This window comes from Clostridium sp. K04, from assembly GCF_019734375.1.
Classification (GTDB): domain Bacteria; phylum Bacillota; class Clostridia; order Clostridiales; family Clostridiaceae; genus Clostridium; species Clostridium saudiense.
The window spans coordinates 1-57,671 of record NZ_JAASHD010000005.1 but is presented as its reverse complement, the minus strand read 5'-3'; the positions used below and the strand labels follow the sequence as shown (position 1 = coordinate 57,671).

Here is a 57,671-nt window from a genome sequence, read left to right as displayed (position 1 = left end):
AATTCACTTAACTTTAACATCATCTCAAAAGTCATATGTGGTGACGGCATACTTGAAAAGCTATAAGACTCTATTTCTGCATATTCCTCTATACCTGTTACCATTGACATTATCTCTTCTCCAGTTAAACTAGGCACTGCTGCTTTAATTCTTTCATCAACCTTCATAGATATAGTTCCGCCATTAAAAATTACCGCTATTTTCTTCATTTTCATCCTCCCAACTTTTTACGCTTTAACTAATATACGTTTTATCCATTTCACCTTTTTAGTTTTAAACTACATAAAGGCTTTTTTAGTTTTAATTTTCAAGTTACAAATGACAAGTATTAAGTTACAAAAATATTTAATTCATGTAAAATTTAATAAATTATATTTCTTTTTCAAAAATTATTAATGGCCTAACCCTAAACATTCTATTTATATACTCTAACTTCAAACTCTTATCACTCTTAACTCACTAAATAATTATTGGCAGGTCGACACTTCCTGCATCTCTAGTTACTGAAATTCTCAGCGCATGAGGAGCCCTTTCTCACCTCAATAATCATTTATATACACAATTTCATATTATACATTTTCAAATTATTTATAGCAAATAAATTATTTATTTTCTTTAATATTAATTAACTTACCACTATAAACTCTATTTTCAATTTTTTTATCAGTTATAGGATACATAGTTGTTACATAGATATATTCTTTTTCTTCATCAACTTCAACTCCTAAAAGCAAATTAGTATAAACCCTCTTAATAAATTCTACAGCAGTCTGTCCCTCTCCATTTTTATAAATTCCAATATAGTCAGGGTCATCTAGAATTTTTTTCATCCAATCAAGAATGCTTGCCTTGGTTTTCCTATCTAATTGTTTTCCATGTCTTTTCATAATATGCTTTAGCACTCCTGGGGAGGCATATATCACTCCAGTAAACTCTATACCTAACTCATTAGCTATCTTTTGCCTTAAATATCCTACTCTTTTATAGGTACAAAATCTGCTCTCCATACTATCCCTCTTCACTATAATATATTAAGCATAATACTATCTGCTTAATATATTCTATTCTAGTAAATGGACAGTTTACACTAAAAAATGAAAATATTTTATATTTTTTTATCTTTAATATTCGTGTTTTTACATAAAAAAATAATCTACTACTAAATTATAAATATTTAGCAGCAGATTATCCCTATGTTATAGTATTATACAAATTAAACCGCCATTACCTTCATTAATAATTTTTTGAAGTGTCTTTTGGATTTTAACTTGTACATCTTCCGGCATCTTATATAACTTATTTTGCAAGCCTTCTTTTACTAAAACTTCTAATGACTTACCAAACATATTACTTTGCCATAATGATGCTGGATCTTTTTCATATTGCTCCATAAGTGCTGTAACAAGCTCTTCACTTTCTTTTTCTGAACCCATGATTGGGCTAATTTCAGTTTTAATATCAGCCTTTATAAAGTGAAGAGATGGTGCACTTGCTTTTAATTTAACACCAAATTTTGTTCCTTGTTTTACAATTTCAGGCTCCTCAAATTTCATTTCACTTAATTGTGGCGCAACTAATCCATATCCTGTTTCTCTAACATCAACTAATGCATCCTTGATTTTATCATATTCTCTCTTTGCTATATTTAAATCTTTTACAAGCGCAATTAAATCACTTTCGCTTTCAATATCAACATCACAATTTTCACTAAGTACTTTATAAAAAATGGTTTCACTTGGCTTTAGTAGTATATTAGCTGTTCCTTCACCAAGTTTTATTTGTTTTAAATCAGATGCACTTAAATTTTCATTTTGTTTAGCATCATAAAATGCTGGTTTTATGTCCCTAATCTTATCTACACTATCACACATTCCCTTAATTATTTTAAAGAATTCTTTCTTTAACCAATGATCAGGATCTAAGCTTTCTACCCATGTTGGCATATCAATATTTATTTCCTTTACAGGGAACTCTTTAAGTACATGTTTAAAAAGTTTTTCCACATCTTTTTCAGTCATATTTGAAACATCCATAACTTGAACTTCTACATCATATTTCTTTTCAAGTTCATCCTTTAATGTATCAGTTTCTGGAGAGTTTATGTTCTTGGTATTAAGTACAATTATAAAAGGTTTATTTATAGCTTTAAGCTCTTCTACAACCCTTTCTTCAGCTTCAACGTATTCTTCTCTATCTATTCCTGTTATACTTCCATCTGTTGTAATTACAAGTCCTACAGTCGAATGATCTGTAATAACTTTTCTTGTCCCAATTTCTGCTGCATCTTCAAAAGGTATTTCATATTCATACCATGGAGTATTAACCATTTTAGGCTCTTCGTTTTCTAAATATCCTAAAGCCCCCTTAACTATATACCCCACACAATCTACTAATCTAACCTTTAATTTTACATCATCATCAATTGTAATTTCTACAGCTTCATTCGGAACGAATTTTGGTTCTGTAGTATGGATACTTTTTCCTGAACCACTTTGTGGTAATTCATCTTTAGCTCTTTCTTTTTTATAAGTATTTTCAATCTTTGGTATAACCATAAGGTCCATAAATTTTTTGATAAATGTAGATTTCCCTGTTCTAACTGGACCTACAACACCTAAGTATATGTCCCCTTGAGTCCTTTCCGCAATATCTTTATATATATTGAAATCACCCATAAGTACACCCTCCTATTTATTTTTAACACTATATATATATTCCATAGTCAAAAAAAGTATACTACTTTTTTAATTTTAATAAATTAATGAAAATTCATAAACTTCAAATGCATTTGTTTTTTCTTTATCTTTTTCATTATCTATATAGTTAAAAATATGTAGTTGGAAAAGTAAATATGATATTTTTACATAATAAATAAAAAATAAATTTTACTCTAAAAAAAGAAGCTACAAATTAACTTGTAGCTTCTTTAATAATTAATAATTTTCTGCTTTTTTATCTCTTTGTAGTAATTCACTTACCATTTCTTTAGCATCCTTACCTTCAAAAAGAACTTTATATAAAGCATCTGTTATAGGCATTTCAACATCTAACTTTTCTTTTAAATCATAAAATGCATGACATGCCTTAATACCTTCAACAATCATTCCAACTTCTTCAACAGCTTCTTCTCTTGTCTTACCTGTTCCTATTAAATATCCTGCCCTTCTATTTCTAGAATGCATACTAGTACAAGTTACAATTAAATCACCCATTCCAGTAAGTCCTAAGAATGTCTCTACTCTTCCGCCAAGCTTAGTTCCTATTCTAACTATCTCAGCCATCCCTCTAGTCATAAGAGCTGCCTTTGTATTATCTCCATATCCTAATCCATCACAAACTCCAGCTGCTAATGCTATAATATTCTTTACAGCTCCTCCAATTTCAACACCAACTAAATCATCATTAGTATATACCCTAAATGTTTTAGTCATAAATAAATCTTGAACTTCTTCAGCAACCTTCATATTTTTAGAAGATGTAAGTACTGTTGTTGGAATATCAAAAGCAACTTCTTCAGCATGACTTGGTCCTGATAAAACAACTACAGGATTATTAAGTTCTTCTTCAATAACCTCAACTAATGTTTTATTACTTCCCTCTTCTATTCCTTTTGCAATACAAATAACCGGTACATCTTCTTTTATTAATCCTTTAATACTTCTTGATGCACTTCTAATTACATGAGATGGAACTGCTAATACAACATAATTTGTATCTTGTATTGCTTCCTCTAAATTATTATAAGCTGTAACATTTTTAGGTACATCTAATCCTTTAATGAACTTATCATTTCGTCTATTAACATTGATATCCTCAACAACACTACTATCTCTATCATATACTGATACAATATTTCCTTTGTTTGCTAATAAGATAGCTAAAGAAATTCCGAAACTTCCTCCGCCTAAAAAAGTCACCTTACTCATAATTAATTATCCTTTCTCTCCCTATATTCTATTTGTATTCCAGTACCACTGAAATCAAAATTATCTCTTAATTGATTTTCTAAGTATCTTTCATAAGAGAAGTGTCTGCAGCTAGAATCATTAACAAAGAATACAAACTTTGGTGGTTTTGTAGCTACTTGAGTTGCATAGTATATTTTTAATCTCTTTAATGCAACTACTGGTGGTTCTTTCATTAATATTGCTTTACTTATAACATCATTTAATACACCAGTACCAACTCTCTTATCATAATTATCATAACATTCTCTAGCAACTTCTAAAACTTTATGTGCTCTTTGGCCAGTTAATGCTGATATAAATAAGAACTTAGCATATTTTATAAATTTAAGCTTGCTTTGTAAGTCTTTTTTATAGTTATCCATAGTCTTATCGTCTTTTTCAATAAGATCCCATTTGTTTACTATAACCATTATAGCCTTATTTAATTCATGTGCAAAGCCTACTATCTTTTCATCTTGCTCAGTAACACCTTCTGTAGCATCTATCATTAAAATACATACATCAGCTCTTTCAACAGCGGCAAGTGTTCTAATTACAGAATATCTTTCGATTTCTTCTTTAACTTTGCTCTTTCTTCTAAGACCAGCAGTATCAATTAATGTAAATTTACCAAATTCACATTCAATCTTACTATCGATAGCATCTCTTGTAGTACCTGCTATATCAGATACTATTAATCTATCTTCTCCTAATAATCTGTTTATTAAAGATGATTTTCCTACATTAGGTTTACCTATCATAGCAATCTTTATGTCATCTTCTTCTTCTTCTTTTGCAGCAATTGAATCAAAATGCTCAACTACCATATCAAGCATATCTCCAAGTCCTTTTCCTTGTCCTGCAGATACAGCTACTGGATCTCCAATACCTAAATTGTAGAATTCCCAAGCATTTTCTTCATCTTTTAAGTTATCAATTTTATTAACAACTAAAACTACTGGCTTCTTAGACTTTCTTAGCATTGTTGCAACTTCATTATCAGCAGCAGTCATTCCTTCTTTACCATCAACTACAAACATTATTACGTCCGCAGTTTCTATAGCAATATTTGCTTGTCTTCTCATTTGTTTAACTATTATATCTTGGTTTTCTGGTTCTATACCACCAGTATCAATCATTGTGAAAGTATGATTAAGCCATTCAGCCTCTGCATATACTCTATCTCTTGTTACACCTGGTGTATCTTGAACTATTGAAATTCTTTTTCCTGCTAATTTATTGAATAATGTAGACTTACCTACATTAGGTCTTCCAACTATAGCAACTATTGGTTTTGCCATTATTTTATTTCCTCCTGACACGCATCGTTTATTATGCTTACTATATCTTCTCCTGTATGATCACATACAAGAACCTTAACCCCTAACTCTCTTTCTATATCTTCTACTCTTGTATCATCTAGCATGATATATTCAGCTGGGCCTAATTCATATCCTTTTCTAAACATGTTGTTTGGCATGATTAAGTACTCACTATTAATTTTTCCTTTTAATTGCCCAATAATATCAGTTCCAGTAAGAAGTCCTGCAACAGTTATTGTTTCACCAAAGAAATTATTAATAATTTTATATGTATCTATCTTAATATTAGGGTTAACGTCCATTAACTTTTTCATTCCACTTTTTACTTCTTCATAAGCAAGTTTACCTGTTGGTACTGAAAAAGTTCCTTTTATATTTTTATTTAAATCTTGAGCAGTATAATTTATGGCTTCTCTGAAACATCTAATCATTCCAATTCCATCTTCTATTTGCTCATATCCGTTATAAAAATCTTCTTCAGGCACATCTATGCCTGCAACTAAATAAAACTCATCAGAAAATCTTACAAATGGATCATTTATTTCTTCCATAAATCTTTTTTGGAATTCCATAATCATTTCTAATTCTTTTCTTGAAGTTTCTTCGTTAAATGTTTTTACTTTAACTAATCCTTCTCTATACTTCGTAACTCCTATAGGTACTACTGCAACATTGGCAACTGAAGGATATAGTTCATATAATTCAGTAATAGTCCTCTTAAGTTCTTCACCATTATTTACTTCTGGTATAAGAACTATTTGACAATGCATTTCAATTCCAGCCTCTGCTAGTCTTTTTATTCTATCATAAACAGATCCTGCAAATCTATTCCCAAGCATTTTTACTCTTAGTTCTGGATTTGTTGTATGCACTGAAATATTTATAGGGCTTATTCTATATTTAATAATTCTATCTATATCTTCCTCTTTCATATTAGTTAAAGTAACAAAGTTACCTTGAAGGAAAGAAAGACGCGAATCATCATCTTTAAAATATAAGCTTTCTCTCATACCTTTAGGATTTTGATCTATAAAGCAAAACATACATTTATTACTGCATCTTTTTGCCTTATCCATAATACCGCCACCAAATTCTAGACCTAATTCTTCGCCATAGTCTTTTTCTATTTCGTAATCCCAGATCTCTCCATTTGGTTTTTGTATTTCTAAAACTATTTCTTCATCGTTCGTTAAAAACCTGTAGTCTATAATATCAACTATCTTTTCTCCATTTACTGATAATAAAATATCATTTTCCTCAATGCCGACTTCTTCAGCAATACTATCAGGCATTACACTTGTTATTACATTTTTCATAATGTCCACTCCTATAATTACCTACCATCTCTATGATATATTAACCTAATATTTTTATTTTTGTCAACTAACAAAAAAAGAATATAGGTTCCCCCATATTCTTTATTATTACTCATTTAAGTCTACATAATCACCTTTTGACGAAAAAATTATCCATTCACAAATATTTGTAACATGGTCTCCAACTCTTTCTAGGTACTTAGATGCAAATAACATTTGTGCTCCTTTATTTATGATTGATTCATCTTTTGCCATCTTCTTTAGCATATCATTGAATAATCCACGATATAAAATATCAACTTCATCATCCATTTTGCAAATTTCATAAGCAGCTTCTACATCATTTGCAACAAATGCTTCTATTGATTTTTTAATCATTTTTCTTAAAATATCAACCATTTGCCAAATTGGTTCGCATTCTTCACCTAGTACATCAAGTTCTACTCTTTGAGCTATTTTACAAATATCAACTGCATAATCAGCCATTCTTTCTAAATCTGTAACTATCTTTGAAGTAGTAAATATCTTTCTTAAATCAGTTGCTACAGGAGATTCCATAGCCATAAGCTTTAAGCATTGCTCTTCAATTTTTCTATTTAATTCATCAACCTTATCATCATTATCCATTACTTGCTTTGCAAGGACCATATCTTTATTTTTAAAAGCTTCTATACTATTATATATTTGCTTTTCTACTAAACTTCCCATTTCAGCAAGCTCAGACTTTAGAAGTTTCATTCTTTTATCTAAAAGATTTCTTGTCATTATCTCACTCCCTACTCACTTAATTGCATTGAAATCATATTTATATTTAAATTTTAATATATACTTAGCAATACTTAACTTTATCCAATTTAAATTTTATCCGAATCTTCCTGTGATATAATCCTCTGTTCTCTTATCCTTTGGTCTGTAGAATATATCTTCTGTCTTACCATATTCAATTACTTCACCTGATAAGAAAAATGCAGTTTTATCAGCAATTCTTCCTGCTTGTTGCATATTATGAGTAACAATTACTACAGTATATTGTTTTTTTAATTGATCCATAAGTTCTTCCATTTTATTAGTTGAAATAGGATCTAATGCTGATGTAGGCTCATCCATTAATATTATTTCTGGTGAAACCGCTATAGTCCTAGCAATACATAATCTTTGTTGTTGCCCACCAGAAAGGCCTAAAGCAGATTTTTTTAATCTATCTTTAACTTCATCAAAAAGAGCTGCACCTCTTAAACTTGTTTCTACTATTTCATCTAATTTCTTTTTATCTTTAATTCCATGGATTCTTGGACCATAAGCTATATTATCATAAATAGACATAGGAAATGGATTTGGCTTTTGGAATACCATACCAACCTTTTTTCTTAAATCTATTTCATCATATTCCTTATATATATCTTTTCCATCAATTAATATTTGACCGTTAATCTTTACACCTTCAATTAAATCATTCATTCTATTTAAAGTTCTTAAAAATGTTGATTTACCACATCCTGAAGGACCTATTAATGCTGTAACCTTTTTCGATTCTATATCTAAATTTATATTTTTTAATGCTTTATTATCACCATAAAACAGTTCTAAATTTTTAACCTGAATCTCAGGCTTAATTATATTTGACATATTTACACCTCAAAATCTTATGATTTTCTTTCATTAAAATAGTTTCATATCATAATTAAAAACTATTCATTACTTCACTATACTTAAAATTAAATATTAATAATTTGCTTTATTAAATTTCTTGCTAACAAACTTAGCTAAAAGATTTAAAATAAAAATCATTACAATTAAAACTATTCCAGCAGCAGCTGCTGATGCAATATCACCTTTTTCCTTAGTTTCAAGGAATGCATGAACTGTTAAAGTTCTACCACTTGACATTATACTTGTAGGTATTTTATAAACTGTACCTGCTGTTAAGAAAAGTGCTGCTGATTCTCCAATTACACGCCCCATTGATAGTATTACCCCTGAAAGAATACCTGGGATTGCACTTGGAAGTATAACTTTGTATAAAGTTTGAAATCTTGTTGCTCCAAGTCCAAGTGATGCTTCCCTATATGATGGAGGAACTACCTTTAAAGCTTCTTCTGTTGTACGAATAATTACTGGTAAAATTATTATTGCAAGAGTTAAAGATCCTGCTATAAGCGAATACCCAAACTTTAATGTTGTTACAAAAAATGCTGCACCAAATAATCCATATACGATTGACGGTATACCTGCAAGAGCTTCAGTTGAATATCTAATTATTCTAACTAATCTTCCTTGCTTAGCATATTCTTGTAAATAAACTGCTGCTAATACACCTATTGGTGTAGCAATAACTAATGATAATCCAATAGTATATAAAGTTGAAATTATAAATGGTTTAATTCCACCACCACCTGATGGTTTATATTCACCAAATAAATAATTAAAGTTTATAAGTTTATATCCTTTTAAAAATATAAATCCTATTATAAATACTAAAATCCCAACAGTTATTAATGCTGATAAATATAATAATATCTTTAAGATATTTTCTTTAAATTTTCTCATTTTTACTTACCTTCCTTATTAGAAAGTTTAGAAATAACTAAATTTAATATTAATATGAATGCAAATAATACAACACCTGTAGCAAATAATAACTCTTGGTGTGATTGAGTTGCATATCCCATTTCTAAAGCTATATTACTTGTAAGAGGTCTAACCTTATCAAAAATAGATGTAGGTATTTGAACTGAATTTCCTCCAACTAATATAATAGCCATTGTTTCCCCAATTGCTCTACCGCAACCTAAAACTATTGCTGCAAGTATACCTGACTTTGCTGCAGGTACAACAACTTTGAATGTTGTTTCTATATGTGAAGCTCCAAGCGCAAGAGATCCTTCTTTATAACTTTTTGGAACAGCCTTTATTGCAGTAGTAGAAACTGAAATTATTGTTGGAAGCATCATAACTGCTAAAACTATAATTACTGCTAATAAACTTTGTCCTTGTGGTAAATTAAAGGTATTCTGTATCCATGGAACAATTACTGCCAAACCAAATAATCCGTATAATACAGATGGAATTCCAGCTAAAAGTTCAACTGCCGGAATAATAATTTTTGATACACCTTTTGGTGCTACTTCTGAAATAAATATTGCTGTTAACAAGCCTATTGGCACTCCTATTATTAAAGCCCCTATCGTACCATAAATAGATGCAATTATCATTGGTAATATACCATACTTTTGATTTTCTGATGTTGGATACCATTCAGTACCAAAAATAAATTGAATAAATGATTTACCTTCTGCAAAAAATGGCCTTAATCCTTTATAAAATACAAATCCTATTATTAAAACTAAACTTACAACCGCTATAAGTGCACATATTAAAAATATTGCTCTTGTAACTTTATCTACGATGTATTTACTTTTATTTTTTTTATTTTCCTCTACCATTTTAGTCCTCCTAATGGTAATAACACACTAATATTGATTCATGTTGTAAAAACACCTCTTCATGAGAGGCATTTTTACAATATATTTTTGTTATTCTATAGTTATTAATTTGTTATCTTTTACTATTTGTTGACCTTCTGAACTTAATACAAAGTCAATTAATTTTTGTCCTTCGTCAGTTAAAGTATCTTTTGAAGTTACTAATAAGAACGGTCTAGAAATTTTATAATCTCCAGCTTTAACATTTTCAGCTGTTGGCTCAACATCATTAACACTTAAAGCTGAAACTGTATCATCAATATATTCAAAAGAAGCAAATCCAATTGCATTTTTATTTCCAGCTACTGTAGTTTTAACAGCTCCGCTACCATCTGAGATTGATGCATCTTTTGTTAATTCTTCTGATTCATATCCAACAATTTCTTGGAATGCATCTCTAGTTCCTGAACCTTCTTCTCTTGAAACAACTACGATTGGTGCATCTTCTCCACCTAAGTCTTTCCAATTTGTTATTTCACCAGTATATATCTTTTTAACATCTTCTAAAGATATGTTTTTAACAGTATTATTTGGATTTACTAATAAAGCAATTCCATCATATGCTATAGTAGTTCCCTCTACTGAACCTTTTTCTTCATCCTTTAATTCTCTTGAAGACATTCCAATTTCTGAAACTCCTCCAATAACATCTTTAATTCCTGCTCCAGAACCATTTTGTTGTATTTCTAATGTAACATTACTATTTTCTTCTTCATAAATTTCTTGAACTTTTTCCATTAATGGACCTACTGAAGTTGAACCTGAAATTGAAATAGTTACTGCTCCAGAACCAGCTTTATCTCCTTCTGCTGATTCATTAGATCCACATCCTACAAATGTAGCTCCAACCATAGTAACTAATAATGCCCCTACCATTAATTTCAATTTTTTACTTCTCATTTTTATTCCTCCACTTTCATAAATGAATTTTTTATTCATATACCTTACACAAATAATATTATTCCTCTAAAGTTAAACTAATATTACTAAAATGTTAAATAGGGTTAGAGAAATGTTAAGAGAATGTTAAACTGGTATATTTTTGTCTTATTCTGTAATAATAAAAAAAATAAAGATAAGCAGGAAATATAAAAATATTTCACTACATTATCTTTATTTGCATTTTTATTATTTTTTATAATAATTATTTTTTAATTTTAACAGTAAATGTACTTCCTACTCCAAGTTCTGATTCTACACTTATATCTCCATTAAACAATTTTACAATATGCTTAACTATAGCTAATCCAAGCCCAGTTCCCCTTGTAGACCTAGATTTATCCACTCTATAAAATCTTTCAAATATTCTTGGAATATCATTTTTAGGAATTCCTATACCATTATCACTGACCTTAAATATAAAATATTCACCCTCTAAAGTTAAATTAATTTTAACAATTGCCCCATCATTAGAATATTTTATTGAATTTTCAATTAAGTTAAGTGCTAACTGATGAAATTTATCTTTACTACCTATGATTTTATTATTAAATTCATCTTTATACTCAATAGATATATTTTTCTTTAAGGCTTGACTTTTTACTATTTCTAAAACATTTTCAACCACTTCTCCTGGTTTAAAACATTCATGATCCATTTTATGAAGATTTTCTATGTTAGATAACACTAAAATATCATTTATTAAATTAGTTAATCTTTCCGATTCCTTATCAATAATATCTAAAAACTTATTTTTAGTTTCATTATCCTCTACATATCTTAACGTTTCTGAAAATCCCTTTATTGAAGTTAATGGAGTTTTTAATTCATGTGAAACATTTGCTACAAATTCACTTCTCATGTTTTCTAATCTTTTAATATCAGTAATATCAAGTACAGAAATTACAACTCCCATTGTATTTTTTGAACCACTAATAATTGGCGCCTTTTTAACCCTTAACTCTCTTTCCACTGGATGAAATAATTTAATTTCTCTTGCACCTATTTCAGGCATTTCTCTAATAAAGTTTATTAAATCATAATCTATAATACAATCTGATAAATTTTTTCCTATAATATCTTCCTTTAGAGCAAATAACTTTTTAGAATATGGATTTATCAAAATTATTTTTTCATTATTATCAATAGCAATTACGCCACTTTCCATACTTTCTAAAATAGCTTCAAGTTTATTTTGTTTATCTAAAGAATCCTTTATTTTTATTTCAAGCTGATCTGCCATATTGTTAAAAGTTTGTGCTAAAAACCCAATTTCATCATAATTATAAACAATTGCTCTTTTATTTAAATTTCCATTTGCTATTTTCGTTGTAACTTTTTCAAGTTCTTTAATAGGGTATACTATTATTCTTACAAGTTTTATTGCAAATATTAAAGATAATATAAACACAGCAATTACTATTGCAATATAATACTTTAAAGCTCCTGATGTAAATACCTTAATTGCACTTATTGACACTGAACTTCTTAGTACCGTATTGTCATCAATTTTAGTTGCATAATAAACAAGATTAGTTCCTAAACTCTCACTATATCTCACACTACTGCCAGTCCCATTTTCAAAAGCATCTATAATTTCTTGCCTATTATTATGATTATCAAGACCACTAACTTCATTATCAAACGTTACATCACCATCTTTATTTATAACAGTAAAACGCACTAAATTTCCTTTAAATTTATATAAAGATAAATCTACCTCACTAAAAGTTTCTTCCTTTGCTAAAATCGAATTATATAGTGCTAGAGTTTCTTTTGCATCATTTATTGTACTAATATTAACTAATGCTATAAACGAGCTAGTTACAATTATTAAAGCAAAAATTACAGTAATAATTACTGATGTTATAATTCTTTTTTTCATGTTTTAACAATTGGGATTAAATCTATATCCCACTCCTCTTATAGTTTCGATTAGCTTAGGATTTTTATCATCCTCTTCAACTTTTTTTCTTAAATATCTTATATGAACATCTACTGTTCTCGTTTCTCCTATGTATTCATATCCCCATATCTTATCAAGTAAGGTATCTCTAGTTAGTATTTTTCCTTTATTCCTAATTAAAATTTCAAGAAGTTCAAATTCTTTAAGTGTTAAATCAAGTTTTTTATCTTTAACATGTATTTCTCTTTTTTCAAAATCAGCTTTTAGATTTCCAAATACCAAAACACTACTTTCTGGTTCAACCACTGAAAATCTTCTTAACACAGCTTTTACCCTTGCAAGCAATTCTCTTACAGAAAATGGTTTAGTGATATAATCATCTGCACCTAATTCTAATCCTAATATTTTATCAAGTTCCTCACTTTTAGCAGTAAGCATTATTATTGGAATATTTCTTATTTCACTATTACTTCTAACTTCCCTGCAAACATCATATCCATCTTTACCAGGAATCATTAAGTCTAATAAAATTAACTTTGGCTTTTCTTCAATTGCTAGCCTTACTGCATCAATTCCATTATTAGCTTTAATTACTTTATATCCATTATTAGTTAAATTAAAGCTTATAAGTTCTAAAATATGTTCTTCATCATCTACCACTAATATTTTTTCATTTGCCATTTTCTATCACCCCAAAATTTTATTTAATATAAATAAATGAAAATAACCTTCCGTAAGTACCATTACTAGCTCTATAAGAAAATAATTTACTTTCTTTTTCACAATGTGTACAAAGTTTTAATGAATATATATTTTCATCTTTTAATCCAATAGTTTTTAAATCACTTTCTATACAAAGCTCCATGCTTAAATTTCTTCCATTAAAAAGATTTTCTTCAGGAATCATATTAAATTTTTCAATAAATTTTTCTTTTAGTTCTTCAGATACTTCATAGCAGCATTGTCTTATATGTGGTCCAATATATGCTCTTATATCTTCAACATTTGAACCATATTCTTTAATCATTTTTTCTACAGCCTTCTTGCTTATGTCATTAAAGGTTCCCTTCCAACCACTATGAACAGCCCCAACTACACACTTTACTTCATCCACTAATAGTACTGGTACACAATCAGCTGTAAATGCACCAACTATAACAGACTTTTCATTTGTTATTATTCCATCGCCTTCATTTTCAATAAATTCTTCGTCATTACCTTTATAAACAAAAACCTTGTCACTATGTATTTGTCTAATATACTGCACTTCATTAACATTAAAGTCTTCCTTTAATGATAAAAGGTTATTTATTCCCTCTTCAGTATGTCTGTTAAAGCTTCTATTCATTTCTGCATTAGAAAATACTAAATTAATCTTTTCACCTTCTAAAACCCAAAAATCTTTAAAAACCTTAAAATCATTAACATTTAAATAATTCATAATCCACCTCTATATTTCTATATGTGTATTTTAACATTTTAGATATCCATTTACCAATTAATCTATATAACTTTTAACATGATTTTAACTTTGAAATAAAATTCTATGATTTATATTTTTGAATATATAATCATTATTGTATATTAAATCCTTATCTAATCTTAAATAACAAGGTAATTTGCCTTGATTGATTTATTATATCTATAAAAAAGACTACCCATAGGTAGCCCATTTTATTTATTATTTGTTCTTAATACATTTATCTCTTCAATAAATGTAGTTATATCCTTAAATTCCCTATATACAGATGCAAATCTTACATATGAAACCTCATCAAGATTTTTTAACCTATCCATTACCATTTCACCAATTACACTTGATTCAACTTCAGTTAACATATTATTAGAAATATTCTTTTCAATATCTTCTGCTAATTCTTCAATTTGCTTTCTAGATATAGGTCTCTTTTGACATGCAATAATAAGTCCATTTACTATTTTTTCTCTATTAAAGTTTTCTCTTGTAGAATCTCTTTTAACAACTAAAATCGGAATATCTTCAATTTTTTCATAAGTTGTGTATCTTCTGCCACAACTACTACATTCCCTTCTTCTTCTTATTGTTGTGTTATCATCAGTTGATCTAGAATCTACAACTTTACTTTCATCATAAAAACAAAAAGGACACTTCAAACAAATCACGCCTTTCCCTTATAGTTATATTTGTATTATACATTTTTTTTGTAATTAATACTATATTTTATTTTCATCTTGATTGATTTCTATACCTGTTGCATCTACAATTATTACGTCAACTCCCACTTTAACTATTTTTTCCCATGGTATCTCTATATCATCCTCTTTAGAAAACCAACCTTTATTACTGTTAGAAGGTAAAAATATTGATACTATTTTATTAGTTTCTAAATCTACTTTAAAATCTCTAATATAACCAAGCTTACTTCCTGTTGATATATCAACTACCTCCATACTTCTTATAGCATTTACAGAATATAAAATTAAGTCACTCTCCATAATTATCTCCTCCACCTTAAATATGTATTTTCTTTTACCATATTTATATATATGATGTGACCTTTCATTTTATTAAATTATTTATACTTTGTTTATACCTTAAGAAGTATTTAAAATATCAATACTTGTCCACCCCTCATAATCTTAGATTATATCATCTTTTTAGCAAAAAAAATAGGACTCAAAGAGTCCTATACATACTTCCTCATATGCTTTAATGCTGTTTTTTCTAATCTTGAAACTTGCGCTTGTGAAATTCCAATCTCATCTGCAACTTCCATTTGTGTTCTTCCATTAAAAAATCTTAATGTTAAAATTAATTTTTCTCTGTCATTTAATTTTTTCATAGCTTCTTTGATTGAAATATTCTCTAGCCAACTATCATCGCTATTCTTAGAATCACTAATTTGATCCATTACATAAATGGCATCTCCTCCATCATGATATATTGGCTCAAATAATGAAACTGGATCTTGAATTGCATCTAAAGCAAAAACAACCTCTTCTCTAGGTATATTTAATTCTTTTGCTATTTGGGACACTGTTGGCTCCTTATTATTATCCTTTATCAATTTATCTCTTACTAATAAAGCTTTATAAGCTACATCCCTTAAAGATCTACTTACCCTAATAGAATTATTATCTCTCAAATACCTTCTTATTTCTCCTATTATCATCGGTACAGCATATGTAGAAAATTTTACATTTTGAGATAAATCAAAATTGTCTATTGATTTCATTAATCCAATGCAGCCAACTTGAAATAAATCATCTACATTTTCTCCTCTATTATTAAATCTTTGAATAACACTTAGAACTAATCTTAAATTACCCTTAATAAAAGTTTCTCTTGCTTGTGTATCTCCGTTTCTCATCTTTAATAGGAGTTCTCTTTTTTCCTTTTCCTTTAGTACTGGTAATTTGGAAGTATTTACCCCACAAATTTCAACTTTGTTGATAATCAAAGTCAATCACTCCTTCAGAAGTAATAACATACTGCATTTAAAATTATTTCCGTTAGAGGATTGTTTTATACTAAAGACAACCTTAAATCATTTTATTTATTTCTTTCTTTAATCTATTTATTATTTTCTTTTCTAATCTTGAAATATAAGATTGAGATATACCAAGCATATCTGCCACTTCTTTTTGAGTCTTTTCCGTATTGCCTGAAAGACCAAATCTTAACTTCACAATTTCTTTTTCTCTTTCATTTAAATTTTTTAATGCTAAAAATAATAATTGCTTGTCAACTTCGTCTTCAATTAAATTGTATACTGTATCATTTTCAGTACCTAATATATCTGATAGCAATAATTCATTTCCATCCCAATCTATATTTAAAGGCTCATAAAATGATACTTCTGCCTTAACTTTTGTATTTCTTCTTAAATACATTAAAATTTCGTTTTCAATACATCTTGATGCATAGGTTGCTAATTTGATTTTCTTTTCAGGATTAAATGTATTAACTGCCTTTATAAGACCTATTGTTCCAACAGAAATTAAGTCCTCTACTCCAACTCCTGTATTTTCAAATTTTCTTGCAATATAAACTACTAATCTTAAGTTTCTTTCTATAAGAGTATTTCTTACTTCCTCATCACCACTTGCTAATTTTCCAACTAACTGTTCTTCTTCATCCTTTTTTAGTGGTGGTGGAAGTGCATCATTTCCACCTATATAATCTACTCTTTTTCTGAAAATATTAAATTTAGATAAAAACTTATTTAATAATAAAATTAATTTTCCCATATATCCTCCTTATACTATACCCCTTGATAACAAAGCTTGGAACTCATCTTCTTTGCTCAACTTTCTCTCACATCCGCATACTATTGCATCAACCCTTGTCCAGCTATTACTATCTTCATTTTTTATCATTATATTCCCTTTAAAACCTTTAACTTCTCCAACTTCGTTTATAGTATCATATTTAATAATAAATTTTTTATCATCTGGAATATCAAATTGATTAAAATAGTTATTCTCAACAATAACACATGGTAAATTTGTTACCGGCTCTCTTAATTCATTTCCTGTATCTAAAAATCCTTTTACTAGTACTGTTCTTGTTCCTTCGGTAATATATATATCATATAAGAAATTTTTAACTAAGGCTCTATCTTTAAGTAAATCAACAATTCTATTTATAAAAATAAATACAATCGCCACAGATAACACTATATATTTTATTGAATTGTTTTCAACTACAAACGCCTGTCCAATCATATATGTGTTTTGCATTTGTAAAGCTCCAAAGCATATTCCTCCTAGCATAAAAGCTAACATAAAAAAGACCAATATCGATTTTAATACATATTTAAATTTTTTACTTTCTAAAGAAATATATATCATAATTGCAGGTATCAATAATTTAAATGCTATGGAATTTAATAAATTTACATTACAAAAAATAACTAACCCGTATAAGCCTCCTAAAACCGCTGCAATGCATATATTCTTCTTATTAAAACTAAACCTTAATAATTTGAAAGTAAGTAATAGCAAGAATAAATTAATTACTATATTTTCAAATATATAAATATCAATATATACTTCCATATTTCTATCACCTCAATATATAAATTATAGCCTTATCTCTAAATTTTTTTTGTCATTTTAACGGAGGTAAATTTATTTTTTAAACACAGTTTTTTTACATATTTTTCCCAATTATTCTTATATATAATATTAAATCTTTTATTTCATTTTTAATCACTTTTATAATATAATTATACCCTTAATTAAAAACAAAAAAATAAATAGAAATTGCAATTATTACAACTTCTATTTATTTTATATTATAATTATTAAATTTTACTTTCTTGATCTTAAGAAGCTTGGTATATTAACGCTTTCTCTATCTAAATCTAATAATGGATCATTATGAGTTGCCTTAATAGGTTCTTCTTCTTTCTTAATAGTTTCTGCTACAGGCTTTGGTTCAATTTTTGCTTCAGGTGCTGAAGTATTTACTTTACCATTATCTTCTTCAAATCCTGTTGCAATAACTGTTAATCTTATTTCATCATTTAAAGTTTCATCTATAACTGCACCAAAGATGATATTAGCATCTATATCAGCTGCTTCTCTTACTATTTCTGCAGCTTCATAAACTTCAATTGCTCCTAAGTCAACTCCACCAGTAAAGTTTATTATAACTCCAGTAGCTCCATCTATTGAAGTTTCTAATAAAGGAGATGAAATTGCTTGTCTAACAGCATCTTGTGCTTTATTATCGCCTTTTCCATAGCCAACACCCATGTGTGCTAACCCTTTATCCTTCATTACTGTTTCAATATCAGCAAAGTCGGCATTAACTACCCCTGGTATAGTAATAAGGTCAGAAATAGCTTGTACCCCTTGTCTTAACACACCATCTGCTAATTTAAATGAATCTAATAATGTTGTTTTCTTATCTGCCATAGCAAGAAGTTTTTCATTTGGTATTATAACTAATGTATCAACATGTTGCTTTAAATTTTCTAATCCCATTTCAGCATGTCTCATTCTTCTCTTTCCTTCAAATGGGAAAGGTTTAGTAACAACACCAACAGTTAAAATATTCATAGATTTTGCAATTTCTGCAACTACTGGAGCAGCACCTGTACCAGTTCCTCCGCCCATACCAGCAGTAATGAATACCATGTTAGCACCTTTTATTGCTTCTGCTATTTCTTCTCTACTTTCTTCTGCAGCTTTTTTCCCGATTTCAGGATTTGCTCCAGCTCCAAGACCTTTTGTAAGTTTTTCACCTATTTGAATCTTTGTATTAGCTTGTGAAAGCAATAATGCTTGTTTATCAGTATTAACAACTATAAACTCAACATTTCTTAACCCCTCAATGATCATTCTATTAACGGCGTTACCACCGCCACCACCGCATCCAATTACCTTTATATTAGTTAATTCCTGCATATCTAACTCGAAATCTAACAAAATAACTCCTCCTTAAAACTCTCTCTATTAGTAATTAAAATACTTTCATAATATTACTTTATTAGTTCTTCTTAATTAGCTTAATTATAGTATTAAACATAAATTATTCCGTACTCTAATTTTACATCATTACATATATGTTAACAATAGTAAAATGCTAACTATTGAAGAAAATTGTAATGATTTTTTTAGATTTCATAAAAAAAATGATCAAAAAATGTTGCTTTTATCCTATAATGTACTATAATTTACTTCTATATCTTTATTCTATATAATAATAATTGCTAATTTTAAAATACTATATTTTAATTCATCATATAATATATTCAACAAAACTTTAAAAATTCCTCTAACTTTTAACATTTTTTTATTTTTATTGAAAATATATATTCACATTTATTCTTATAAGCTACTTTCATTCACTAAATTATAATTGGATTTTATTTATGAAAACTCTAAAATCCCCTTCATTTTAATAAATTTAATTTATTAAACTTAAAGTTTGAATTTACTTATAACAAAAGGACGTAATTTCTTACGCCCTTAAATTTTTATAAAATCATTAATCTTTTTAAAGTTTCTCTATCTACTGCATATGTCATTGCTGTGTCCATTGATATAACACCCTTTTTATATAACTCAGCTATAGCCATATCCATAGTTTTCATACCATATTTATTACCTGTTTGAACAGCTGATTCAATTTGATGTGTTTTACCTTCTCTAATTAAGTTTTGTATTCCTGGAGTACTCACCATTACTTCTAAAGCTGCAACACGACTATTGCCTTCAATATTAGGTAATAGTTGTTGAGATACAACTGCTTGTAATACTGATGATAATTGTATCTTAACTTGTTGTTGTTGATGTGGTGGGAATACATCTATTATTCTATCTATAGTTTTTGCTGCTCCAATTGTGTGTAATGTAGAAAATACTAAATGTCCAGTTTCAGCAGCTGTAATTGCAATTGATATAGTTTCTAAATCTCTCATTTCTCCAACTAAAATCACATCTGGATCTTCTCTTAATATAGCTTTTAATGCATTTCCGTAACTCTTACTATCCTTACCAATTTCTCTTTGATTAACGATGCAGTTATTATGCTTGTGTAAGTATTCTATAGGATCTTCTAAAGTTATTATATGTGCTTGTCTTGTATTATTTATTTCATTGATCATAGCTGCTAATGTTGTACTTTTACCACTACCTGTAGGTCCTGTAACTAAAACAAGCCCTCTTTTTTTAGTTACAATATCTTTAAGAACTGCTGGATGCTTTAATTCATCTAATGTTGGTATTTTTAGTGCAATAACTCTTATTGCTATAGCATCACTATTTCTTTGTTTAAAAACATTTACTCTAAATCTTCCGATTCCTTGTGCAGAATAAGATGTATCAAACTCTCCAATACTTAAATATTCCTCATATTTTTCTTGCAATATTTCTTTAGAAAACTCTTCAACATCATTTGGTAATAATTTCTTATCTCCTAAGTGGATAAGTTTTCCATTGTATCTTATAGTTGGTGGCAACCCAACAGTTAAATGTAAATCTGATGCCTTCATTTCTATCGTTTTTCTTAAAAGTTCTTGTAATACATACATATTATTTTCTCCCTAATCTAATCTCTAATCGTATATCATATTTTTATCTCTATTTATAGTTTAGTAAAATAATCCAAAAATTACAACTAATATTGTAAACTTTTTACCTTTTTTGTCATTTTGTTGTAAGTTCTTTCTTTAATTTCTTTAAAGCTTTCTTTTCTATCCGCGAAACATAAGATCTTGATATCCCAAGTAGACTTGCTATTTCTCTTTGAGTTTTGCATTTACCATCTACCAATCCATATCTCATCCTTATAATTTCTCCTTCCCTTTCACTTAGCGCTGTATTAATTTTAGAATAAAGAGCTTTTATTTGTATATTGGTTTCAACTTTATCAACCACAGAATCTTTATCACTACTTAAAACATCAATTAAACTTATTTCATTACCTTCTTTATCAACGCCTATCGGATCATGTAAAAATGTTTCTCCTTTTTGTTTTTTACTACTTCTAAAGAGCATTAAAATTTCATTTTCAATGCATCTAGATGCATATGTAGCTAATCTTGTTCCCTTTGATGCATCAAATGAATCAATTGCTTTAATTAACCCTACTGTACCGATTGATATAAGTTCATCTATATCTTTATTCGGTATTTGATACTTTTTCACAATATGTGCAACCAACCTAAGGTTTCTTTCTATCAATACTCCTTTAGCCTTCTTATCACCTGATTTTAATAGTTCAAGATATTTTTCTTCTTCTTTTTCATCCAAAGGCTGTGGAAAAGTGTTGTTACCTGAAATATATCCTGTAAGGAAAAAATTCGTACAGAACAACTCCAAAATATTACTAAAAAATATCACTAAGCTTCCTCCTAGTAGTGCTTATTATATAATATGATATTTTCTAAAAATATTGCTTGAAGATTGCAAATTAATTTTATTCCCAAATTTTATTCACTTATTAATGCTTTTATTATTTCTCTATATATTGGTGCTGCTGTATTTCCTCCAGCAAGTTCTGTTCCATTTTCATCTACACCATTTATATTTGGAGCAACAATTACTAATGTATATAATTTATTGTCAAGTTCAAAATAACCAGCAAACCAACCGTGAGTTGTTGCACCACCTTCACCTGTAGCTGTACCTGTCTTACCACCTTGTATTATACCATCTACCTTAGCTGCAGTACCAGTACCATTTGTTATAACATTACTCATACTATTTTTAACTAATTTTGATGTTGTTGATGTAAATATCCTATTTTCTTCATTTTGAATATTTTCTATAACATTATTATCATCATCTACAATTGCTTCGATAAGTGATGGCTTAATATAAATACCATCATTAACTATAGCATTAACAGCACCAGCAATTTGAAGTGGAGTTACAGTTACACATTGCCCAATAGCAAAATTGCTTACTCCATCAGTTAGCTTTGGCATTACCCCTACTGCCTCTTCTCTATTTTCACCTGCTAAACCTAGTACTTTGTTATATAATCCTAAATTAGTTGTATACTTTAACAAATTTTCATATCCTATTAATTGACCTAATTTTGCAAATATATCATTACAAGATACCTCAAATGCTTTATTAACTGTTAAAGTTCCATGAGCATAAGACTTTCCTGAATTCGTGCAAATATTTCCATTACAAGTAAAAGTATCAGTTACATTTACCAACCCTTCATTTAATGCAATAGCCTCAGTTAAAATTTTAAATATAGATCCTGGTTCAAATCCTAATTGACCTATTCCTAAATTTACATTAGCTTCTGATTCATCTTTTTGAACCATTGCTCTTATTTTACCCGTATTTGCTTCTAATAAAACAACACCAACATTATCTAAATTACTAAATGAATCATCTTTTAAAACATCTCTAATTTTATCTGACATTGAACTATCTATTGTAAGTCTTATATTCTTATTATTTACACCTGAATTTGTTTCATTAGTTCTATAAATAGATTTATCATCTAAATAAAACCCAGTAGTTGGTCTCTTATTATCTTGTATTATACTAACAACTTCACTTTCAAAAGATCCTTCTTCAACATTATCTTTATCAATTGATGCTATAATATTCTCAACTCTCCAACTTTCTTTTAAATCTAATTCATCATAAACATAAGTATATATTCCCTTTATATCATTAAGTTTATTTATTTTATCGTATGTTTCTTTAGTGATATTATAATAAATTTTTCCACTTTGTTGCATAATATCAGAAAAATTAAAAGATTCATCTTCAGATTTCATAATAAAATTCAAAGCTAATAAATCTTGTAATGTTTCTTCATAATTGTTTAACTTAAAAGGCTTTGTATCAAGAACCATTACATATTTATTTTTATAATTTATTAAACTTTCTCCATTAGTATCAAAAATCTTATAATTCTTATCACTAGTATATTCAACTTGATGATTTTCAAGTTCTCCTTGAACTGTACTAGTTGGCTTTATCATTAGAAAAAATAATCTTATAGTTAAAGCAATAAAAATGCTAAAAAATACTATCCCCACTGCAAGTGATTTTTTATTATTAATTTTAAAACCATACAAAAAAAACACCTCCTTAGCTAAATTCTAGCCTAAGAAAAGGTGTTTTATTCAAGTTACTTTAATATATCTCTGATTTTTGCCATTAATAAATCTATAGCAACATAATTATGTCCACCTTCAGGAATAATTATATCTGCATATTTTTTTGAAGGCTCAGTAAATTGTAAGTGCATTGGTCTTACAATATTAAGATATTGATCTACAACTGATTCAACAGTTCTTCCTCTTTCGTTAATATCTCTTACAAGTCTTCTTAGAATTCTAATATCAGCATCTGTATCAACATAAACTTTAATATCTAAAAGTTCTCTTATTCTTGGATCTTCAAGAATTAATATACCTTCAACTAAAATTATATCTCTTGCTTCAACTGTTGTAGTTTCTTTTGCTCTATTATGTACAGTAAAGTCGTAACTTGGTTTTTCTATAGACTCTCCATTTATTAAAGCTTTTAAATGCTCTACTAATAAATCATTATCAAAAGCCATAGGATGATCATAATTTGTTTTAACTCTTTCTTCCATTGATAAATGGCTTTGATCCTTATAATACATATCTTGTTGTATCATTGCAATACAATCATTTGAAAAATTAGAATATAACGCATCAGCAATTGTACTTTTACCAGAGCCTGTTCCTCCAGTAATTCCTATTAATATTGGTTTAGACATTACTGCATTTCCTCCTTAGTTGTTGTTTATGTTAATAACGTTATTTGCTTTTACTAGCATATCATTTACCTTTAAAGGAACATCAACCTTTACAGTAAACATCATATGTGCTCTATTAGCAACATCAGTTTTCTTATCTTTATCTAAATCATACATATCTTCTAGTTTAATTTTAAAATATGGAACTTCTGGTCTTAAAACTTCAACTTCTTCACCTTCGAATACTCTATTCTTTTGAAGAACTGTTGCTGTCTTTGTTTCCGGATCATATGATTTAACCATACCAACTATTTCGTAATCTCTAACATAGCCAGCGTCATCATAGTTTTGCTCACCATTAATACCTAAGTAGAATCCTGTATGATATGGTCTATGACTTACTTTTCTAAGCATATCCATCCATTCATCTTTAAACTTATAGTTGCTTGGATTTTCCCAGTAACTATCTAACGCTTCTCTATATGCTTTTACTACAGAAGCAACATAGAATTCACTCTTCATTCTTCCTTCAATCTTGAAAGAATAAATACCACTCTTAACAAGTTCAGGAATATAATGAATCATACATAAATCTTTTGAGTTCATTATATATGTTCCATTATCGTCTTCTATTACAGGATAATATTCACCTGGTCTAGTTTCTTCAACTAAGTGATATTTATATCTGCATACATTACCGCATATTCCCTTATTAGCATCTCTTTTAATCATATAATTTGATATTAAACATCTTCCAGAGTAAGCTACACACATTGAACCATGAATAAACGCTTCAATATCGCATCCTTTTGGAATATTTTCAGTTATTTCATTTATTTCTTTAAAAGTTAATTCTCTAGCTAATACTATTCTCTTAACTCCTAAATCATACCAGAATTTAGTTGCCATCCAGTTAACAGTATTTGCTTGTGTACTTAAATGTATTTCTAATTCTGGTGCTACTTCTTTACATATAGCAATTAATGATGGGTCTGCAACTATAACTGCATCTACACCTATATCATAAAGACCTTTTATGTATTCTCCTGCTGAAGGCAAATCATGATTTCTAGCAAAAACATTTAATGTTACATAAATTTTCTTACCTCTATCGTGACAATATTTAATACCTTCAATCATTTCTTCATTTGAAAAATTATTTGAAAATGCTCTAAGATTTAATTTGCCTCCACCAATATATACTGCGTCTGCTCCAAAATCTATAGCTATTTTTAGCTTTTCTAAATTACCAGCTGGAGCTAATATTTCAGGTTTTCTCATTTATTTACCTCCTTCTAGTTATAGCAATTCCATCTCCCATTGGAATTACAGAAGTAATTAAGTCCTTATCTTGTGATACTAAATCTAAGTAAGTTCTCATTCTCTTAACTATTGTAATTTTCCTTCTTTTAACTAAATCATCACTTGCAACCATTCCTCTAAATAACACATTATCAGCAATTATTATTCCATCATCTTTTAATAATCTTAAACAATGTGGTAAAAAGTGATTATAGTGACCTTTTCCTGCATCCATGAAAATTAAATCATAAGGTTCTTCTAATCTTTCTAATACTTCAAGACAATCTCCTGCCTCTATAGTAATATTATTTTCTAAACCATATGCTTTTATATTTTCTTTTGCATATTTTATCATTTCTTCGCTTCTCTCTATGGTAGTTATATGAGGATTACATCCTGCTGCTTCATACATTATAATTGCAGAATATCCAATAGCAGTACCAAGCTCTAAAATTCTAAGTGGCTTTTTCATGCTTACCATGAACTCTAAAAACTTTATTGTTTCTTTTTGAGCTATAGGCACTCCATTTTCCTTAGCAAAGTCTTCTAACTCTTTTAGTTTTCCTTCACTTTCAGGAATTAATCCTCTAATATATTCTTCCATATAGTCGTAGGTAACTCCACTCATACTAAACCTCCGTATATGTTAATATCCTAATTCTTCTTTTTTCTTTAAGAAATCATCATAATTATTTGTAAAATAATGTTCATCATCAGATGCTAGCAGATAAAATAAATAATCTGTACTTGCAGGATTTAATGCTGCTTTAAGTGATTCTACACCTGGATTACATATTGGGCCTACAGGTAAACCTTTGTATAAATATGTATTGTACTTTGATTCAATTGCTAAATGTCTATTTCTGACACTTTCAATATAATATCCATGTGCATAAATTACAGTTGCATCAATTTGAAGTGGCATATTTTGCTTTAATCTATTATAAATAACAGATGCAATTAATGGTCTATCTTCATCAACTCTTGCTTCTTTTTCTATAATAGATGCAACATTAACTACTTTTTCAACTTCCTCTTCAGTGATAGTATCACTAGCAGTAATTTCTTTAAATACTTCTTCAAATCTCTTTATCATTGTTTCAATTATGTACTGTGGTTCAACGCCAATCTCAAAGCTATATGTATCTGGAAATAAAAATCCCTCTAAATTATATCTTTTATCTGGATTATCCTTTACGTATGATGGCAATGGATAACTCTTTACTGCATTTAAAAATTCATCTGAAGTACATACTTCCTGCTCTTGTAGTCTTGTAGCAATATCTTCAATATTGAAACCTTCTGGAATAGTAACAGTTATTGCATTTGCGTTACTTGCATCCTTTAAAGTTTCTGCAATTTCTTTTACTGACATTCCTTTTTCTAATGTATGACTACCAGGAACAACTTCTAAATTTAGCCCAGTTAATTTTGCATATATTTTTATAATCAATGGACTTTTTATTTTATTTTCACTTTTTAATTTTGAGACAATACTATAAAAGCTATCTCCCTCTTCAACTAAAACTACTTCTTCATTAGAAATTTTAAGTGGTTTATTTATTGTAGATGTAAATTTAAAAATTCCTAAAAATAAAATAATAATCAATATCAAACCAATAATTATGTTAGAATTTCTTTTTCTCTTTTTTCTTCTTCTTTTTAATTTGTTGGTATTTTTAACTCTTTTCTTCATAAATACCCCCTGTATTTAAAAGTGAATAGCTAAAACACTTAGCTATTCACTATTATAATACTTTTCTATCAAATTTTAAACAATTTACATAATTATTTTTTGCTTCTGCTTATCATTCTCTTTCTTTCAGCAGCATCTAAGTATCTCTTTCTGATTCTTATGCTTTCTGGAGTAACTTCAACTAATTCATCATTTCCTATGAATTCAATTGATTGCTCTAAAGTTAATGTTGTAACTGGTACTAATTTAACAGCATCATCAGAACCTGAAGCTCTTGTATTTGTTAACTTCTTACCTTTACAAACATTGATATCTAAATCTTCAGCTCTAGCACATTCTCCTACTACCATTCCTTGGTATACTGGTGTACCTGGAGTTATGAATAATCTACCTCTTTCTTGAGCATTGAATAATCCATAAGCAATTGCTTCACCTTGTTCAAATGAAACTATTGATCCTCTGCTTCTAGCTTCGATTTCACCCTTGTATGGTGCATATCCTTCAAATACGTGGTTCATGATACCATTACCCTTTGTATCTGTCATGAATTCATTTCTGAATCCGATAAGCCCTCTAGCAGGAATAATAAACTCTAATCTTGTATATCCATTAACAGCAGATGTCATATTAACCATTTCAGCTTTTCTTGGTCCCATTTTTTCCATAACAGCACCCATGAATTCTTCTGGAACGTCTATTGTTAAGTATTCCATTGGTTCTAACTTCTTACCATTTTCTTCTTTGAATATAACAGATGGCTTAGAAACTTGTAATTCAAATCCTTCTCTTCTCATTGTTTCTATAAGAACTGATAAGTGAAGTTCTCCTCTTCCTGATACTTCGAAGCAATCTGGAGTTATTTCTCTAACTCTTAAACTTACGTTAGTTTCTAATTCTTTCATTAATCTATCTCTTAAATGTCTAGATGTAACGAATTCTCCTTCTTTACCTGCAAATGGTGAATCATTTACCATGAAGTTCATGTTAAGTGTTGGTTCATCAATTTCAACGAATGGTAAAGCTTCTGGATTTGAAGCATCTGCAATTGTTTCACCAATATTAGCATCCATAATACCACTTACTGCTATTATATCTCCAAGTCCTGCTTCTTCAACTTCTTCTCTCTTTAATCCATTGTATCCAAATACAGCTGTGATTTTGTAATTAGATTTTGTCCCATCTTGTCTTACTAAAGTAACATTTTGGTTCTTTTTAACTGTTCCTCTATGTACCTTACCTATAGCAATCTTTCCAACGAAAGCATTACTATCTAAAGTTGTAACAAGCATTTGGAATGGTCCATCGATGTATCCCTTTGGTGGTTCAACATGATCGATTATTGTTTTAAATAATGGTTCCATACCATCATTTGTATCTTCAACATTATATCTAGCAAATCCTTCTCTAGCTGAAGCATAGATTATTGGGAAGTCTAATTGTTCATCATCAGCACCTAATTCTAAGAATAAGTCAAACACTTCATCAATAACTTCTTCTGGTCTAGCATTTGGTTTATCTATTTTATTTATAACAACGATTGGCTTTAATTTTAATTCTAAAGCTTTCTTTAAAACGAACTTAGTTTGAGGCATTGGTCCTTCGTAAGAATCAACAACAAGTAAAACTGAGTCAACCATTTTAAGTACACGTTCAACTTCTCCACCAAAGTCAGCATGCCCTGGTGTATCAACTATATTGATTTTTGTCCCATTGTACATTACAGCAGTGTTTTTAGAAAGAATAGTAATTCCTCTTTCCTTTTCTAAATCGTTAGAGTCCATTACTCTTTCATCCATTTTTTCATTTGATCTAAATACGTGACTTTCTTTAAACATGGCATCAACTAATGTTGTCTTACCATGGTCAACGTGAGCTATAATAGCTATATTTCTAATGTCGTCTCTAGTTATTAATTCCATTTAATTTCCTCCATTAACTTTAATTCTGAACTTAAATATAAAATTTAAATTCATCGCTTTTATTTTAAAGGCTTATCTTTCTTTTTTAACTAAGCATTCAAAGTTCATATCGCCTTTGGTTTGCTAAGTTAATGAAAGTTCAAATTACTAAATCTCTAAATAATTAATATCAAATTATGTAATGAAATAAGATAATCAACTATGTACTTAAGATTTAGATTTTTAGCTTTGTAAACCTATAAATATTTTACCCAAAAAGAAAATTGGATACACTCGTATCCAATTTCCAAATCCATCAATCATTCTACTATTTTCTCAGCAACTTGTCAACTACGACTTAAATTTCCATTATAATAGGTAAAATCATTGGTTTTCTCTTTGTCTTGTCATAAAGATAGCTTCTAAGCTCATCTCTAACATTGGACTTTAATGTTGCCCAATCAGTAATGCTCTTTTCTTCACAATCAAGTAAAGTATTTCTAACTATTTCTCTTGCCTCATCAATTAATCCTTCAGATTCCCTAACATATACAAAACCTCTAGATATAATATCTGGACCAGCAACTATAGTTTTAGTTTCTTTAGATAAAGTAACTACTACTGTTAATATACCATCTTGAGATAAATGCTTTCTATCTCTTAATACTATATTTCCAACGTCTCCAACTCCAAGGCCATCTACAAATATTTGTCCTGAAATAACAGTTCCATTTTTCTTAATACCATTTCTAGTAACTTCTATAATATCTCCAACTTCAGGAATAACTACATTTTTAGAATCTAATCCTAATTTAATCGCTAATTCACCATGTTGTTTTAAATGTCTGTATTCACCATGAACAGGTATAAAATGTCTTGGTTTTACTAAAGTTTGCATTAGCTTTAATTCTTCTTGACATGCATGCCCAGAGACATGTATGTTTTCTGCAGAATCATAAATAACTTCTGCTCCCTTTTTAAATAATTGATTTACAACTTTTGATACAAGCTTTTCATTTCCTGGAATAGGTGTAGCTGAAATAATTATTGTATCTCCTTCAACTATATTTACCTTTCTGTGATCAGATGCAGCCATTCTAGACAATGCAGACATTGGCTCACCTTGACTTCCAGTAGTAATGATAACAACTTGATCGTTATTATATTTATTAATTTGGTCAATTGATACTAATGTATTATCATCAACCTCAATATATCCTAATTCAATAGCAACATTCATTATATTTTCCATACTTCTTCCTGATACAGCAACTTTTCTGCCATATACTGAAGCAGCCTGTATTATTTGTTGGATTCTATGAATATTAGAAGCAAATGTTGCAATAATTATTCTTCCCTTAGTTTTTCCAAATATTCTTATTAAACTTTCTCCAACAATTTTTTCTGATTTTGTATATCCTGGCTTTTCAACATTAGTTGAATCAGCCATCATTGCTAAAACACCTTTTTTACCTAATTCAGCAAATCTTGCAAAATCCATAGGTTCTCCATCTATAGGTGTATAATCCACCTTAAAGTCACCAGTATGAAGCACTACTCCTAATGGTGTATGAACAGCAATTGCAACAGAATCTGCAATTGAGTGGTTTGTCTTTATAAATTCAACAGAAACAGAGTTTAATCTAATTACATCTCTTGGTTTTACTCTAACAAGTTCAGTAGTACTTAATAAACCATGCTCCTTTAATTTAGTTTCAACAATTCCTAATGTTAATTTTGTCCCATAAACCGGAACATTTAATTGTTTTAATACATATGGTAATGCACCAATGTGATCTTCATGACCATGTGTCAAGAAAATCCCAGATACTTTTTCTTTATTTTTTATAAGGTATGTTATATCAGGTATAACTAAGTCAATTCCGAACATATCTTCATCAGGGAATTTTAATCCACAATCAATTACAACAATATCATTCTTGTATTCAATTGCAGTTAAATTTTTCCCAATTTCATTAACTCCACCTAAAGGTATAATCTTAATCTTAGCTTTTTCATTCTTCATATGTCCCCTCCTTCTTTTCTCTTTTATGTAATTACAAGTAATACCTATTTAAATACTACTCTTCACTTTCACCCTTATGTTTTTTACAGCATTCAGCACAAATTCCAAAGAACTTAACACTATGGTCTAAAATTTTAAATCCATATGTACCTTCAATTCTTGCTTCTAATTCATCTAGAAGATCATCTTGAACTTCATATACAGCCTTACACTCATTACATACTAAGTGATGATGTCTATGTTGTTCTTCACTATGCACTAATTCATATCTGCTGCAACCATCATTTAAATCTAATTTAAAAATAACACCTATTTCCTCTAACAGCGAAACCGTTCTGTACACTGTAGCTAAACCAATATCAGGACATACTTTCTTTACTTCATCATATATCTCTTCTGCGGTTAAGTGTTCTCCTTCTTTTTCGATGATTATATCAACAATAGCTCTTCTTTGAGGCGTTAACTTATATCCCTTTTGTTTTAAATTTTCTTTTAATAATTCAATATCCACATTAACAGTGCTCATATTTAACACCTCATTTCTTTTTTTTATTCTTCATCCATGAAAATTGTGTTATAAGCTTCTTCTATAGCTGCTAACTCAACTTCGTTATCAATTAATTCAAACATATCTTCATTATCTTCATCTTTAACTACCTTTAAAGCAAAAGGATTTTCATCTTCATATCCAACTTCTTGAACTATAACATATTCACTTTTTTCTTCAGTCTCTGGATTAACCATATCAAAGAATGCTATCACATTTAAGTTTATTTCATTTCCATCTTCATCGAATAATTGTATTGTCTTTAAATCTTTTTCCATTATTTTAACTCCTCTTTATCATCATAATTGTTTCTTATATTATTACATAAAAAACTAAAACTGCAAACAGTTAATTTTAAGTAAAAGGTAATAATTAATAAATAATAATTATCAATAAAAACTTTTTAAAAAATTTTTGATATTTATATAACTTTATATCAAAACCAATTCACCCAACACCTGGGAAATCTATTTTTACTTATATTTACCTATTACTTTTTATCTTATTTAGATGTTAATCTTATACGATCTAAATAACCTTGTAATATATATGTAGCTGCAATTTTATCAACAATTTTCTTTCTTTTATTTCTAGAAAGATCGGCTTCTAACATGGCTCTATGTGCCGCAACCGTTGTTAATCTTTCATCCCACATCTCTATAGGTAATCCTGTTTTTTCTTTAAGTAATTCTGAAAATTCTAAAGCCTTTTCTCCAGCTTCACCAATAGTTCCATTCATATTTTTAGGTAATCCAACTACTATTGTTTCAACGCCGTATTCCTTACATATCTTATGAACTTCTTCTAAATCTTGTTCCTTTTTGCTTCTTCTAATAGTTGTTATACCTTGTGCTGTCCATCCTAATGGATCACTTAAAGCAACTCCAATAGTTTTTGAACCCATATCAAGTCCTAATATTCTCATAGAAACTCCTTTGCATTTCTTTTAATAAGTAACGTATTTATTTATAATAACTTTTATCCAATTATTTTTCTAGCTTTTATTTACTTATAACACTTTAAATTTTTTTATAAACAAAAGGTGCCCGGTTAACGGGCACCTTTTATTTAATATCTAGATAAGATTTTATTACCTCTTCAAGTATTTCATCTCTTTCAAGTTTTCTAAGTAAAGCTCTTGCTCCGTTATAACTAGTAATGTAAGAAGGGTCCCCTGAAATCAGATATCCTACCAATTGGTTTATTGGGTTATATCCCTTTTCTTTCAATGCTGTATATACATCATTTAAAATTGATTTAGTTAAATCCTCTTTGTTAATGTTTAAGTCAAATTGCATTGTTCTATCAAGATTATTTTCCATATCGTGGCTGCACACTTGCAGCTTCACCCCCTTACGAAAGTATTTTATTTATTTTTAATCATTTGAAATATTAACTAATTACTTTATCTAACTATATTATAACCTAAATTTACATAATTGTATACTATTTCAACTAACTATTTTACTAAATTTTCTACTGTTTGGAATGCTGCTTCTATAGCTTGAGGGATATTTTCTGGCTTTTTACCACCGGCTTGAGCCATATCTGGTCTTCCACCACCGCCTCCGCCAACAATAGTTGCAACTTCTTTAATTATCTTTCCACAATGTATTCCTTTATCTAATACATCCTTAGTTGCCATAGTAATTAAGTTAACTTTATCACCTAAGTTACTTACTAAAACAACAACTCCTGAACCCATCTTGCTTCTTATCTTATCAGCTAAGTCTCTTAATGCATTACCATCAACACCTTCAAGTCCATAAGCTATAGTCTTAACACCGTTAATATCTTTTGCACTGTTTAAGATATCATCTAAAGCTCCACTTGTAAGTTTTGATTTAAGCTCTGCAATTTCCTTATCTTTTTCCTTAATTTCTGCACCTTGAGTAGATATTTTCTTTAAAACATCTTTTTCAGTACATTTAAGTGCTGCACAAGCTTCCTTTAATAATCTTTGCTTTTCTTCCATATATTTTATAGCAGCTCTACCTGTTAAAGCTTCTATTCTTCTGATACCAGCAGCTACACCTGTTTCAGAAACTATTTTAAATAATCCAATTTCTCCAACGTTAGATACGTGAGTACCACCACAAAGTTCCTTAGAGAACTCTCCAGCTGCAACTACTCTTACCTTATCTCCGTATTTTTCATCAAAAAGTGCAGTTGCTCCTGATTCCTTAGCTTCTTCAATTGTCATAAGCTTAGTTTCTACAGTATCAACTTCCATTATTTTATCATTTACTAAATCTTCAACCTTTTGAATTTCTTCAGCTGTCATAGCTTGGAAGTGAGTAAAGTCAAATCTTAATCTTTCATTATCAACAAAAGATCCTGCTTGGTGAACGTGAGCTCCAACAACTTCTTTTAATGCAGCTTGTAACATATGAGTTGCTGTATGATTCTTACAAACGCAAGCTCTTCTCACTTTATCAACAGTTAATGTAACTTCTTCATTTATTTTAATGCTTCCATTTTTAACTTCAACATAGTGAATTGTCTTACCACCAACATTTTTCTTAGTATTATAAACATATGCAGAACCATTAGCTCCAGTTATTATACCTGTATCACCAATTTGACCACCCATTTCAGCATAGAATGGAGTCTTATCAGTTAAGATATAACCTTTAGTTCCTTCATTTAATTCTTCTACAAATGCTTCATCAGTTGCAAGAACTACAACTTTTCCAGTTCCTTCTGTAGTTGTATATCCAACAAATTCAGTTTCAACTTCAGCTTTAACTTTATTAATTGGGTTTTCATCAGCTCCCATGTAAGAAGTTTCTCCTCTTGCACTTCTAGCTCTTTCTCTTTGAGCTTCCATTTCCTTCTTAAATTCTTCGTGGTCAACAGTCATATTCTTTTCTTCAAGAATTTCTTCTGTTAATTCTAATGGGAATCCATAAGTATCATATAATTTAAATGCTTTTTCTCCAGAAAGTACTGTAGATTTAGCTTCTTCTAACTCTTTAATATATCCATTTAAGATGTTCATTCCACTATCAATAGTTTCATTAAATCTTTCTTCTTCTAAAGTGATTATCTTTGTTATATAATCTTTATTTTCAACTAATATTGGATAATTTCCACCATAGTTTTCAACAACAGCTTCTACAACATCCTTTAAGAATAATCCCTTTATTCCAAGTAATCTACCATGTCTTGCAGCTCTTCTTAAAAGTCTTCTTAAAACATATCCTCTACCTTCATTACTTGGTTGAACTCCATCAGATATAAGCATAGTTACAGCTTTAACATGGTCTGTTACTATTCTTAATGAAACATCTGAATTTGCATCTTTTCCATATTCTACACCCGATAAAGAAGATACCTTATTTAAGATATTCTTAACTGTATCAATTTCAAATATGTTATCAACACCTTGCATTATAGTTGCAATTCTTTCAAGTCCCATACCTGTATCAATGTTTTTATTCTTTAATGGAGCATAGCTTCCATCTTCTTGTTTATCAAATTGAATAAATACTAAGTTCCAGAATTCAACTATTCTATCTGCATCAGATGCAGCAACAAAATCATCTACGTTTGTTACAGGAGCTACATCAACACCTCTATCAAAGTGGATTTCTGTACAAGGACCACATGGACCAACTGTTCCAACTTCCCAGAAGTTATCATCCTTACCTAATCTAAATATTCTATTTGGATCTATATCTGTTTTTGTAGTCCAAATTTCATATGCTTCATCATCTTCTAAATAAATTGTTACATATAATTTATCTTTAGGTAATTTTAAAACTTGTGTTACATATTCCCATGACCATGGAATAATTTCATTTTTAAAATAATCTCCAAATGAAAAGTTACCTAACATTTCAAAGAAAGTACCATGTCTTGAAGTCTTTCCTACGTTTTCTATATCACCAGTTCTAATACACTTTTGACAAGTTGTAACTCTAGTTTTTGGTGGTTTTTGTATACCTGTGAAATATGGCTTAAGTGGTGCCATACCTGCATTTATTAATAATAAACTATTATCGTTTTTAGGTACTAATGGAAAACTCTCCATTCTTAAATGTTCTTTAGATTCAAAAAAGCTAATAAAGCTTTCTCTTAATTCATTTGCTCCCATGAATTTCATGATTCTTACTACCTCCATTTTTTCTATTAGTAATTTAATTAATAACTTAAATCAAATTTTTGTTTCTTAGGAATCCAACTAATAAAAAAAGTCTCCATCCCTAAAAACAAAGGGACGAAAACTTATAATTTCCGCGGTACCACCCTAATTATGTATAAAAATAATACATCACTTAAAGTAAAATAAGCTCCAAGATAGCTTCAATATGCTAAATAAGAAGTTTTCACCACCCACTTCCTCTCTTAATATTTACATCATATTTACTCATTCTTTTCATCGCTTTATGCTATTAATTTATGACAAAATTATATTTCATTTATTCATTTATGTCAATAAACAGTCTTACACTTAAAATAAGTAATAGTCTATATCGTCATAAATTACCTTTATTATTACTGCAATTGGAACTATTAATACCATTCCAATTACTCCTCCAATCTTATCACCTAAAACTAACAAAATAATTATTATAATTGGATGCATATTAGTGCTATCACCAGTAATCTTAGGTGCCAAAAAATTACCTTCAACTTGTTGTATTAAAATAACACCAATAGCTGCAATTATTCCTTTAGTAACTGACCCTGTAAGTGCTATAAATATAATAGGTACACCCCCTATTATTGGTCCAAAATAAGGAATAATATTAGCAACTGCATTAATAATTGATAAAACTAAAGGAAACTTAACTCTAAGTATCAATAATAAAATGAAAGATAAAACTCCTATTATTAAACATAACAATAATTGACTTAAAATATATCTACTTAATATTTTATCAATATTTTTATTTATATTTTTTACTATTACCCTTTTGTCAGTTGGAAGAACTAATAATAGCTTATTATAAATAAGCTTTGAATCCGCTAAAAAATAATAAGTTGTAATAGGTACTATAGCAAGAGTAACTAAATTTTCTCCCATATCTATTAAATTATCTACTAAATGAGTAGATGTATTGCTAAGTATCATATTAATCTTTTCACCAATTTGTATATAAATTGTTTCAAATATTGGTAACCTATCTAATTTAAACCTTGCTGCTAAGCTTAAAATATATTCTTCAATACTATCAAGCATAACTCCAAAATTTCCGCTTTCATTTAACATAGTTGGAACTATACAATATATCAATCCTACAAATGATAATAAAAGTAATAATATAATTAAAAGTGAACTTTTTTTATAAGAAATATGGAGCTTTTCACAAAAGTAATTTCTTAAAGGCTTTAGTGTATAAGCAATTACTATTGAAATTATTAGTAAATTAGTAACTGCCCTTATTGGTTCAACAAAAGCGTATATCATTACTATACTAATAGCAATAATTATGGAAATTATTAACTTTACAATTAACCCTTTATACTTTTTGAACATCCTTATTTCCTCCTAAATTATGAGGTAAAGTCTTTAACTTAACAGTTGAATTACCATTATATAAAATATACTCATCACAAAGCGAACAATGTTTTAAAGTTATAACTTCCTTTCCCTTGAACATTTTATCAAATATTCCTGAACTTATAATCATACCTTTTATTTCAAAAGTTTTTTCATCTATAATTAAATCTTCAAGAACTCCAAGAAGCTTCTTTTCTTTATTTATTATATCCATATATTTTATTTCCTTAAACTTTAATCCTTCAAATCTACTTGTATTTTTAATTTTCATAATTTCATCAACTGAAATAATTGAATCCACAGAAACATATGTATGTTTTTTAAATATAGATGCTGGTGAAATTGTAAATCCCTTTACAACTCCATTATAAAAATCTATAGAAATATCATCTACAACTCCTATATATTTATTTTTAGAATCATAAATCTTCATTAAATAAAAGTTTCTCCATTTAACCATAATTTCACCTCTATAAAGATAATAAATTTAGTATTTACAAAATTCATGGTTATTATTAGTAATTTTTTATATTTATCATTTATATATTTATTTGATATTTATTTCAAAATAAAAAGCAACTATAGTAATAGTTTTACCATAATTGCTTTTTCCATTATCCATTATAAATTTTTATTTTCCATTATTTATTATTTAAATTATATTATAATCTATTTTCTTTACTTATACCTAATCTATACTCTTGAGGTGAAATACCAACGTGTCTCCTAAAAACATTGTTAAAATAATGTTGTGTGTTATAGCCAACTAATTCAGCAATTTCACTTAAAGTTAATGTTGGATCCCTCATTAAAATTATAGCATTTTTTATTCTTACATTTGTTAAATACTCAACAAATGTCATTTTCAAATTTCTCTTAAAGAGCCTTATTAAATAAGTCTGACTTACTTCCATCTTATTTGCTATTTCGGCTATAGACAAATCTTCTTTAAAATAATGTCTATTAATATATTTTTGAACCTCTATTAGCATATCTGGTCTCTTACTCTTGTCCATCAATCTATTGCATAAAGATTTATATACTATATTTACTTGAACAGGATCTTCTCTTAAAAATGATGCACAAATAACTACATTAATATTTAATTTAGCATTAATTGCATTTTCAATGTTATTTACAACCGAATGCCATTCCTTAATAGGATTTACATCACATAAAACAACCACTTGGTCTTTAGAATCAACAAATATATTTAACCCCTTAAATTTACCCATTATTTCTTTAACAACACTACTAATTGCAAAACTCAATCTTTCAGTTTCAATACCAATCTTATCAGATGATTCATTTCTTATTAAAGGCTTAATAACAATTAAAGCCATAGATTTAGTATATATTATACCAAACTTATTAATTTTCCTTTTTAAATCGCAACTTTGTACTTTTCCTAGCATCCACTCTTTTAAAAATATATCCTTTTCAACACTGTATTGCAATTTCTCACCATATTTAACTTCATCATCAGCAACTAAAATTTTAACCAAAGCAACTCCCCCCTGTATTCCTTTCTTAACCTTCTTATTTCGACTTACAGTATAACTATATTTCCTAAAATCTTTTTCGTTCTAAACTATTGATTTTTATAATTAATTACTACAGTTAAATTTCAAATACTAAAATAAATCTTTATTATTAATTCATCTATATACTACTATATATATAGTAATATTGAATAAATAATATACTACATAATTATTTTTAAAATTAATTTAATCTAAATTTTTTCCTTTATAGTTTTAATTAGCATACCATATACAACATACACTAATACTAACTAAATCTATGACTTAGAATATCAATTAATTTAAATTAACTAAATTAAAATTTTCAATTCGACTTTAAATTAGTTAATATTACTACCTATAATGATTCTTAGAAGAGTTGTTTTATAATAAAACATTACAACTTTATTACTGTTCTTCATTTTTAATTTTATCTTTACATTCTATAAAATTTCCCTCAAAATTTGCATACTTCTTATAAAAATTAAACCCAATAAATAATGCTATCAGATATATCATACCTTTAAATCCACCAGCATTTAAACCAACAAATATAGCAATTAATACACTTAATTGTGATAATTCTAATGATGCTGATAATAATTTAGGCTCTAATATATTTCTAGTTATCATTATTACTGAAAATAAAATAATTAAAAATATAACAGTTATATATTTACCACTAAAAAAGTAAATAGCCATAAGAGGTAAAAAGACCAATATCATACCTACTATAGGTAACAAATCTAAAATCATACACATAAAACTAAGCAGTAAAGTATATGGAATTTTTAAAATACTAAAACCTATAAAAGTAATTATAAATGTACAAAAAACTAAAATTGAATATGTTCCAATATACTTAAATACAACGTCCTTAATTTCAAGGATTATTTTAATATATTTATCGTATTCACTTTCTTCTTTGATTTTATTTTCTTTATTTTGTGAATAACTCTTTTGGATAAACTTCTTTAAAAACACAAAACTTGATAATATAGCAAATATTATTACCGAAACAATATAAGGTAGTGCTGATATTATGTTGATTATATAATTAACTACACTTCCACTAAGCTCTAAAATATAATTTGATGCATCTGAAATTAATTTATTAATATTACTTCTTAAGGTATCTAAAACTGACTCATCAATATTTTCAAATGTTGATAGTGAATTTTGAACTAAATTTCCTATTTTAGAACCATTATCATAAATATATTCATATCCATCTGTAGCTAAATCCTTAATTTCAGAACTAAAATAAACAATCCCAACCACCAATAATGTAACTGTAATAGCATAAAAAACTAATGTGGAAATAATCGCTGCTATTTCACCTCGCATATTAAACTTCTTAATAAGAGCTTCCGTTGGCTTTTCTAAGATTGATGCTGCAATTATTCCAATAATAAATGGCAAAGTATATTTTATAGTTCCTGATACAAGCATAAACACAACTGTAAATACGCCAAAGAAAATTAAAATGCTTACAAAAGGTCTTACTTTCTTAACTATTGCAGTAATATATTCCATTTTTATTCTTTCCACCTTTTTAAACTTAAAAATAAAAGGAGCTATTTTTAAGTAGCTCCTTAATATATACATTATTTAATTATTTATTAAAATCGAAATCTACTTTATGATTATAAAAAAAGTCTATCCTCCTTTCTAAGTATATTAGATAAATCGGATCATCTCCTTTTTCCACCCGTTATAAGGCTTGATTTTATTACTAATTAAAAGCCTGTTTTTAATTTTTCCGCAAGCCCCCTCCCTATCATATTTGTTCATGAACTGAACATCTTCTAATAACGACATTGAGAAGCATCACCCCTTTAGCTTTATACATTATAAAATCTTTAAATTTAGTAGTTAAAATTTATAATAAAGAATTACTTAAAACTAAGAACTACTATGTGTTTAGTATACTATTCTAATTATTATTTGTAAATAATTTCCATGCACCTTTTTTTTATATTTTCTACTTTTATACTACATTCTGTCTTTTTATTTTCAAATTAAATTTATTTATTTTACCTTTTTATATATTTTTCAATCTTTAAATATTTTTTTGTTATAAATATTTTTTACTTATAACTTTAATTTATCTCTTAAAATATTTATCTTTTTCATTTCATAAAACATTCATAAATTTATAACATATAATAATATTGATTATGTAAATTTATTGGTTTAAAATATTATTTATACGTTTTTTTGTAATAATTAAATATTTTAGGGGGACTAACCATGAGTAATATTTGGATCACAATATTTTTAATAATCTTTACAATAGTACCTGTATACTATTTAACAGTTGTTTATTCTATTTACTATAAAAAGATATTTAAAAATAAAAACAATTTAAAATTTAGCTTTAAAACAACATCAATTACAACTTATCTACCTTCAATTATTTTTGCTATTATTAGTATTATTTTTGCAATATACTCTATAGCAAATAATATATCACCTTACTATTTAATAGCCTTAGTTGCAGTTAATATAGTTGTATTTGCTTGTATTCATCTTTCTTGCACAACTTTTGGTATTTATAATGATTGCGTTGTAGTAAAAAATAATTATGCTGAATTAAATGAAATACAAAGTGTTGTTTTAGAAAAATCAAAAAAAGGTAAAGAAAATCTTTATGAATTAAAGGTAACTACTAAATTTGATTTATTAATTTGTACCGTAGTAAGTGATGATGCAAAAAGCTTATTAAGACAAATTAAATCTAATTTACCAAAAAACATAAAAATAAAAGAATCAGCAGCTAAATAAGCTGTTGATTCTTTTATTTTTGCTTTAATTAAATTTCTATTGCTATAGGTTTTCTATTTTCAAATCTATATATATTCTTAAATCCAATATTCTTTAAAACTTCAATACTTTCTCTAATTCCAGCTCCAACATCTTCACTTTTGTGAGCATCAGATCCTACAGTAATAATTGTTCCACCTAACTCATGATATAACTTTAAAATATCTACTGATGGCATAGTTTCATTTACTACTGACCTTAAAGTTGAAGTGTTTACTTCAATACCTTTTCCACTTTTAATTATGTTAGTTAATACTTCTTTAATCATATCAACATACTCATTAAAATCATAATTACCATGTGTATTAAATGCATATCTTTTCATTAAATCTAAATGAGCTACTACATCAATATATGGTGATGTACATACCTTATTTACTTCCTTAAAATATCTACTATAACTTTCTTCTTTTGTATTTTTGCTCATATATGTATTAAGCCCTACGTTATAATCAAAATTATGTACAGAGCCTAATATAAAATCAAAAGGAATATATTCTATTGCTTCTCTAAGCTCCTCTTCATTTTCATGTGGTTCACATACTTCTATTCCTACTTTAATGCTTAATTTATCTTTGTATTTTTCTCTACATTCTCTTATTTCTTCACTATATTTTTTTAAATTTAAAAAGCCATAACTTTTTATTCCTTCTTTAACTGAAAAATGTTCTGTGAAGCAAATTTCGTTAATTTTATTTTCAATTGCAGCTTCACAAACTGATTCTATAGTTGCATTACTGTCAAATGAATTATTAGAATGTAAATGATAATCTACTAAGTACATATAATTCTCCTTGTATACTATAAATTTTACTATGACCTATTAAGTATAACACAAATTAAAAACGCCTGTACATTTGGGAATATTTCCTAGGAAATGCAAAAATAAAAAGCCAGTACACCCTTTCTATATAAAATACTATTGTATTTTATACTGTACTAACTTTTTATAATCACACATAAGTAGTTAAATTATTAAAACAAACCCGTAACCTTTTATAAAATTTCAATTTCCTTTTGAATTAACTTAAGATTATCATATATATCCTTATAATCCTCAATAGTAAATATCCCAAACCCTTCTAAATCATCTTCAAAGATATACCCAATTTCACTTAAACTATATTCTACAATCTTCCCATTATTAAATTTAAAGAATATAGTGTCCCCACACTCATTAGCAGTAACTTCTACTAATGTATTTTCTTTTTTTGTACTATTTTTAACTTCATTAATTAAATTTATAGCTTTTATTGATTCCTGTAATAACTTTTCTTGTCTACCCATATTCATCCCCCTAGAACTTACTTCAAAAGTGTTTACAACCTTATTATATAGCTTCTTTTAATTTTCCTATGTCGAAACCTGCAATCGATTTGTTGGTAATTTAATCCACAATCACCACTATACTGGATATTATTATCATATTTCAAGTTATTTTCTTTTAAAAAATTAATTTAATTTATAGATCAGTTTAAAGGTTATATTTACATATTTTCTTATATTTTTACTGTTAGTTTTTTTCACTTTTATAACAAAAAAAGATAGCAATTTAGTTATCCTAATTACTATCTTTTTAACCCTTTATACCCTTTTATACCTAATTAAAAAATTACCCTTATACCATAGAAATTATAAAAATTATTTACCCTCTAATTTTTATTTTCGAAATACCATAACCTTACATTTATGAGTTCTTATATGTTAATAATAAAATTAAATAAATCTTTTTAATACTAATAATTGGTGTGTTATTTCTAGTATCCTAATTCATCCTCATATTCTTTGAGAATTTTTTTATTTTCATCTTTATCTTTATTTAATTCTTCATTAACTACCTCTTCATTTTTTACAACTCTTAAATCCTCTTTCATTTTTAACCCTCCCATAAATTTGTATACGTTTTCCCTCTACAAATTTATTATATCACACTTTATATATATTTCTATATTTTTTTAAAGATTTTCCCTAAAAAAGAAATTTATTTTCTATTTTAGGGAATACTATTAGTTTTTATATTAATTTATTAAAATAAACCTTGTTATTATTAACAATTAAATACTTTTACCTTTTATTTCATTAATGCTTTTTCCCTTTTTGTACCAAATAGGTAGGTTACATACATATTCTTTTATAATATTTACTCCAACTTCTTTACCATCTTCTTCAACAATCATATCTCTAACTTCATCAAGAAGATTATCTAAACTATCTTCTTGAATTATATAATATAATTGATTTAAGAATTCATCTATTTCTTCATTATCAAGTTCAAAGCAATTCGTAAAATTTATAATAAACTCTTTACCATATTTACTATTTCTTAGCCAATTATCTTTTCCAAATGTTAATAATTCTTTTTCTGAATATTCTCTATACTCAATTGATTTACTTTCACTTTCAATTTTTTCATATAATTTTTTATAATGCTTAATATTGCAATTAAAAACATATCCATCTTTTATTACGTAAGAAACACTATAATTACTGGCAGAATTAATAACATCATACTTTTCTTTAAATTCCATATTATCAAATCCAAATTTATTTAATTTATTTACTACATTATTTATAGTTAATACGCCATAAACATTTGCCATTCCAGAAACTAAAGTAATAATTTTAGAATTGTTTTTTACTTTTAATCTAAAATTAAAATCATTTAAATCAGATAATAAATCCCTTACATTAGAAGGCATTATTAATACTGCTTTTTTTTCTTCATTTTTTGCTGGATATAAAATTCCTATAGACATAAAATATTCCATAAATCTTATATATTTATGATCACTATTATTTAAAATTGTGATTCCATCATTTTTAGAAAAATATTTAAACGCCTTTAATGCATTATCATTAAAAAGATAAATTTTTTCTAATACTCTTTCTTTGTAACTACTAATTACGTTATGTATTAATTTATCTTTATTATACTTATAAGTTTTAGCAAAGTTTAATCTTTCCGCTATACTTTCTATATCACTTCTAGGCATAGATTTTAATATTTCTTCTATATCATTAGTAAATTTTGTACTATTAAATCTTTTATCTAGCTTTGCCATCTTATTTTTCATCATATCATCAATTATATTTTCCATAGCATTTAGCATATTTTGAATTTCTTCATCATATTTTTCAGAATTAACTTTATTTCTATAATCATTTAAATTTACTTTATTATAATTTTTCTTATAACACTCTTCACAGAGCCACTCTCCTAAATTAGCATCAAAATAACTTGCAATTTTACCACATATATTACATTTTTGTACCATTAATACTCTCTCCTCTTCTGCAATTCCTTAAACTTATTTTCTTTTCACTTTTATTAAGTTTTACCAACATTTTCACTTTTTATAACATTACTTAACACTTTTTATAAAAACATATTGTATTTGACCTTATTGTAAAAATTATGATAAACTTAATTAATGTAAACACGTGTATATACACAGATTTGTTAAAGGGGGATTAACAAAATGCAAAAATTTAAGAATTATTTACATCACATATTTATAGATGGCTTAAGTGGAATGGCTTTAGGCTTATTTTCAACATTAATAATAGGTACAATTCTTCAACAAATCGGAAATCTTATTTCTGGTAATTTAGGGTCAACTATATTTTTAATAGGTAAAATAGCTGCTGCTGCAACTTGTGCAGGAATAGGTGTTGGGGTTGCTTATAAATTTAAAGAAACTCCTTTAGTAGTAATTTCTGCTGCAGTATCAGGTATGGTAGGTGGATTTGCAACAAAATTGCTTGCTGGTAGTATAATGACTGATACTGGTGTTATAACTTTAGCTGGCCCTGGTGAACCTTTAGGTGCATTTATTGCAGCTTTAGTTGGAATAGAAATTGGACATCTTATTGCTGGTAAAACAAAAATAGATATAATTATTACTCCTCTTGTTTGTATAGGGGCTGGATCTACAGTTGGGTTACTTTTAAGCCCTCCAATTTCTGAATTTATGACTTGGCTTGGAACAATAATTATGTTTGCAATGGAACAACAACCTTTTATAATGGGAATGCTTGTTTCTGTAATTATGGGTATATTATTGACTTTACCAATAAGTTCTGCTGCAATTGGTGTAATATTAAATTTAGATGGAATTACAGCAGGAGCTGCTGTTATTGGTTGCTGTTGTCAAATGGTTGGATTTGCTGTGGCAAGCTATAGAGAAAATAAATTTGGTGGATTGCTTGCACAAGGTGTTGGAACATCTATGCTTCAAATTCCTAATATAATAAAAAAACCAGTTATTTGGCTTCCTGCAATAATTTCTAGTGCTATTCTTGGTCCTATTTCATCAACCTTCTTAAAAATGACCAATAATGCAACTGGATCTGGAATGGGATCTGCCGGTTTTGTAGGACAAATCATGGCTTATCAAACTATGACTCAAACTGCTTCATCAAAAATAGTATTATTACAAATTATAGTTATGCACTTTGTACTTCCTGCTCTTCTTACATTTATAATTTCTGAATTTATGCGTAAGAAGCAATGGATTAATTATGGTGATATGGCATTAGATTTATAAAAAACTGCCTCTAGAAACAATCTAAATATTAGATTACTCTAGAGGCATATTTATTTTATAAAATTATAAATTTACTTCTTTTCTTATAATGTCATATACTTCTTGATATGCTAAACCACTACTTTTACATATTTCTACTATAGAACTATACTCAGGATAAATTCTTTTTCCATTTGATAGTTCACAAACTTTCACTTGAACTTCTCCTAATGATGTTTTCATAATTACTATTATTATTTATATTATGATTATGATTTTCACCTAAATTTTCTTGTTTATTATCTCCATATAAATACTTCATATCATGATCGTGATTATTATATTCTTCATTTAAAATAACATTAAAATCACAAGCATCAATATCACTTTTAGAAACTCTAGTTATTTTAGTTTCAAAACCCTGTATTGGTATACTTTTTAAAGCATTTTCTAAAACTTCAACACTTGCACCTAAATCAATAAGTGATGCTACAAACATATCTCCACTAATTCCAGAGTAACATTCTAAGTATAACTTATTCATAACTTCTTACCCCCAATCTATTGATTTGTGTAGCAATATAACCTGCACCATATCCATTATCTATATTAACTGTAGCTATCCCATTTGCACATGAGTTAATCATATATTATTCAAATAATTTAGCTACCTTCTTTAACTCTTCTGTAATTTTTATGTGTTGAGGACAACTCTTTTCACACTTTCTACAGACTATACAATCTGAAGCTTTTCCATTAGTTTTTATATAATTATCATAATATACCTTTTGAGTTGAAAATCCTGAATTTAATGCTTGTTTTTCAGCATTATATAATACAAAATAATTTGGAATTGCTATATTTTTAGGACATCCAGCAACACAATATTCACAAGCTGTACAAGGAATAGCTATTGATTCATTAATAATTTCAACTGCTTTATCTACTATTTTATGTTCCTCTTCTGTAAATGGCTTAAAGTTTTGCATATACCCAGTATTATCTAAAAGCTGATTCATATTAGACATTCCACTTAAAACCATCATTACATTATCTAAACTAGCAACAAATCTTATTGCCCAAGATGGTATAGACATATCCTTGTTATAATCTTTAAAAAGTTTTTCAGCTTCCTTTGGAACTTTTGCTAATGTTCCACCTTTAACTGGCTCCATTACTATTACTGGCTTATTATGTTTTTTAGCCACTTCATAGCACTTACCAGATTGAATTCCCCCATCGTTCCAATCAAGATAATTAATTTGTAATTGTACAAAATCAACTTCTGGATGTTCAGTTAATATAGTTTCTAAAACATCTGCTGTATCATGAAATGAAAAACCTATCTTTTTAACTTTTCCTTCATCTTTTTTCTTTTGAACAAAATCAAATGCATTAAACTTTTTAGCTATTTCATAGTTAGTTACTCCTAAGTTATGAAGCAAGTAATAATCAAAGTAATCTACACCACACTTTTCCATTTGCTCATTAAAAATTCTTTCTAAATCTTCTTCCTTTTTTAAAAACATTGTTGGCATTTTTGTTGTAACAGTAAAAGTATCTCTTTTATGTCTTTTAACTACTGCTTCTCTTAAAGCAATTTCACTTTTAAAATTATGATACATATATGCAGTATCAAAGTAAGTAAATCCTCTTTCTATAAAGGTATCCACCATCTTATTTAACTGTTCCATATCAATACTTTCTTGATTATCTTTTTCTGTAAGCGGTAGTCTCATAAGTCCAAATCCTAGCTTTTTTGATTCCATTAATTTCACCTCATATAAAAAATAATTTCTCTAATTCCTTTTATCCTTAATTATTCTTTAGTTAAAATTTAACCTTTATATTAATGTTACTCCTTGAAGTTAACTCCAAGTCAAAAACTTTATGGAATTTATTAACTCTTAAATATCCAAAACATTCTAAACTCAAAGTTTTATATACCTTCATAATTTTATTCGTAAGACATTACTATTAATGCTAATATTAATGGAATAATTGCAATTAACACAGCCTTTAAGCCCATATTTAAAGTTATTAAACCGCCTATTGTTGCTCCTAAGCAAAAAATCAATATAATGAAATAATATTGAAAGGCTATTTTTAAATGTTTTTTATCTTTATTTCTTATAAATATAACTAACTTTTCTGTACCACTTCTTAAATTTCCTGTACACATTGTTGTTGCATAAGCATTTCCATGAAACTTCCTAAAGCTTTCTACTTGCATTGCACAAATAAATGATATTATTGTATTTGCCACATAATCAAATGGTATAAAAGCAACAAATATTAATAATATTATTTCTATTGCTAAAACAGCTTGTCTCCAATGGAACTTTTCACTTTTTGATAATTTTGTTCTTATTACTTCAGCTAACAAAACTCCTATTGCAAAAGCAATAATAGGAATAATATAATTTATAATTCCTCTGAAATTACCTTCCATAAAATTAATTCCAAGCATAACCATATTTCCTGTTTGTGCATTAGCAAATACATTGCCTCGACTTATATAAGTGTATGCATCTAAAAATCCTCCTGTTAATGCCAGCAAAATTCCTACTCTTAATGAATCTGAATATTGTCTACTACTCATATTTAGCCTCCTTACTATATTTAAACTAGAAAATTCTGATTCTTCCACACACTGAGTACACTATAGCTTACTTTAAACTAACCAAATCACTAAGTATGTAACTTTTACTAAGTCTTTGATATAAAGTATTGGTTAAAATTTGATATTTAAAGCAAGTTTCATTAACTAAATTAAAATTTTAAATCTTAGTTATAGCTAATTAACATGTAAATTTTTACCTACCACATTAATATTTTAACTTTCACAGTACAATTAAACAATATTTTACATAAGAAAAAGAAATATTCATCTTTCTATTAAAAATAAAACTTATTTATAGTATAAAAAATATAATAAAAGCATCCATCATCATTTAATTATGATGAAGAATGCCTTTATTAATTGTATATATCCGAAAATTCTATATTAAATTTTTCTACCTTAGAAACCATACTTTTTTCTCTAAGATCAGTATTAAGAGAATTTTTTATTTTTCTAATTGGTAGTTCAACACAAAACTCTGTCCCATCTTTAATTTCTGTATTTACATAAGTACATCCATTATGAAGTTCAACCAAAGCTTTAACTAATGAAAGTCCAATTTCCACTTTCTTATATTATTTTTATTTATGGTGTTAATATAGGTATTCTTTCATCTTCTAAAATGCAGTATTTTATATTATTATTAGTTAAATAATAAGTATTATTTTCAATCTCAAAAGTAAATGCAAGTTGAACTTTTATATTATTTATAAGAAAAACTACATTATTTACTCTTTCCCCTAATACATTGAAAATATTTAAAGCTATGTTTCTATATTCTTGTCCAACAACAATAATAATAGTTTCAGGACATTTCCCATCCTTTCTACATTCAATATATTCATCATAAAGTGCCCATATTATATGATTTCTATCAAATATGCTCTTTATTAATAATATAACTTCAAAGGTTCTATATCTATCTCGTTCTGAAATATATTCAAGCATATCACTTTCTAAGTTACCTATAGAATTATCAACTATATTATTAATGGTTGTATACAAATTGTTAAAATATCTTTTTCTAAATTCAATAAAGCTACTTTTTAGTAAAAACTCTGAATCCTCTTCTTTATCTCTTATATATTTTTTATAAATCTTCTTTTCAGCTTTGTAATATTTACTTTTTATTTTAGAAACTTTTTTTCTACACAATAATTCTTTTAGCTTGCTTATTTCTTTAATGTCTGATGACATGGATCTTCCTCCAAAATATGGTTCCACTATAATATTACACTTATTATTTATAAAATATACTATATTAAATTTCTAAAATAAATATTATATGATTATAATATTTAAATTTATCTTTCATATAATTCTAACGGTAATTTATCAGGATCCTCAAAGAAAGTGAATCTTTTTCCTGTAAATTCATCAATTCTAATTGGTTCACATTCGATACCATGTAAATTTAGCTCTGCTATAGCTTCATCAATATTATCTACTTCAAAAGCTAAATGTCTAAGCCCTCTTGCTTCAGGATAACTTGGTCTTACTGGTGCATTAGGAAATGAAAATAACTCAATTTCACTATCACCAAGCTTTAAGTCAAGCTTATAAGAATCTCTTTCCTTTCTATAAACTTCCCTTATTACCTCAAGGCCTAAAATCTCAGTATAAAACTTTTTTGAAACTTCATAATTTGATGCAATAATTGCAATATGATGTATTTTATTTAATCTCATAAACTGTGCTCCTTATTATAAATAAAGGACAATCTAAATATAAGATTGCCCTTTATAAATTTCTATATATTATTTATGCTTACACTCATGCTTTACAACTAATTCATATAAAGTAGAAACTGGTGCTCCAGTTCCTCCCTTAGGTGTTGTATCATTTCCACTATCACTCCAAGAAGTTCCTGCTATATCTAAATGAAGCCAAGGCTTATCTTGTACAAATTCTCCAATGAACATACCTGCTGTAATTGATCCACCATAACGTCCACCAGTATTTTTAAGGTCTGCAAAATCACCTTTATATAACTTTTTATAGCATTTATCATTAGGTAATCTCCAGAACTTTTCTCCACTTCTTCTTGCAGCAACAATTAGTTCATCATAAAACTCATCATTATTACTTACAACTCCAGTTACTTCAGTTCCAAGTGCAACTAACACAGCTCCAGTAAGAGTTGCAACATCAACTACCTTATCTACTTTTTCCTTTTCAATAATATAAGTCACAGCATCAACTAAAGTTAATCTACCTTCTGCATCAGTATTTAATACTTCAATAGTCTTACCTGCCATAGAACCTATAATATCACCTGGTTTGTAGCTTCCACCTGAAATAGCATTTTCACAAGCTGCTACTACTGCAACTACATTTTTTTCCACCTTATTTTTAGCAAGAGCTTGCATTGTTCCTATAACTGCTGCAGCTCCACCCATATCACTCTTCATTGTATCCATAGATGTTGAAGGTTTAAGTGAATATCCACCAGTGTCAAAAGTAAGACCTTTTCCTACAAGACCAACTCTTTCATCACTATTTTCATTACCCATGTATCTCATAACTATTAATCTTGGCTTATGAACTGATCCCTTTGCTACTTCTAAGAATGCTTTCATTCCTAAAGCTTCGATTTGCTTTTCATCAAATACTTCTACTTCAAATCCACTTTCTTTTCCTGCTTCTACAGCTCTTTCTGCTAAAGTTTCAGGATATAAGATATTAGCTGGTTCATTTACTAAGTCACGAGCTAAAATAATTCCATCAGCAACATTGCTTGCTTCTTCAATCTTTGCTCTCATCTTATCAAACTTTTCTTTTGGCCCGCCTATTATAGTTACATTAGGAGTATAAACTTCATTATTTCCTTTATATTTATCAAATTTATAACTTGCTAATTTTACACCTTGAGCTATAGATTTTGTAACTCCACCAGTGCATAATCCATTTGCTTTTATAAAATTAATACTTAATTCATTTATCTTTAATTTTTCAGCTTGTTTAATTCCTCTTATAACTGCATTTACTAAGTCAGTTCTTTCTAACTCTTCATATTTTCCAAGACCTACAAAAATTTCATAATTTAAATCATTTGTAGTCTTATAAAATACTTGGCCACTTTTTCCTTCAAAAACTTTTTTAGATTTTAAAATATCAACAGTTTCATTATTTGCTGGCTTATCTTCATAAACAAGAGTAATAGCTCCTTCGAAGCTACCAACAGTTAAATCTTTTACTTGCATCATCTCTACTATTCTCCTTTTCATCCTTTATACTATATAATTTAACCTAAAACTTTATATAGTATATCTCCTATTTTATTTACTAACTTTTCTTTATTATACTACATTCTACAAATTTTTCAATTTGAACATAAAATTACCCCTATAGAAAGCTACAATATTAAACTTTCCATAGAGGCAATTTTACATTACGCAATCAACTTTATATTAATTTACTTCTCCACCTTCAACTACTATATCTTCAGAATTTACAGCATCACCATATACAGGTTCTAATGTCTTTTTATAATCATTTAAGAAGAATTCTTCATCTGCTAAGCTTTTAATTTCATCATTAATCCAATTTAATAATTCTGTATTTCCTTTTTGTACAGCTGGTGCAATAGTATCAATATTACCTATGCTTTCTATACCAGTAGTAAAGCCTTCATTTTGGTTTGACCAAGCTAAAGCTTCAGTATTATCAGTTGCAAAAGCATCTCCTCTTCCATCTAATAATGCATCATATGCTTCTTGATATTCATCATATTTAACAAGAGTCAAATCAGGATAAGTTTCTGAGAAATATGTTTCTGCAGTTGTTCCCTTAACAACAATTAGCTTCTTGTCCTTTAATTGGTCAACATCAGTAATTAATTCATTATCAGGTGATACTATACCTAATGCAACCTTCATATATGGAAGTGCAAAATCAACAGCTTCCTTACGTTCATCTGTTACTGTAAAATTAGCTAATATTATATCAACTTTACCTGACTTAAGATATTCAACCCTGCTTGCTGCTTCAACATAAACAAACTCTACCTCATCTTCACTACCTAATAAATCTTTACCTATTCTTTTTGCAAACTCTACATCATAACCTTGAACATCTCCATTAGAATCAACATACCCAAATGGATTTTTGTCACTAAACACGCCTATTTTAATTTTTCCATCCTCTTTAATTTCATCTAAAGTTCTTGCCTTAGCACTTCCACTTGTGTCACTACTTCCCGCATCATTTGATGCACTACTTGAGCCATTTGTACTAGAACCACATCCAACTAAAAGCCCCATAACTAGCATGATTGATAAAAGTACTCCTAAGAATTTTTTCATGATAAAAATCCCCCTTTAAATTTATTAATTTTAATTCTTTATACACTTTCATAACTAAATGTATTAAGAAATTGCTTAGCCCTATCAGCTTTTGGATTAGTAAAGAATTCTTCTGGTGATCCTTCTTCAACAATTTTCCCACTATCTAAAAAGATAACTCTATCAGCTACTGCTCTAGCAAATTCCATTTCATGTGTTACAATTAACATTGTCATTCCATCCTTTGCAAGCTCTAATACAACTTGAAGAACTTCCCTTACCATTTCTGGGTCTAATGCTGCAGTTATTTCATCTAATAATAATATTTGTGGATGCATTATTAAAGCTCTAACAATAGCTACCCTTTGCTTTTGTCCTCCAGATAATTGCCTTGGATAATCATTTTTTCTATCTAAAAGTCCTACTCTTTCTAAAAGTTTTTCAGCTTCTGCTTTAACCTCTTCCTTATTTCTTTTTTGTACTAAAGTTGGTGCTAAAATTAAGTTTTTCATTATATTCATGTTTGGAAATAACTCATAACTTTGAAATACCATACCTATCTTTTCACGAATTTCATGAACCTTATTATTATCAGATGATATTTCCTTTCCATTTAAAACAATTTTCCCTGAATCTATTTCTTCTAGCTTATTTAAACACCTTAAAAAAGTACTTTTACCACACCCAGAAGGCCCTACTATTACTACAACCTCACCTTTTTCTAATGAAAATGAAAGATTATTTAAAACTAATTTTGATTTATCATATGACTTAGTTAAATTTTCAACTTCTAATATTTTATCACCCATTTTAATCCCTTAGCCTCCTCTCTAATACTTCAGACAACTTTGAAAATGGAAAACAAATTATAAAATACATTATAAAAATTGTCCCATATACCCAAAGTGCTGCATCTGGTGTAGTATAACGATTTGCATCTATTATTTGCTTTCCAACTTTAACAACTTCAACTACACCTATAAGTACTACTAAAGAAGTTGTTTTAATCATTCTTGTTAATAAATTCACTGCTGATGGAATTAACCTTCTAATAGTTTGAGGTATTATAATATGTATAAATACCTGTGTTTTTGTCATTGCAAGTGCAAATCCACTTTCATATTGATGTTTTGGTACTGCAATAAGTGCACTCCTTACTAAGTCTCCCATTTCTGCTGTGCCCCAAAAAGTAAATACTATTATTGCAGCAATTCCACCAGAAAAATTAGCTCCTATGTGTTTTGCTGCACCAAAATATACTAAGAATAATAAAACAAGCTGTGGCATTATTCTTACAATTTCAAGATATACTCTACAAATTGCCCGAATAACCTTATTTTTACTGGTCATTATTATTCCCATTAAAATTCCAAGTCCTACTGAAAGAATCATTGAAATTAAAGCAATTTTTAAAGATACCCAAATACCTTGGCATAACCTTAAGAAATTACTACCCTCAAATAGCACTCGAATCCCCAAATCCTGCATAACGAACCCTCCTTTCTATGAATGTACAAATTAAAGAAATAGGAAGCAAGATAATTAAATATGCTATAACTAACATAAATAATGCTTCATCTGTTTTATAATAAATACCTATTAAATCCTTAGCTACAAACATTAAATCTGCTAAAGCAACAGCACTAAACACTGAAGTTTCCTTTATTAAGAAAATAATATTTGCACATAAAACTGGAACTGAAGTTTCAAATGCCTGTGGTAATGTAATATGCCAAAAAACTTGTGATTTTGTCATACCTAAACTTAAAGCTGATTCATGTTGCACTACAGATACATTTTCAATTCCTGATCTAAATGCTTCTGCCATATAACTTCCCCCCAAAAAGGCTAGTCCTACAATTCCACAAGTTTCTGAACTTAAGACAATTCCTATCTTTGGCAATCCAAAATACAAGAAAAATAACTGAATTAATAACGGAGTATTTCTTGATAATTCAATATATATCGAAACTATTGTTTTAAGTACTGGTATTTTCATAGTCTTAATTAAACTACAAATAATTCCTATAATTAATGATAATAGTATTCCTATTGCTGCAATCTTTATAGTTAAAATTCCAGCTTCTACATATAACTTATAGTGAGTTTGTATAAAGTTCATATCCATATTTTATCCCCCCAATCAATAATAAAATTTGACCTATACTATATATATAAAAAACAGGTAAATGCTTATTACACATTTACCTGTTTTTCCTTCTTATCTTAAAAATAACATTTTATTATAAAACCCTAATATTTAAACAGCTTTAACCATTCGATATAAAACATGTGAATAATAAGGCTCTTCCATTTCAAAAACAAAATCTAACTTTTCATAAAATCCTTTAACACTCTTATCCTTTGCTAGTAAAGAGCAAATCTTATATCCTTCTTCATTAGCATTATTTTCAGCCAATTTAATAAGAGCTTTTCCAATTCCCATTCCCCTATACTCTTCAAAGGTTGCTAAATTAGCAATATAAAGCTCATTTTCTTCACATTCAAAAAAATTAAACTCTAAAATAAGGTCTTTAATAAATCTTAGCTTATTTTTTATTCCATTTATATTTTTAATTAACTTTATACTTGTTGCTAGATCTAACTTTGATAAGTCTTTACCTTTTAATAATATAATAGCTCCACAAACCTTTCCGTCTTTTTCTGCCACCTTCACATTATTATAAGAATACCTAGAACCCTCGCATTCAACTAACATTTTTATTCTGTTTATTATTTCATCCTTACTTCCATAACCCCAGACGTGCTCAGGATCATCTTCTGTTTTATAAACCAGCTCTGCAATAGTTTTCGAGTCTCCTTTTGTTGCTTCTCTTAACGTGAAACTTTCCATAAAAATTCCTCTCTTTTTTAATATAATATAAATTCTTTATATAATTATTATATTTTTAATTAATTTTGTATTTAAGGCTTTGTGGTACTAAAAAAATGTACTTATGTACCCTTAATTATTGTTAAGTTTTATTATATTTTGTACAAATGTCCTTTAAATAAATACTAAGTGTATATAATTATCTAAAATAAAAAGCAACCTTACATGAAGGCTGCTTACTTTAAGTTTATATCATTTTTATAATCCTATTCTTCCAAGGAAAATTCTTTTAACTCTTCAATATTCATAGGCTTACTATAATAATATCCTTGTATATATACATTTTTATTGACTATTTTTTTTATTTCTTCAATTTGATATTTCTGTTCAACACCTTCAATAACAAGCATCTTATCTGTTATTAAGGTTATTTTAGATATAAATGCTATTACCTCATTAGTAATTTTTGATATTGAAATATTATCTGCAAAGCATTTATCTAATTTAATACTATCAAAATCTATTTCTTCCAAAATACTTAAATTAGAATATTCTACTCCAAAGTCATCTATTGCAATTTTATATCCACTTTCTTTTAATAAAGATATTGCTATTTGTATTTTTTCTAAATCTCTAGCATAAACTTTCTCTACAATTTCAAGAGAAATACTTCCCTTTTTAATATTATAATCCTTTGCTAATTTAATTGCTTTATTTATAAACTCTGTATTTTCAAGCTCCCTAAATGATAAATTAATAGATATATAAAAATTTTTATTTTTGTAATTTTCATAATTACTTATTATTTTATAATCACAAATTGCTTTTTCTAATATCCAAAGTGTAAGTTCATAAAACATATCTCCTTTTTCTATATCTTTAATAAAAGTAAAAGGAGTTAATATTTTATTGTTTTTATCTTTTAATCTTAATAAACCTTCAAATCCTACCTCAATATTTTTAAAAGGATCTACTATTGGCTGATAATATAATAAAAAGTTTCCAGCTTTCATATTTTTAGTAACTCTTTGTTTTATAATTATTTTTTTTATAAATGGATATATTACCATATATATAATACCCACAATTGTTACTATTGAAAGAGTAATTAATATAATATCCCTAAAAATTATATCTTTACGAAAATATTTATTATATATAAATCTAAGTTTATCAACTTTATTATTTGTAAAACTATTATTTAAGAAAAAATCAAAGTACTTTATGACATCTTTACTTTTCTCATTACCAACAATATAAACAGCACCTATATAATACTTCATTGTTTCTTTATAAGCTTCTAACCCTTCATTAATTCTATTCGAAGATAGTGCATCTACTTCTTTTAAATCTAATAATTTTATACACTCATCCTTTGTCTTAACCTTTACTGGTTTAACATTTATACCATGATACTTTAACAGTTGAATTAACCATTCACTTTTTATATCTCCAGCAGCATATGTAAATTTTTTCCCATTTAAATAATTTAAATTTCCATATCTAACTTCATTAATATCACCATATATATATATGTATCGATTATCAAACTGTATATGATTATCAGAATATATTAATTTAGAATTTTTATTTGGTATATTATATAATCCCATTAAAATATCTATTTCTTCATTTTCTAACATCTCTATTGCAGTATTAATATTAACATCTACATATTCATAATCTATATTTAAATTAGAACATAAATTATCTAATAATTCATGATAATATCCATGAACATTCCCTTTTTTATCTTTATAATAATAGGGATAATATGAATAATATCCAACCTTTATTTTTCTCTCTTTGTAATTAGACTTCATATACATGAAATGTGTATCTTTATAAAAAAAACAATTTATACCACAAATAATAATTAATATAGAAACACTTATAATTATTCCTTTTTTATTCATTCTCATCACCCAAGCAACTAATATGATTGTTAACTATGATCATTTCTATCATAGTCG

The 57,671-nt window shown here is 27.8% G+C and carries 58 protein-coding genes, 1 pseudogene and 1 other annotated feature (1 of these 60 running past the window's edge); of the genes and pseudogenes, 2 read left to right on the top strand and 57 right to left on the bottom strand.

Annotated elements, in window-relative coordinates:
* The 39 genes from HCG70_RS03625 to HCG70_RS03435 form a co-directional block, all read right to left on the bottom strand.
* Positions 1–209: the start of an asparaginase gene (locus HCG70_RS03625; RefSeq protein WP_055276105.1), read on the bottom strand. The gene continues 760 nt to the left of window position 1, outside the view; the window shows 209 of its 969 coding nt (coding positions 1–209); it begins with the start codon at positions 207–209; its stop codon lies beyond the left edge, outside the window.
* A 393-nt stretch (positions 210–602) separates the two neighbouring features.
* Entirely contained in the window at positions 603–1,007 is a 405-nt protein-coding gene (locus HCG70_RS03620) for a PBECR2 nuclease fold domain-containing protein (RefSeq protein WP_042396974.1), read from the bottom strand.
* 189 nt (positions 1,008–1,196) lie between these two features.
* The gene (gene spoIVA, locus HCG70_RS03615; protein WP_221697491.1) at positions 1,197–2,675 is read right to left on the bottom strand and encodes a stage IV sporulation protein A; all 1,479 of its coding nucleotides are present in this window, start codon (positions 2,673–2,675) and stop codon (positions 1,197–1,199) included.
* Between the two features lie 258 nt (positions 2,676–2,933).
* Entirely contained in the window at positions 2,934–3,926 is a 993-nt protein-coding gene (locus tag HCG70_RS03610) for an NAD(P)H-dependent glycerol-3-phosphate dehydrogenase (protein ID WP_154820427.1), read from the bottom strand.
* A 2-nt stretch (positions 3,927–3,928) separates the two neighbouring features.
* Entirely contained in the window at positions 3,929–5,248 is a 1,320-nt protein-coding gene (gene der / locus HCG70_RS03605) for a ribosome biogenesis GTPase Der (RefSeq protein WP_042396983.1), read from the bottom strand.
* On the bottom strand, positions 5,248–6,585 hold the full coding sequence (locus HCG70_RS03600; RefSeq protein WP_042396986.1) for a radical SAM protein: 1,338 nt from the start codon (positions 6,583–6,585) through the stop codon (positions 5,248–5,250). Before HCG70_RS03600 ends, der begins: the two co-directional genes overlap by 1 nt.
* 108 nt (positions 6,586–6,693) lie before the next feature.
* Complete coding sequence (gene phoU, locus HCG70_RS03595) at positions 6,694–7,350, bottom strand: phosphate signaling complex protein PhoU (RefSeq protein ID WP_042396988.1); 657 nt, start codon at positions 7,348–7,350, stop codon at positions 6,694–6,696.
* Positions 7,351–7,446: 96 nt separating this feature from the next.
* Entirely contained in the window at positions 7,447–8,211 is a 765-nt protein-coding gene (gene pstB / locus HCG70_RS03590) for a phosphate ABC transporter ATP-binding protein PstB (RefSeq protein WP_042396990.1), read from the bottom strand.
* 96 nt (positions 8,212–8,307) lie between these two features.
* Positions 8,308–9,132, bottom strand: a complete 825-nt coding sequence (gene pstA / locus HCG70_RS03585; RefSeq protein WP_042396991.1) for a phosphate ABC transporter permease PstA — start codon at positions 9,130–9,132, stop codon at positions 8,308–8,310.
* Between the two features lie 2 nt (positions 9,133–9,134).
* On the bottom strand, positions 9,135–10,028 hold the full coding sequence (gene pstC, locus HCG70_RS03580; protein WP_042396993.1) for a phosphate ABC transporter permease subunit PstC: 894 nt from the start codon (positions 10,026–10,028) through the stop codon (positions 9,135–9,137).
* Positions 10,029–10,118: 90 nt separating this feature from the next.
* Entirely contained in the window at positions 10,119–10,967 is an 849-nt protein-coding gene (locus tag HCG70_RS03575; RefSeq protein WP_042396995.1) for a phosphate ABC transporter substrate-binding protein, read from the bottom strand.
* A gap of 244 nt (positions 10,968–11,211) precedes the next feature.
* Entirely contained in the window at positions 11,212–12,891 is a 1,680-nt protein-coding gene (locus HCG70_RS03570; protein ID WP_042396998.1) for a HAMP domain-containing sensor histidine kinase, read from the bottom strand.
* A gap of 3 nt (positions 12,892–12,894) precedes the next feature.
* On the bottom strand, positions 12,895–13,593 hold the full coding sequence (locus HCG70_RS03565; RefSeq protein ID WP_042397002.1) for a winged helix-turn-helix domain-containing protein: 699 nt from the start codon (positions 13,591–13,593) through the stop codon (positions 12,895–12,897).
* Positions 13,594–13,612: 19 nt separating this feature from the next.
* Complete coding sequence (gene pgeF / locus HCG70_RS03560) at positions 13,613–14,353, bottom strand: peptidoglycan editing factor PgeF (protein ID WP_042397004.1); 741 nt, start codon at positions 14,351–14,353, stop codon at positions 13,613–13,615.
* Positions 14,354–14,586: 233 nt separating this feature from the next.
* The gene (nrdR, locus tag HCG70_RS03555) at positions 14,587–15,045 is read right to left on the bottom strand and encodes a transcriptional regulator NrdR (protein ID WP_042397164.1); all 459 of its coding nucleotides are present in this window, start codon (positions 15,043–15,045) and stop codon (positions 14,587–14,589) included.
* Positions 15,046–15,105: 60 nt separating this feature from the next.
* Positions 15,106–15,387 carry a YlmC/YmxH family sporulation protein gene (locus HCG70_RS03550; RefSeq protein ID WP_055276004.1) on the bottom strand — a complete coding sequence of 94 codons (282 nt, stop codon included), beginning with the start codon at positions 15,385–15,387 and terminating at the stop codon, positions 15,106–15,108.
* Positions 15,388–15,578: 191 nt separating this feature from the next.
* Complete coding sequence (gene sigG / locus HCG70_RS03545; protein ID WP_042397011.1) at positions 15,579–16,352, bottom strand: RNA polymerase sporulation sigma factor SigG; 774 nt, start codon at positions 16,350–16,352, stop codon at positions 15,579–15,581.
* An 82-nt stretch (positions 16,353–16,434) separates the two neighbouring features.
* A complete protein-coding gene (gene sigE / locus HCG70_RS03540) occupies positions 16,435–17,142 on the bottom strand; it encodes an RNA polymerase sporulation sigma factor SigE (protein ID WP_042397015.1) in 708 nt (235 codons plus the stop codon).
* A 9-nt stretch (positions 17,143–17,151) separates the two neighbouring features.
* On the bottom strand, positions 17,152–17,952 hold the full coding sequence (locus HCG70_RS03535) for a sigma-E processing peptidase SpoIIGA (protein ID WP_055276006.1): 801 nt from the start codon (positions 17,950–17,952) through the stop codon (positions 17,152–17,154).
* Between the two features lie 255 nt (positions 17,953–18,207).
* Positions 18,208–19,329 (bottom strand): cell division protein FtsZ, encoded by a 1,122-nt coding sequence (ftsZ, locus tag HCG70_RS03530; protein WP_221697490.1) that lies wholly within the window; start codon positions 19,327–19,329, stop codon positions 18,208–18,210.
* A gap of 551 nt (positions 19,330–19,880) precedes the next feature.
* Positions 19,881–20,936, bottom strand: coding sequence for a type IV pilus twitching motility protein PilT (locus HCG70_RS03525; protein WP_221697489.1), 1,056 nt, complete (start codon positions 20,934–20,936; stop codon positions 19,881–19,883).
* Positions 20,937–21,051: 115 nt separating this feature from the next.
* Positions 21,052–21,747, bottom strand: coding sequence for an RNA polymerase sporulation sigma factor SigK (sigK, locus tag HCG70_RS03520; RefSeq protein ID WP_042397027.1), 696 nt, complete (start codon positions 21,745–21,747; stop codon positions 21,052–21,054).
* Positions 21,748–21,836: 89 nt separating this feature from the next.
* On the bottom strand, positions 21,837–23,465 hold the full coding sequence (locus tag HCG70_RS03515) for a penicillin-binding protein 2 (RefSeq protein ID WP_042397029.1): 1,629 nt from the start codon (positions 23,463–23,465) through the stop codon (positions 21,837–21,839).
* 44 nt (positions 23,466–23,509) lie between these two features.
* A complete protein-coding gene (udk, locus tag HCG70_RS03510) occupies positions 23,510–24,127 on the bottom strand; it encodes a uridine kinase (RefSeq protein WP_042397032.1) in 618 nt (205 codons plus the stop codon).
* A gap of 15 nt (positions 24,128–24,142) precedes the next feature.
* A complete protein-coding gene (locus tag HCG70_RS03505) occupies positions 24,143–25,387 on the bottom strand; it encodes a U32 family peptidase (protein ID WP_042397036.1) in 1,245 nt (414 codons plus the stop codon).
* 4 nt (positions 25,388–25,391) lie between these two features.
* Positions 25,392–26,036, bottom strand: a complete 645-nt coding sequence (locus tag HCG70_RS03500) for an O-methyltransferase (protein WP_042397038.1) — start codon at positions 26,034–26,036, stop codon at positions 25,392–25,394.
* A gap of 18 nt (positions 26,037–26,054) precedes the next feature.
* On the bottom strand, positions 26,055–27,104 hold the full coding sequence (mltG, locus tag HCG70_RS03495) for an endolytic transglycosylase MltG (RefSeq protein ID WP_052330631.1): 1,050 nt from the start codon (positions 27,102–27,104) through the stop codon (positions 26,055–26,057).
* A gap of 92 nt (positions 27,105–27,196) precedes the next feature.
* Positions 27,197–29,023 (bottom strand): translational GTPase TypA, encoded by a 1,827-nt coding sequence (gene typA, locus HCG70_RS03490; protein WP_042397041.1) that lies wholly within the window; start codon positions 29,021–29,023, stop codon positions 27,197–27,199.
* A gap of 337 nt (positions 29,024–29,360) precedes the next feature.
* Positions 29,361–31,028: a ribonuclease J gene (locus HCG70_RS03485; protein ID WP_196048602.1), complete on the bottom strand. Its 1,668-nt coding sequence runs from the start codon at positions 31,026–31,028 to the stop codon at positions 29,361–29,363.
* Between the two features lie 55 nt (positions 31,029–31,083).
* A complete protein-coding gene (locus HCG70_RS03480; RefSeq protein ID WP_042397047.1) occupies positions 31,084–31,554 on the bottom strand; it encodes a Fur family transcriptional regulator in 471 nt (156 codons plus the stop codon).
* Positions 31,555–31,577: 23 nt separating this feature from the next.
* Positions 31,578–31,853 (bottom strand): DUF1292 domain-containing protein, encoded by a 276-nt coding sequence (locus HCG70_RS03475; RefSeq protein ID WP_042397050.1) that lies wholly within the window; start codon positions 31,851–31,853, stop codon positions 31,578–31,580.
* Between the two features lie 224 nt (positions 31,854–32,077).
* Positions 32,078–32,500 (bottom strand): Holliday junction resolvase RuvX, encoded by a 423-nt coding sequence (gene ruvX, locus HCG70_RS03470; RefSeq protein WP_042397054.1) that lies wholly within the window; start codon positions 32,498–32,500, stop codon positions 32,078–32,080.
* Between the two features lie 139 nt (positions 32,501–32,639).
* The gene (locus tag HCG70_RS03465; protein ID WP_042397057.1) at positions 32,640–32,897 is read right to left on the bottom strand and encodes an IreB family regulatory phosphoprotein; all 258 of its coding nucleotides are present in this window, start codon (positions 32,895–32,897) and stop codon (positions 32,640–32,642) included.
* A 137-nt stretch (positions 32,898–33,034) separates the two neighbouring features.
* Entirely contained in the window at positions 33,035–35,683 is a 2,649-nt protein-coding gene (gene alaS / locus HCG70_RS03460) for an alanine--tRNA ligase (protein WP_042397059.1), read from the bottom strand.
* A 107-nt stretch (positions 35,684–35,790) separates the two neighbouring features.
* Positions 35,791–35,969, bottom strand: a binding site (T-box leader).
* A gap of 62 nt (positions 35,970–36,031) precedes the next feature.
* The gene (locus HCG70_RS03455) at positions 36,032–37,060 is read right to left on the bottom strand and encodes an AI-2E family transporter (protein ID WP_055276013.1); all 1,029 of its coding nucleotides are present in this window, start codon (positions 37,058–37,060) and stop codon (positions 36,032–36,034) included.
* Positions 37,044–37,544, bottom strand: coding sequence for a PRC-barrel domain-containing protein (locus HCG70_RS03450; RefSeq protein WP_042397066.1), 501 nt, complete (start codon positions 37,542–37,544; stop codon positions 37,044–37,046). The genes HCG70_RS03455 and HCG70_RS03450 overlap by 17 nt, the downstream gene beginning before the upstream one ends.
* 202 nt (positions 37,545–37,746) lie before the next feature.
* Positions 37,747–38,589 (bottom strand): helix-turn-helix transcriptional regulator, encoded by an 843-nt coding sequence (locus tag HCG70_RS03445; RefSeq protein WP_055276017.1) that lies wholly within the window; start codon positions 38,587–38,589, stop codon positions 37,747–37,749.
* Positions 38,590–39,015: 426 nt separating this feature from the next.
* The gene (ytvI, locus tag HCG70_RS03440) at positions 39,016–40,143 is read right to left on the bottom strand and encodes a sporulation integral membrane protein YtvI (protein WP_042397072.1); all 1,128 of its coding nucleotides are present in this window, start codon (positions 40,141–40,143) and stop codon (positions 39,016–39,018) included.
* A 144-nt stretch (positions 40,144–40,287) separates the two neighbouring features.
* A complete protein-coding gene (locus HCG70_RS03435) occupies positions 40,288–40,428 on the bottom strand; it encodes a hypothetical protein (RefSeq protein WP_156327395.1) in 141 nt (46 codons plus the stop codon).
* Between the two features lie 432 nt (positions 40,429–40,860).
* Here HCG70_RS03435 and HCG70_RS03430 point away from each other — a divergent pair, with 432 nt between their 5' ends.
* Entirely contained in the window at positions 40,861–41,394 is a 534-nt protein-coding gene (locus HCG70_RS03430) for a hypothetical protein (RefSeq protein WP_154820434.1), read from the top strand.
* A gap of 28 nt (positions 41,395–41,422) precedes the next feature.
* Here the strand turns inward: HCG70_RS03430 and HCG70_RS03425 are convergent, their stop codons facing one another.
* The 3 genes from HCG70_RS03425 to HCG70_RS03415 form a co-directional block, all read right to left on the bottom strand.
* The gene (locus HCG70_RS03425; protein ID WP_042397077.1) at positions 41,423–42,217 is read right to left on the bottom strand and encodes a histidinol-phosphatase HisJ family protein; all 795 of its coding nucleotides are present in this window, start codon (positions 42,215–42,217) and stop codon (positions 41,423–41,425) included.
* Positions 42,218–42,429: 212 nt separating this feature from the next.
* Complete coding sequence (locus HCG70_RS03420; protein WP_042397081.1) at positions 42,430–42,720, bottom strand: hypothetical protein; 291 nt, start codon at positions 42,718–42,720, stop codon at positions 42,430–42,432.
* A 767-nt stretch (positions 42,721–43,487) separates the two neighbouring features.
* Entirely contained in the window at positions 43,488–44,708 is a 1,221-nt protein-coding gene (locus HCG70_RS03415) for a hypothetical protein (protein WP_195955341.1), read from the bottom strand.
* 204 nt (positions 44,709–44,912) lie between these two features.
* On the opposite strand from HCG70_RS03415, the gene HCG70_RS03410 reads away from it, so the two are divergent.
* Entirely contained in the window at positions 44,913–45,980 is a 1,068-nt protein-coding gene (locus HCG70_RS03410) for a PTS transporter subunit IIC (protein ID WP_042397087.1), read from the top strand.
* A gap of 63 nt (positions 45,981–46,043) precedes the next feature.
* Here the strand turns inward: HCG70_RS03410 and HCG70_RS03405 are convergent, their stop codons facing one another.
* The 15 genes and pseudogenes from HCG70_RS03405 to HCG70_RS03335 all read right to left on the bottom strand — a co-directional run bounded on the left by HCG70_RS03405 (position 46,044) and on the right by HCG70_RS03335 (position 57,614).
* Positions 46,044–46,175 carry a LarC family nickel insertion protein gene (locus HCG70_RS03405; protein WP_221697488.1) on the bottom strand — a complete coding sequence of 44 codons (132 nt, stop codon included), beginning with the start codon at positions 46,173–46,175 and terminating at the stop codon, positions 46,044–46,046.
* Positions 46,162–46,503: a nickel insertion protein gene (larC, locus tag HCG70_RS03400; protein ID WP_221697487.1), complete on the bottom strand. Its 342-nt coding sequence runs from the start codon at positions 46,501–46,503 to the stop codon at positions 46,162–46,164. The genes HCG70_RS03405 and larC overlap by 14 nt, the downstream gene beginning before the upstream one ends.
* Positions 46,496–46,606 (bottom strand): annotated as a pseudogene (locus HCG70_RS03395) (1-(5-phosphoribosyl)-5-amino-4-imidazole-carboxylate carboxylase); the annotation flags it as partial. The gene larC and the pseudogene HCG70_RS03395, both read right to left, overlap by 8 nt.
* A 3-nt stretch (positions 46,607–46,609) precedes the next feature.
* Positions 46,610–47,728, bottom strand: coding sequence for an aldo/keto reductase (locus HCG70_RS03390; RefSeq protein ID WP_055276025.1), 1,119 nt, complete (start codon positions 47,726–47,728; stop codon positions 46,610–46,612).
* A 188-nt stretch (positions 47,729–47,916) separates the two neighbouring features.
* The gene (locus HCG70_RS03385) at positions 47,917–48,561 is read right to left on the bottom strand and encodes a YoaK family protein (RefSeq protein WP_055276027.1); all 645 of its coding nucleotides are present in this window, start codon (positions 48,559–48,561) and stop codon (positions 47,917–47,919) included.
* A 377-nt stretch (positions 48,562–48,938) separates the two neighbouring features.
* On the bottom strand, positions 48,939–49,148 hold the full coding sequence (locus tag HCG70_RS03380) for an ATP-binding protein (protein ID WP_042397104.1): 210 nt from the start codon (positions 49,146–49,148) through the stop codon (positions 48,939–48,941).
* 19 nt (positions 49,149–49,167) lie between these two features.
* The gene (locus HCG70_RS03375; protein ID WP_221697486.1) at positions 49,168–49,779 is read right to left on the bottom strand and encodes a hypothetical protein; all 612 of its coding nucleotides are present in this window, start codon (positions 49,777–49,779) and stop codon (positions 49,168–49,170) included.
* 107 nt (positions 49,780–49,886) lie between these two features.
* On the bottom strand, positions 49,887–50,270 hold the full coding sequence (locus HCG70_RS03370) for a VOC family protein (protein WP_042397109.1): 384 nt from the start codon (positions 50,268–50,270) through the stop codon (positions 49,887–49,889).
* 69 nt (positions 50,271–50,339) lie between these two features.
* Complete coding sequence (locus HCG70_RS03365) at positions 50,340–51,788, bottom strand: leucyl aminopeptidase (protein WP_195949332.1); 1,449 nt, start codon at positions 51,786–51,788, stop codon at positions 50,340–50,342.
* Positions 51,789–51,992: 204 nt separating this feature from the next.
* Positions 51,993–52,886, bottom strand: a complete 894-nt coding sequence (locus HCG70_RS03360) for a cysteine ABC transporter substrate-binding protein (protein WP_221697485.1) — start codon at positions 52,884–52,886, stop codon at positions 51,993–51,995.
* Positions 52,887–52,924: 38 nt separating this feature from the next.
* Entirely contained in the window at positions 52,925–53,674 is a 750-nt protein-coding gene (locus HCG70_RS03355) for an amino acid ABC transporter ATP-binding protein (protein ID WP_207745844.1), read from the bottom strand.
* Position 53,675: 1 nt separating this feature from the next.
* Positions 53,676–54,353, bottom strand: a complete 678-nt coding sequence (locus HCG70_RS03350) for an amino acid ABC transporter permease (protein WP_042397122.1) — start codon at positions 54,351–54,353, stop codon at positions 53,676–53,678.
* Positions 54,322–54,993: an amino acid ABC transporter permease gene (locus tag HCG70_RS03345; protein WP_055276035.1), complete on the bottom strand. Its 672-nt coding sequence runs from the start codon at positions 54,991–54,993 to the stop codon at positions 54,322–54,324. Before HCG70_RS03345 ends, HCG70_RS03350 begins: the two co-directional genes overlap by 32 nt.
* A gap of 132 nt (positions 54,994–55,125) precedes the next feature.
* The gene (locus HCG70_RS03340; RefSeq protein ID WP_221697484.1) at positions 55,126–55,719 is read right to left on the bottom strand and encodes a GNAT family N-acetyltransferase; all 594 of its coding nucleotides are present in this window, start codon (positions 55,717–55,719) and stop codon (positions 55,126–55,128) included.
* 245 nt (positions 55,720–55,964) lie between these two features.
* Positions 55,965–57,614: an EAL domain-containing protein gene (locus HCG70_RS03335; protein ID WP_221697483.1), complete on the bottom strand. Its 1,650-nt coding sequence runs from the start codon at positions 57,612–57,614 to the stop codon at positions 55,965–55,967.
* Positions 57,615–57,671 lie beyond the last annotated feature (57 nt).

Excerpts from the sequence above, each read along its gene's own strand:
- typA (WP_042397041.1), bottom strand. The coding sequence starts at position 29,023 with ATGGAATTAATAACTAGAGACGACATTAGAAATATAGCTATTATAGCT.
- ytvI (WP_042397072.1), bottom strand. The coding sequence starts at position 40,143 with ATGGAATATATTACTGCAATAGTTAAGAAAGTAAGACCTTTTGTAAGC.
- pstB (WP_042396990.1), bottom strand. The coding sequence starts at position 8,211 with ATGTCAAATATAATTAAGCCTGAGATTCAGGTTAAAAATTTAGAACTG.
- mltG (WP_052330631.1), bottom strand. The coding sequence starts at position 27,104 with ATGAAGAAAAGAGTTAAAAATACCAACAAATTAAAAAGAAGAAGAAAA.
- spoIVA (WP_221697491.1), bottom strand. The coding sequence starts at position 2,675 with ATGGGTGATTTCAATATATATAAAGATATTGCGGAAAGGACTCAAGGG.
- HCG70_RS03480 (WP_042397047.1), bottom strand. The coding sequence starts at position 31,554 with ATGAGCACTGTTAATGTGGATATTGAATTATTAAAAGAAAATTTAAAA.
- der (WP_042396983.1), bottom strand. The coding sequence starts at position 5,248 with ATGGCAAAACCAATAGTTGCTATAGTTGGAAGACCTAATGTAGGTAAG.
- HCG70_RS03505 (WP_042397036.1), bottom strand. The coding sequence starts at position 25,387 with ATGAGAAAACCTGAAATATTAGCTCCAGCTGGTAATTTAGAAAAGCTA.
- HCG70_RS03370 (WP_042397109.1), bottom strand. The coding sequence starts at position 50,270 with ATGAGATTAAATAAAATACATCATATTGCAATTATTGCATCAAATTAT.
- HCG70_RS03465 (WP_042397057.1), bottom strand. The coding sequence starts at position 32,897 with ATGGAAAATAATCTTGATAGAACAATGCAATTTGACTTAAACATTAAC.
- HCG70_RS03565 (WP_042397002.1), bottom strand. The coding sequence starts at position 13,593 with ATGGCAAATGAAAAAATATTAGTGGTAGATGATGAAGAACATATTTTA.
- HCG70_RS03525 (WP_221697489.1), bottom strand. The coding sequence starts at position 20,936 with ATGTATGTATTACAAGAACTTTTAAGAAAAACGATAGAAATGAAGGCA.
- phoU (WP_042396988.1), bottom strand. The coding sequence starts at position 7,350 with ATGACAAGAAATCTTTTAGATAAAAGAATGAAACTTCTAAAGTCTGAG.
- HCG70_RS03500 (WP_042397038.1), bottom strand. The coding sequence starts at position 26,036 with ATGAGTGGAGTTACCTACGACTATATGGAAGAATATATTAGAGGATTA.
- HCG70_RS03340 (WP_221697484.1), bottom strand. The coding sequence starts at position 55,719 with ATGGAAAGTTTCACGTTAAGAGAAGCAACAAAAGGAGACTCGAAAACT.
- ruvX (WP_042397054.1), bottom strand. The coding sequence starts at position 32,500 with ATGAGAATATTAGGACTTGATATGGGTTCAAAAACTATTGGAGTTGCT.
- pstC (WP_042396993.1), bottom strand. The coding sequence starts at position 10,028 with ATGGTAGAGGAAAATAAAAAAAATAAAAGTAAATACATCGTAGATAAA.
- alaS (WP_042397059.1), bottom strand. The coding sequence starts at position 35,683 with ATGAAATTCATGGGAGCAAATGAATTAAGAGAAAGCTTTATTAGCTTT.
- HCG70_RS03365 (WP_195949332.1), bottom strand. The coding sequence starts at position 51,788 with ATGATGCAAGTAAAAGATTTAACTGTTGGTAGCTTCGAAGGAGCTATT.
- HCG70_RS03350 (WP_042397122.1), bottom strand. The coding sequence starts at position 54,353 with ATGCAGGATTTGGGGATTCGAGTGCTATTTGAGGGTAGTAATTTCTTA.
- HCG70_RS03410 (WP_042397087.1), top strand. The coding sequence starts at position 44,913 with ATGCAAAAATTTAAGAATTATTTACATCACATATTTATAGATGGCTTA.
- HCG70_RS03355 (WP_207745844.1), bottom strand. The coding sequence starts at position 53,674 with ATGGGTGATAAAATATTAGAAGTTGAAAATTTAACTAAGTCATATGAT.
- pgeF (WP_042397004.1), bottom strand. The coding sequence starts at position 14,353 with ATGAATTATTTAAATGTTAATGATTTTAAGGTTTTTAAAGATTTTTGG.
- HCG70_RS03345 (WP_055276035.1), bottom strand. The coding sequence starts at position 54,993 with ATGGATATGAACTTTATACAAACTCACTATAAGTTATATGTAGAAGCT.
- HCG70_RS03425 (WP_042397077.1), bottom strand. The coding sequence starts at position 42,217 with ATGTACTTAGTAGATTATCATTTACATTCTAATAATTCATTTGACAGT.
- HCG70_RS03420 (WP_042397081.1), bottom strand. The coding sequence starts at position 42,720 with ATGGGTAGACAAGAAAAGTTATTACAGGAATCAATAAAAGCTATAAAT.
- HCG70_RS03610 (WP_154820427.1), bottom strand. The coding sequence starts at position 3,926 with ATGAGTAAGGTGACTTTTTTAGGCGGAGGAAGTTTCGGAATTTCTTTA.
- larC (WP_221697487.1), bottom strand. The coding sequence starts at position 46,503 with ATGAATAAGTTATACTTAGAATGTTACTCTGGAATTAGTGGAGATATG.
- HCG70_RS03535 (WP_055276006.1), bottom strand. The coding sequence starts at position 17,952 with ATGGAAGTATATATTGATATTTATATATTTGAAAATATAGTAATTAAT.
- HCG70_RS03450 (WP_042397066.1), bottom strand. The coding sequence starts at position 37,544 with ATGGTTAAATGGAGAAACTTTTATTTAATGAAGATTTATGATTCTAAA.
- HCG70_RS03620 (WP_042396974.1), bottom strand. The coding sequence starts at position 1,007 with ATGGAGAGCAGATTTTGTACCTATAAAAGAGTAGGATATTTAAGGCAA.
- HCG70_RS03360 (WP_221697485.1), bottom strand. The coding sequence starts at position 52,886 with ATGAAAAAATTCTTAGGAGTACTTTTATCAATCATGCTAGTTATGGGG.
- HCG70_RS03415 (WP_195955341.1), bottom strand. The coding sequence starts at position 44,708 with ATGGTACAAAAATGTAATATATGTGGTAAAATTGCAAGTTATTTTGAT.
- pstA (WP_042396991.1), bottom strand. The coding sequence starts at position 9,132 with ATGAGAAAATTTAAAGAAAATATCTTAAAGATATTATTATATTTATCA.
- HCG70_RS03335 (WP_221697483.1), bottom strand. The coding sequence starts at position 57,614 with ATGAATAAAAAAGGAATAATTATAAGTGTTTCTATATTAATTATTATT.
- HCG70_RS03485 (WP_196048602.1), bottom strand. The coding sequence starts at position 31,028 with ATGAAGAATGAAAAAGCTAAGATTAAGATTATACCTTTAGGTGGAGTT.
- HCG70_RS03475 (WP_042397050.1), bottom strand. The coding sequence starts at position 31,853 with ATGGAAAAAGATTTAAAGACAATACAATTATTCGATGAAGATGGAAAT.
- HCG70_RS03390 (WP_055276025.1), bottom strand. The coding sequence starts at position 47,728 with ATGGAATCAAAAAAGCTAGGATTTGGACTTATGAGACTACCGCTTACA.
- udk (WP_042397032.1), bottom strand. The coding sequence starts at position 24,127 with ATGTCTAAACCAATATTAATAGGAATTACTGGAGGAACAGGCTCTGGT.
- HCG70_RS03455 (WP_055276013.1), bottom strand. The coding sequence starts at position 37,060 with ATGTTCAAAAAGTATAAAGGGTTAATTGTAAAGTTAATAATTTCCATA.
- HCG70_RS03600 (WP_042396986.1), bottom strand. The coding sequence starts at position 6,585 with ATGAAAAATGTAATAACAAGTGTAATGCCTGATAGTATTGCTGAAGAA.
- sigE (WP_042397015.1), bottom strand. The coding sequence starts at position 17,142 with ATGGGAAAATTAATTTTATTATTAAATAAGTTTTTATCTAAATTTAAT.
- HCG70_RS03385 (WP_055276027.1), bottom strand. The coding sequence starts at position 48,561 with ATGAGTAGTAGACAATATTCAGATTCATTAAGAGTAGGAATTTTGCTG.
- HCG70_RS03570 (WP_042396998.1), bottom strand. The coding sequence starts at position 12,891 with ATGAAAAAAAGAATTATAACATCAGTAATTATTACTGTAATTTTTGCT.
- HCG70_RS03435 (WP_156327395.1), bottom strand. The coding sequence starts at position 40,428 with ATGTCGTTATTAGAAGATGTTCAGTTCATGAACAAATATGATAGGGAG.
- HCG70_RS03430 (WP_154820434.1), top strand. The coding sequence starts at position 40,861 with ATGAGTAATATTTGGATCACAATATTTTTAATAATCTTTACAATAGTA.
- HCG70_RS03575 (WP_042396995.1), bottom strand. The coding sequence starts at position 10,967 with ATGAGAAGTAAAAAATTGAAATTAATGGTAGGGGCATTATTAGTTACT.
- HCG70_RS03375 (WP_221697486.1), bottom strand. The coding sequence starts at position 49,779 with ATGTCATCAGACATTAAAGAAATAAGCAAGCTAAAAGAATTATTGTGT.
- HCG70_RS03550 (WP_055276004.1), bottom strand. The coding sequence starts at position 15,387 with ATGGAGAGTGACTTAATTTTATATTCTGTAAATGCTATAAGAAGTATG.